The sequence below is a fragment of the Flavisolibacter ginsengisoli DSM 18119 genome (assembly GCF_900129295.1).
Classification (GTDB): Bacteria; Bacteroidota; Bacteroidia; order Chitinophagales; family Chitinophagaceae; genus Flavisolibacter; species Flavisolibacter ginsengisoli.
On the sequence record NZ_FQUU01000012.1, the window covers coordinates 1 to 57,671 of the forward strand.

Genomic DNA, 57,671 nt, shown 5'->3' on the forward strand with positions numbered 1-57,671 from the left:
TCTATCCAGCCCACATCCAAAGTACCTTCAGAGCAGTTCTCGGTGAGCACACCACTCATGGCACTCCAGTTCTCAGCCTCTATCCTGGAGGAGGTGCCGGTAGCACCATTGACTGTTACCAAAACATCATCAAAAGCTGTAGCGCCAGCATTGTCTGTGACGGTGAGGCGGAAGATATAAGACCCCTGTGCAAGACCACTTACCGTGGTAGAAGCAGCAGAAGGACTATTGATGGTAGCTGCACCTCCTGATACCTTGGACCATGCATAGGAAGCAATGGAGCCATCAGGGTCTGAACCACTTCCTGAAAGCGAAACACTGTTTGCAGGAAGGGTGATGGTCTTATCAGCTCCTGCATTGGCAGTTGGTGATTGGTTGGCAGCAGAAGCACCTGCTATCTCCAGCCAGTTGATGTTCCATCCGGCAGTGGAAATAGATTGGATCCGTATGGTTTGGGTGCCTGCGCTCAGGTTAATGGCCCTGGTTACTGTTTGCCATGTCTGCCAGGTTCCTGTAATAGGTACTGTAACAGTGGAAAGCACCGCAGTGCCTTTACTCACCTGGAACTGAGCGCCATTATAGGGTGAAGCCAATCGAAAACTCATTGTATAGGAACCTGCTGCAGGTACATTTACTGAATACTCCATCCAGTCGCCATTATCTATCCAGCCCACGTTCTGCGTTCCTCCTACATCTGCTGTATTCTCTGTAGAAACCCCGCTCATGGCAGACCATTTTTCCGCTTCTATATGAATGTTTACGATGTTACCAGTTGGTTCTGTGCCAAAAACATTTTTTGCAATCGCTTTTTGAAATAGCAACCCATGTCCCTTGTCATTCAAATGGACACCGTCACCTGAGTTCAACTCGGGTTTGATATTGTACAGGCCATCAGTTGTGGCAATGCCATTCCAGAAATCAATGGCATTATTTCCAAAGCTTGACATGATGGAATCTACCATGTCATGCAGTATGGAGCGGTAATTGGAATCGTATTGGCTTCTGGGTTGCGTGGTAGTTATATAAGGTTTTACACCCGCAGCCTGTATATAACGATAAAGATACCGCAGGTTGTTAATAAATTCTGCTCTTGAATATCCATTACCCACATCATTAGTAGGAAGATTAATAATGATAACAGATGGAGCATAACTCAATGCTTTAGTCACATTGTGTGCAGTATCGGGTGTAGGTTTCCCTGCAGGTGCTATATATTCATTGGGCATGATCTTGTAAGTAACATAACCACCTACAGCCAGGTTGATAATACTTGTATCCTGGTTGTCATTCCTGTTTTTCGCATAGGCAGCCTGGAAACGGTTCACCCATGCTGAATCAGGGACGCTTGCCCCGGTACCCGCAGAGGTAGAAGAACCAAGAACAACCAGCCTCGTTTGCCCGTATGTGGTATTGAAAACAATGAATAGTACCCCCAGGAGTAATAATAGTGTGCGTAGCATAAACAGTCCCTATTTTGGTAATAAAGGGTCTTCTTCAGGCAGGTAAAATCTTGTTTTTCGTTTGGGAGGTTAGCTTCAGGGGGAGGAGATATAATAAAATTACTTAATTCTATTAATTAACCATAAATACTAAGTACAATTAATTTTTTTTTATGAAAAGAGGATATTATATTTACTTAGTTGCATAAACAACTGTATGTCAAACAACCATTTTAAAAAGGGGGAGCTTTACAGTTTTATTACAGGCAAGGCATCTATTGCCATTGCCCGCCGGCTTCAAAAGAAGTTCAATACTTCAGGCGTTAATCTTACCATCGAACAATGGAGTGTACTATACCAGTTATGGAAACATGATGGTGCCAGCCAGCAGGAATTATGCAATGCTACTTTCAGAGACAAACCAAGTATTACCCGGTTGGTTGACAACCTGGAGAAGTTAAACCTGGTGAACCGGGTGTCGGATGAGAAGGACAGGAGGATCAACAAGATCTATTTGACCAGGGCAGCCATCAAACTCCAGGAGGAGACCATGGCGCTGGCAGAAGAAACCCTAAATGAAGCATTGAGTGGCGTACCTGCTGACCAGGTAGAGATGTGCAAAGAGGTGCTTCAAAAAGTATATGACAACCTGAATGGTTAATAGCTAACAATAACCAACGATCCGGGTGCTCTAGAAACCCTTAAACTATCAAACAAAAACTTTCTATTATGGAAACACTTACCAACAAAGCCCTTAAAGGCGGCGAATGGCTGATCAGGGAAACAGACCCTTCAGCTAGTTTTATACCTGAAGATTTTTCTGAAGAACAGAAGATGATCAGGGATATGTGCAACCAGTTCCTGGACATGGAAGTGATGCCCATATTAGATAAGATAGACAGTATGGAGCCTGGCCTGATGCGTTCCCTTTTACAAAAAGCGGGGGAACAGGGATTACTATCCACTTCATTCCCTGAAGAATATGGTGGCTTGGGAAAAGATTTTGTCACCTCCACAATCGTTAATGAATACCTGGGTGCTGGCCATTCTTTTTCTGTAGCTGTTTCAGCTCATACAGGTATTGGCACACTGCCCATTCTTTATTTCGGCAACGAAGCGCAAAAGCAAAAATATATTCCTAAGTTAATCAGCGGTGAATGGACGGGTGCCTATGGTCTAACAGAACCCAACAGCGGCAGTGATGCATTGGGTGCCAAGACCTCCGCACGCCTGAGTGAGGATGGTAAATATTATTTACTGAATGGTCAGAAATGCTGGATCACGAATGGTGGTTTTGCCGATATCTATACTGTATTTGCAAAGGTTGATGGTGACAAGTTTACAGGCTTTATAGTAGAACGGGGATTTGAAGGATTTACACAAGGTCCTGAAGAACATAAGATGGGTATTAAGGGTTCCTCTACCGTTCAATTGTACTTCCAGGATTGCAAAGTGCCGGTAGAAAATGTACTGGGTGAAATTGGCAAGGGACATAAGATCGCTTTTAACATCCTGAACATTGGCCGTTTGAAATTATGCGCTGCTACATTGGGCGGGGCCAAAAGAGCTACCAGCAGTTCCGTGGAATATGCCATTACAAGAGAGCAGTTCAAAACTTCCATTGCCAACTTCGGAGCTATCAAGCACAAACTTGCAGAAATGGCTACCCAGGTATTTGCCTGTGAAAGCTCTTTATACCGTACTGCACAACTGATAGATGACAAAGAAAAGGAATTGCTTGAGGCAGGAAAACCCTTTAATGAAGCCCTATTGGGTGCTGCAGAAGAGTATGCCATTGAATGCGCCATTTTGAAAGTAAATGGCAGCGAGATGCTGGACTTTATAGTAGATGAAGGCGTGCAGATACATGGTGGCAATGGCTTCAGTGCGGAATATGATATATCAAGGGCTTACAGGGATAGCCGCATCAACCGGATCTATGAAGGCACCAACGAGATCAACCGCTTGCTGACTGTGGACATGACATTGAAGCGTGCCATGCAAGGAAGATTAAATATCATGGGCGCAGCTATGAAAGTTTCACAGGAATTAATGAGTATACCAGATTTTGGCGCGGAAGATGAAACACCATTTACACAAGAGATCAAACTGGTGAATAATTTTAAGAAAGCTGTATTACTGACAGCAGGAGCTGCTGCTCAAAAATTGATGATGCAGTTAGAAAAGGAACAAGAGATCTTGATGAACATAGCAGATATGGCTATCGATACTTATGTGGCTGAAAGCGTGTTGCTGCGGGTAAGGAAACTGGCACTAGAAGGAAATAATGATCCTATCTATAAGGACATGCTAAACTGTTTCCTCTATGATGCTGCTGACCGAATCAATAAAAATGGAAAAGATGCTATCAATTCATTTGCAGAAGGAGATGAACAAAGGATGATACTGATGGGGATCAAACGATTTACCAAGGCAGCTTCATTCAACAGTAAGGAAGCCCGCAGGCGTATTGCGGATAAACTGATCAGCGAAAGAAAGTATCCTTTCTAGTATAAAACATTAAAAGGATAATGAAGCTCCTAACACTTCATTATCCTTTCTGTTATCAAACCTTTATAGTTTTTATCTTACCCGTTGCCAAAGAACATGGCCAGTTCTCTCCTGGTATTTCTCACTTCCTGCAATTGTTTCATACGGTTCTTGATCAGCTGAAGGCCAATGGTCATTAACACTGAAGAAATAAAAGTGGAAATAAAGTACAACAGGAATACATCTCCCACTGCCGGTGTCAATTGTATGTAATAGAAATAATAGATCAGGGCATAGCATCCATAAGAGAACAATATAGCTACCAGCATCAGGGTCCTGCCGGCGTTCTTACCAAATTCGACAGTTATCCTGATATGCCTGATGAACAGGTAAAAGCTGTAAATAAGTATCAACGTAAGCCCCGGACCCATAATATAAACTATAGCTTTAGGATTTAATCCAAAGATGCACGCTATTACAATCTCGTAAGCTACATATATGGCTGTAACAATATGTACAGCCCTTTGCTTTTGTTTGATAGGACAGAAGAATAAAAGCGCTGTCAGCATTAATGGTATATCAAGGTAGTTATTGATCACAGCAAATACGTCCAGGAACTTTGGCGAAGCGGGCAGTATGTTTTCTGAAAAGAGGTTATAGATGCCTGTGGATAGCAAAGAAATGAGTAATGCTGCGAGGCTGCGGTGTTGGTAAAGTTTGTTATAAACGATGGCGATAGCCGGCACGAACATGGTGATAGTGGCGGCAACACCAATAATGGTATTCCAGTTCATAGGATTGGATTTTGGATTCTACACGAAGCTTACCTTTTAGGATTTCTCCACCTGGCTCATGTGAGAAAATTTGCTTTATCACATTACTTCTGACAGCTAATTTAATGGGGTATTTTATAAAATCATAGTGCCAAAACAAAATGGAGTACTACCACTAAATGACCCGGGTATAATTACGAAATCAACATCAGCCAGATATGGTCATTTCTACTTTATCCTCTTATCGGATACTTACTTGAACTCCCCTGTTTTAAAGGCAAGCAAGCTATAAAGCAGGAGTTGCAAAAAATAATGAACAGTAAGAAAAAGATTAATGAACAAACAGGTCTGCATAAAACCACACAGCTATTGCGGCAAACAACATGGAATCAAAGCGGTCTAAAAATCCGCCATGCCCCGGCATGATAGCCCCACTGTCTTTTACTCCCGCCAGTCTTTTGATCTTGCTTTCAAACAAATCACCAACAGTACCTGTAATGGCTGCAAGTGCAGCCATTACCGCGGCATCCACAACAGGTAATCTTTTTGTGAAATAAGCCAGTAGGCTAATAACGACCACTGTAAGAATAACTCCACCAGAAGTGCCTTCCCATGTTTTTTTAGGCGACACTTTTGATAAAGGAGTTTTCCCTATCAATGAACCTACTATATAGGCCATGGTATCATTGATCCATAATGAAAACACAACCAGTAAGGGAATGGTCATCGATAATTGGTAAAGGTTCTCATCCCACCTGGTTCTGATATCTACCATCAAGGCAAGAGGAAGGGAAATGTATAATATTCCGAAAAGAGAATAGAAAATGTTTTTGAGAAAGATCTGCTTTGACTCCAGCATCATAATCAATGGAAGGACGATCATAAAAGCGATACCTATCCAAAATCCTATTTGTGAAAGTATGACTGTGCCGATAGCAAGAGTTTCATTTGTAAAGAATAACATCAGGCACCATCCCGCCAGCATGACACCATATCTATGCGGAGCTGTAACCTTTGAATATTCAGGATTGAACTTTGTTACCAGCTTTTGATATTCCAGCCATCCACCAAAGTGCACTACAGAGAACAATAGAAAAAACGACCAGCGGTTATAGAATAAACCACCCAGCATTACCACTACAAATACTATAGCTGTTAGTGCTCTTGTTTTAAATGTTTGCCAGTTAAATGCCATAATTCTTAAAAGCTAAATTCGTCTTTAGAAACATCATCATCTTTATAAACCAGGTCATAACGGCTTTTGGATCCCTTAGCCATTTGCCAAACTACAAGGGATGTGAGGCCTATACTAATGAGCGCCATGATACCTAATTGCGCCGGGTTGACAAGCGTTGTATTTGGATCCTTGACCATCTCGGGGTGCAGGTATATCACTACTATTACCAAAGCATCATATAAGAAGTGCGCCAATATAGCCGTCCACAGGCTGCCACTGTACCAATAAATAACACCAAGCAGGACACCAAGGAAAAGCCTGGGCAGGAATCCGAAGAACTGGAAATGAAATCCCGAGAAAAGGATGGCCGTAATAATAATCCCCAACCAGGGACTTTTAGTCAGTTTGATAAATAGCCTTTGCAATACACCTCTAAAGAAAAGCTCTTCGCCTATGCCTGCAAAAACCGAAATGAAAATAAGGTTTAATACCAGTTCTTTTATGGTATGCTTGCTCAGCATGAACTGGATTTGTTTTGCGGCATCCTCTTCCATGCTTTTCATCCATTTCTGGGCATCTCCGCCTATGGCCATTTTTTGGTTCAGTATCCCTGAATATTCCACAAAAGGATATGACACCAGGAGTGCGGTTATACCCAGCAACCAATAGATATTACTATACGGGCTTTTTAATCCCAGGTATTGAGCTGGTGAAGGATCAGAGAAATAGCCAAAGAGCAGGCTTGGGATCAAAAACAAGCCAAGGAACTGGGTGAGCAGCATGCCCCTTATAAAGAAGATCATGTTTGGATTGTTGGTGTCCCATTTACCAACATCCTGGAGCTGGAGCAAACTGATACCTGTGAGTTTTGTAAGAATGAACGTTCCCAGGATGGTAAAGACCAGGAAAAGTCCAAAAGCCATTCCTATGAATAAGATCAATTGTATCCATATCGGCCGTGATTTAAGATATGTTTGCATAGCACCTCGCTTTGAGAATTGTAAATTTGCTGCCCTGGCTTATCTCCCGGGAATATAAAAGCTGCAAGATAAGCCCTGAATGATCAAAGAGATTTCGTTTGGTAAAAATTGATAACATATCACTTCCGGAGTTTCCATTACTCCTGGCGCCTATGGAGGATGTCAGCGATCCCCCGTTCAGGGCTGTGTGCAAATCCAATGGCGCCGACCTGATGTACACGGAGTTCATTAGCAGTGAAGGCCTGATAAGAGATGCCATTAAAAGCCGCCAGAAGCTTGATATTTTCGATAATGAACGCCCCGTAGGTATCCAGATTTTTGGAGGCGATGAAGAAGCCATGGCCTTAAGTGCCCGCATTGTTGATACCGTAAACCCCGACCTGCTTGATATCAACTTTGGATGCCCTGTGAAAAAAGTGGTGAGCAAGGGCGCCGGTGCCGCAGTACTGAAGGACATCGACCTGATGGTACGGTTAACCAAAGCAGTGGTAAACTCAACTTCTTTACCCGTTACCGTAAAAACAAGGCTTGGCTGGGATGATGCCTCCATCAATATCGGGGAGGTTGCAGAGCGCCTGCAGGATGTTGGCATCAAGGCATTGGCCATTCATGGACGCACCAGGTGCCAGCTGTACAAAGGTTCTGCCAACTGGGATCCCATAGCCAGCGTGAAGGAAAACCCCCGCATACAGATACCCATTTTCGGCAATGGAGATATAGACTCACCGGAAAAAGCCCTTTTATATAAGAACCGTTATGGGGTAGATGGCATCATGATTGGCAGGGCAGCCATTGGCTATCCCTGGATCTTTAATGAGATCAAACATTTTTTACGTACAGGTGAACATTTGCCGCCGCCCACCATTCAGCAAAGGGTGGAAGTGATACAGAAACACCTGCATCGCAGTGTGGAGTGGAAAGGCTTAAAGGCCGGCATCAATGAAATGCGTCGTCATTATACCAATTACCTGAGGGGCTTGCCAAATATTAAAGAATACAGGTTAAAGCTGGTGACCATATCAGAGGTGGAAGAAATAGATGATGTGCTGGAGCAGATTACCAATAGTTATGATGGCTATGAATTCAAGCCCCGCCAGGTAGACATGGACTCAATGGCTTATAGCTGTGGTTAGGTTTTTACACTTACTTCTTTACCTGCCTTCATCCATCCTACTGCTGATATAATAGCCCATGTTCCCTCTAAAACCACAAAGGGCCAGTATGATATCAGCAATGAAGCGTAGCACGTTAAAGCGGCTCCCAATGTATTAAGAAAAAAGAATGTTTTACCATGGGGCGACATCCATTTAAAGCTCATAAAGAAATAGGCCAGTAAGGTTATAGCTACACCTATGGCACCGATCCAGTCGCTAAGATTCATAATGGTTTATTTAACAGCAGCCAGCACTTCTTTCGATAATGGAGAAACAGAAGGTTCAAAATAATGGGTCAATACTCCCTGCTCATTAAGCAGGTACTTAGCAAAATTCCACGACGGTGCCTTATCATTCCATCCATTTTCTTCCTTATGGGAAAGCCATCTAAATAGAGGATTTTGAGAGGGGCCAGGTGTTACATTGCTTTTTTTGGCCAGCGGAAAGGTGACACCATAATTCACCTGGCAGAACTGTGCTATCTCTTCATCACTTCCTTTTTCCTGCTCCTTAAAATTATTGGAAGGAAAACCCAGTACCACCAGCTTGTCCTTATTTTGTTCATACAATTGCTGTAGTTCGGCATACTGGCCCGTATACCCGCAATCACTGGCCGTATTTACTAATAAGATCTTTTTACCCGCCATTTGGGAAAGCGGTAAGACCGATGAATTATTCAGTTCCACTTTAAGATCATAAACCTGATGGAAGGGTGGCCGGTTCTCATTATTCTTTTTTACCTGTGCCGATCCTCTTCCTTTTCCTATAAACACCAATAAAGGATAAATCCTTTTTAATATTTGTTGTCTCAATGTCATTGCCGCTATTCTATTTACAGTTGAACGATCCACAAAGCTACTATTACCTGTTTTAGTAAACCCTGATTCCGGACCTGATAACTGTTCTCCGCTTATTGAAACCCTTGCTGAACTGCATTTTATAGAGAATTTACGCAGGTTTTAGGGTATTTGTACCCTATTAGATACCTCCTTTTTTTTACAACTTTGTAACATCCAATAACCTGTAGCGGGCTTGAGTTTCAAGCTGAAATAGTGGCCTATGAAAAAATTTTACTCCTTAACCCTACTTCTCCTGATTATATGGAACCTCAATGCCCAGGATTGTTCATCGTTACAACTTACCTATACTGTCCATGAATCCAGGTGCGTGGCAACAGGCTCCATAGATATTAATGCAACAGGCGGCTCACATAATTATAATTATCGTGCAATTGGTACGATTAATACCCCCTATACCTCTTCCAATAGTATAACTGGTTTGCCACCCGGGTATTATTCTATCCTGGTAAAAGATCTTTACGGCAATTGCACCAAACAGGTAGACAGTGTGTATGTGCCTGGCTCTTACGCTGATCCCAGGTTCCAGCTCATTAAATCAGATGCTAGTTGCTTAGGCAATGACGGTACTATCTCCACCTCCAATCAACAATTTGGAAGAAGTCCTTTTACCTATACCATCATAGCTCCTTCTGCATCCTCTATTGGAACCAGCACCTCTACTGGCAATTTCACTGGTTTGATACCCGGGGAATATTCAGTGCAGCTGCAGGATTCATGCGGTGGTTTACAGGTAAGGAAAATTACGATAGAGAACTATAGCTGGTGGTTTGATAACTATAGTGTTACTAAAACTGATTGCAATAATGCCAGTGTTTTTATCGGCTTAAAGGATAATAAAGGAAATACCAATCTTTCAGGCACCGCCTTTGACGGCTATAGCTATGGAGTGATCATGAACCCTGCAGATACTATCTGGAACACCAGTAACAACTTTAGCATCAGTATTGGTACGCACAGGAACCTGGAGCTACTGGTTAAAGATAAATGTGGCAATATTCAAACAAGGACATGGTCCTTACCGGCTGCGTTGCGGCCATCCATTGCTGGTATAAGCTTTACCGATCAAACATGTACCAGCTTTACGGCTACAGTATACGGCCAGCAAAATCTAACTACACCAAATTATTGCCTGTATGATTCTGTTAACAACCTGGTAGCCTGTAATGCCACAGGTGTGTTTACTGGTCTTTCCTATGGAAGCTATTGCATCAAAACAAGGGATGCATGTTACGATACCACAATTAATAACTGTTTTAGAGCCACTACGCCGCAGCCAGGCGTAGATGATAATGTTTCCATTAATCACCAGGATTGTTCTTTATTCACTGCTGGTATTACAGGTCAACAAAACTTACCCGATCCTAACTATTGCCTTTATGATGTTGACAACAACCTGCTATCGTGCAACAATTCCGGGATTTTTCCTAACCTGACTTATGGAAGTTATTGCATTCGCATAACGAATAGCTGTACGGACACCATCATTTCCAGGTGTTTTACTGCCATACATCCAACAGCAGAATTAACAGCGTATCATATTGCTGCCAACACCTGCAGCAGTTTTGATGTATCAGTCTCGGGAAACAATTTGCTTCAGCCTTTGTATTGTCTTTATGATAGCACGGGAACCATTATAACCTGCGACTCAACAGGTGTTTTTCAAGGATTACCGCATGGCCATTACTGTATTCGTGCCATTTCCTGCGCAGATACAACGGCACCACTTTGCTTCTCCAGCAACAAACCCATTCCTTCTGTTGCTTCCTGGGTGCAGGTCTGGGGAAGAAATTGCAACGGCTTTTCTGCTGCTATTGCAGAACAAACCAATTTAACAGCCCCGCAATTCTGTTTATATAATGACAAAGACTCGCTTTTGCAATGTAATACCACAGGTGAATTTGATAACCTTGCCTGGGGATCATACTGCATCAGGGTAAAAGATAGTTGCACTGACTCCACCATTACAAGGTGTTTTACTGAAACAAGGCCGGAACCTATGATCAACAGTTGGGTGCAGCAAACCAATGCCAGCTGCAACGACTTTACGGCAACAGTTAGCGGTAATAACTTTACAAACCCTGAATATTGCGTGTTTGACTCGCTTGGAAATAAATTATCATGTAATACAACAGGGGTATTTGATGGCCTGCCCTATGGCCACTATTGTTTTAGTGTAAAAGATGGTTGTGTTGATACTACTATGCAGGTATGCCAGGCCTTTACCCTTTCAAGGGGATTCAGTGTTCAATCTTCAAAATCATGTAATGTCGGCAATACACAGGTAAGCATACAGTTCGAAAATAACAACGGGCCTTATAAGGTAAAGATCATCCATCCTGACGGGTCAGTAAAGTGTGATACAGTAACCAATACCAATCCTTACAGCATACTATTACCCGGCCTGCCTGCAGGTAAGCAGTATACTATTATTGGAACAGATGGTTGCGGCCAGAAAGATACTTCGTTGCTAACACCCAATGCCAGCAACATTACCAAATCTATTGTTGTCAGGGCTAAATGTCCTTCAGCCACATGGGTCAATGGCGCAGGCGACCTGCAGGTAACCTGCACTTCAAACTATTACACCACCCAACCAGGTATTATCAAAAAGAATGGCGTGACCAACTTCCGTAGCTTTTCATCACGCACAGGTGATGTGTATATATTCTCCGACCTGGAACCTGCAACTTATATTGTAGAATATACCATGCAGACCTGCAACTACAGGTTATATGACACTGTTACCATTCAGCCATATGCTTACCCATCACAAGGACAGTCCGCCATATATCAATGTGACAATAATACACTCAGCCTGGGATCTGATATTAAAGGCGGCGTTAGTCCCTATACTTACCAGATCATAGGCAGCACGCCTTCAACCCCTGATATTACCACGGCGGTACAAACAAGCCCTGTATTTTCTATTAATACAGGAACAGTGTATTCCCTGGTGCGCCTGAGAGCTGTTGATGGATGCGGAAATGCCACCCTCAATGATGTAAGCGTACTACCTCTCCAGAATATTACGGTTAAAGCTTCACAGAAATGCTTTTACAAAAACACCACGCTTTCCATAGATACCGTTCCTAATGCAACTTATGAGTGGTACAGGAAATATACTTCCACTGATAGTGTATTAGTCGGTACAGGACTTACTTATAACTTACCCTTCTTTGACCCTTCCGAAGCTGGCCAATATGTTTGCAAAATGAGCGTGAACAATGGGTGCTTGCTGCGTTTTAGCAGTTATTTGCTGGATGGAGATTGTGGGTATGCCTTACTTCCTTTATCAATTCAGCTGCAGGGCAAACATAAAGATGGCATTAACATCCTAACATGGAATATAAATGAGGAAAAGAACATCAGCTCCTTTACCATAGAAAGAAAGGCTTTTAACGATGCTAATTTTTCAGCTATCGGCGAACTTACTACCTCAAAGGGCTCGGGTAGTAATCATTATGTATTCAAAGACCAGCAGCCTGCACAAGGGAACCAATACAGGATCAAATTGCTTCTGAAGGATGGGCATATTGAATATAGTTCTATCATTAGCATATCCGGAAATACAGGCATTAGCATATTTCCAAACCCTGTAAAAGATCAGCTCAACATCCTGTTCTCCGGAGCTGAAAGAGAAGACTTTACAATTGAATTGTTTGAATTATCAGGAAGGTTATTATTCAAAACCCAGTTAAAATCGGTTTCAAATAACAGGTTTACTTACCAACGGGATGCAGGCGTGCAAAAAGGTATGTACCTCCTTAACATTACAAATACAGTGACCGGAGTTCAACAAACATTTAAAGTGATCATGAACTAACAGCCGGTTTCTTTAAACTAAAACAGCAGGGCTTTAACCCTGCTGCACACTATAACTTATATCAAAACACTTATTTCAAAGAAACAGGTAGACTCACAGAAACATCATCCCAGGCCATGATAAGATCGGCACCCGTAGAGGTCTTATTAAAGTTCATAGAAAAGATTTCAGCAACAGAAGCTGTCTTTTGAACCGGTACAGTAACCCGTAATACATCTTTCTTTTCATCGTATTTAAAAGCACCCCAGATATCTGTATCCTTATTAAATATGATGGTCCATTGTGCGGGTGTAGGAATCGCATACATAGTATAGCGCCCCTTCAACAGCTTTTTGCCCCCGATCTTCACATCTTTAAAAAATTCTATTTCAGTGGCTTCATTAGCTCCCAATCTCCAAACGGTATTATATTCTATAAGCTCGCCAAATAAGACACGTCCATCTTTTTGCGGACGGCTATATATTATACGTGCTACCAGTGGGTCTGATGCTTTATCCTGGATCTTAAGTACAGGATAATCAGAAGGGAAATAGGCCATATCCATCGGCGACTTGTCTAAAACGGGCAGTTTTAATTTCAGCGAGGCCTGGGTTTGGGCATGTAGACAGGTAAATAAACTAAGGATACAAATGGTGGAAACCAGTTTCTTCATAATTGGATGCTTTACAGGTACAAAAATATCACTTCGCTTCTTTGTTCCAACGCAGGTATCAGCCAAGCAGTTCATTAAACCTTTGTTTTGCAAATTGTTTAACATCCGGGAAGAATTCATGGTAGTATCCTTCAAGGGCATTATAATTATCCAGGAACAATTGATAGGCTGTATCACTTTCGGACAGGTAGGCAGCCCTTCGTATTAAACCTCTCAGGCTTTTTTGCATCCCGCTGGTATACCTGTAATGGAAGAGCCAGTCCTCAGCGCTCATATAGGCCAGTACCGGCACAAAGCGTTCTGGCAGGTGAGCGCTTTGGTCTTCCAGCGCTGTATAAACTGACCGGGTGAAGATTTTTAAAGAAGCCTCCGTAAAAAGCTCAGCATCGTTTGCCAGGAAATGATCATAAAGGATATCTATAATGGCTCCGCTATACAACCTGTAGTAAGGCCTGAATATTTCTTTGGCATTTTTAGTGGCGGGGTGGTTGTCTGTATATTCATCAATATTCCTGTGGAGCATGATCCCTTGCCGTACATCATTTGCATACCTGTCTTTTGCCGCTCCTTTTACAAAATCAGATATCATATTTCCTACAAGGATTTGCGGATGTTCGAAGGACAAATAAGCGTGCGCCAAAAAATTCATACACCTAAAAGTACAATTCATCCTTCTTAACAATTTGGCAACCAATGTTAATAGGTTTAACAGGGCTGTCCGGTCGTCACAATTAGCTTGCGGAGAGGTGTAACCTAAAATACTTTTGTGACGTCATACTAATCAAACAAACAAAATTTAAAAACTAAATAAATTAAATGTTTATGAAACGCTTCTTAATCACCTTAACCGTTCTGTTCTCGCTGATAAGCATGAGCAGCTTTGCTTCTGATTCTAAAGTAGACTCAAGAGTATTAAAATCTTTTGAAACTTCATTTAAAAATGCTACTGAAGTTGATTGGACAGTAACCAACAACTTTTACAAGGCTAAGTTTTCCCTCAATGGTCAATATGTAGCTGCGTATTTTGATGCTTCAGGAAATATGATTGCCATCACAAGAAATATCAGCTCCACACAATTGCCTATTTCTTTACAAACCAACTTAAAGAATAATTACGAAGGTTTTTGGATCTCTGATCTTTTTGAAGTAGCAAATGAAGAAGGAACTACATATTATGTAACAGTAGAAAATGCAGATACTAAATTGATATTAAAGTCATCCAATTCAGATTGGGTTACTTACCAGAAAGAACGTAAATCTTAAAAAACAATGCAGGAAAGCAATAAATCAACTTTCCCGCATCTCAAAGTCCCTTCTTAGTATGTTATAAGTTAATAGTTAGTTTTAGTGTGTGTAAAACAGTCCCGTTGCGGCTTCGGTCCGGCGGGATTTGTCTTTTTAAAGACTAAATTTGCACCTCAATTTTAAGATTATGAGTAAAGGTCCTGTTTCACAATTTATAGAACATCACTATAGGCATTTCAACGCTGCAGCTTTAATAGACGCTGCTAAAGGATATGAACAACATTTACTGGAAGGTGGTAAAATGATGGTAACGTTAGCAGGAGCAATGAGTACTGCCGAGTTAGGTATATCCCTGGCAGAAATGATCCGCCAGGATAAGATCGCCATTATCTCCTGCACAGGCGCTAACCTTGAAGAGGATGTAATGAACCTCGTTGCGCACTCACACTATAAACGCATTCCCAATTACCGCGACCTGACACCGCAGGAAGAATGGGATCTTTTGGAAAACCATTATAACCGTGTTACTGATACCTGCATACCCGAAGAAGAAGCTTTTCGCAGGCTGCAAAAACACCTGGTAAAACAATGGAATGATGCTGAAGCAAAAGGAGAGCGATATTTCCCGCACGAGTTTTTATATAAGACCATCCAAAGTGGAGAACTGGAACAATACTATGAAATAGATCCTAAGAATAGCTGGGTGGTAGCTGCTGCAGAAAAGAACCTGCCGATCGTTGTTCCAGGATGGGAAGACAGTACCACGGGTAACATCTTCGCCAGCTATGTGATCAAAAATGAACTGAAAGCTTCTACCGTTAAAAGCGGTATTGAATACATGACCTGGCTGGCTGACTGGTATCGCAACAATAGCGGTGGAAAGGGTGTCGGCTTTTTCCAGATCGGCGGTGGTATTGCAGGCGATTTCCCTATCTGCGTTGTGCCAATGATGTACCAGGACCTGGAATGGCATGATGTTCCTTTCTGGAGTTATTTCTGCCAGGTATCTGATTCCACTACTTCCTTTGGTTCTTATTCCGGTGCAGTACCCAATGAAAAGATCACCTGGGGTAAACTGGATATTCACACACCAAAGTATATCATAGAAAGTGATGCTACCATTGTAGCTCCACTTGTATTTGCATGGGTATTGGGATTATAAAGATTATCGACATATATATTTTGACAAGAGGCCATCTTCAAAAGGATGGCCTCTTGTTTTGAATTTGAGTAACCACCGTATATATTAGAGCTATGAATTCACAACAGGTAGAGATTTATTTGGAAGCAGAAAATGATGTAATCAATAAGAACTATGTTGAGGCTTTCAGGAAATATGAAAGCATATTATTTGACGAGCCTGGCAATGCTGCCACCCACAACTCACTTGGATGGATCTACAAGACCCAAATGGATGATTATGCCAATGCGGAAAATCATTATAAAGCTGCAATTAATGGCGACCCTTCGTATCCGCACTCCTATCTGAATTATATGATATTGTTGATGGACCTGGAGCGCTATAATGATATACAGGCATTGGCAAAGCGAGCCAGTGAGGTGGAGGCTGTGGACAAATCATGGATCCAGCATCGGCTGGGCCTTGTTGAAGAGTTGCAACTACAGTTTGACAAAGCGATAAACTTTTATGAAAAGGCCATACTCTTTTCATTGAATGATGAGAAAATTAAAGGCTATAAAGAAGACATAGCAAGATGTGAAGAAAAAAGAGAATTGCTTTCTAAACATTCTTCCCACAAATAAATAGTTCACACTTAATAAAAAGAGGCCTGTTTTTGTGACAGGCCTTTTTTTATTTGAGGAATAATTATTAGAGTTATAGTAAAGTGTTTACTGATATTAACAGCAACGAGCTCAATACCTTTTCATGCACCTACCGGTAATTCATGAACGGTAAATAGAAAACGGCCTGCTAACAGGCCGTTTTATAATATTATAAAGAGGATGGGTACTACCGGTTAAAAATCGAATTATCCAGTGGTATATCCCGCTTCAGCATCTGGGCCCTGTTGGCCATTTCCCAGGCAGTATAAAATACCAACTGTGCTCTCCTCGCCATTAAAGGGTAATGGATCTTTTCAGGTGTATCAGTTGGGCGGTGATAATCGCTGCCCAACATGCCATCGTAATAGAAAATGATAGGCACTCCCTTCTTGGCAAAATTGTAATGGTCGCTCCTGTAATAGATAAAGTTCTTGTCATTTGGATCATTGAATTTATAATCCAGTTCCAGCTTGGTGTACTTTTTATTAACTGCCTCACTAATTGTTTTCAGGTCGGAACTTAATTTATCATCTCCTACCACATAAACATAATTAGTAGTATCTCCTCTTCTTGAAGAATCACTTCTGCCGATCATATCAATATTCAGATCAGCAGTAGTTTTGTCCAATGGATATACAGGATTATTAGAATAATATTCCGAGCCCCATAATCCTTTTTCCTCACCGCTTACAGTCATGAATACGATGGATCTGCGCGGACCTTTACCTGCAGCCTTTGCTTTCGTAAAAGCTTCTGCCAGTTCCAGCACACTCACCGTCCCTGATCCATCATCATCCGCACCATAATAGATCACAGAATCACCTCTTTTTCCAAGGTGGTCATAATGGGCTGTAATGAACAAATATTGATCCTTAAGATCAGTGCCTGGGAGCAGGCCCATTACATTACTGCTTTGATTGGTAATGGTAGTCTTTTGTACACCTAGCAATATATTGGCGTTATAGGTTTTTACTATAGACGTATCTTTTTTCACTGCGTCATAATCATTCCCAATTATGGCTTTTGCTACTTTTTCCGAGATAGAATATTGCTGCGGAGCAATATTTCTTTTAAACAAGTTGATGGTGGCATTCCCTTTCCGGCTGCTTGAACCGGTGCGTGGGTAAACAGCACTCACTGTTAATATACCGGCAACCCCTTTGGATTGCAGCAATGCGCCTATCCCACCGGATTGGCCACGCCTGACCGTTGGCAAACCACCAACGATCATCACAAGCCTTCCGGCAAGGTTGGCATTCTTCAAAGAGTCCATGGATTTAGGTCCTATCAATACCACCTCACTAAATGCCAGTGTTGCATCAATGTTGCCGATAGAAGGATTAAAGTCCTTGTCCAGGTCATAAGCCTGGCCATTTACTTCTAAAGAAGCCCCGGTTAGTGAATCCTGGTAAACGTTATAGTTTAACTGGTAGCTGCCATTATTACCAGGCTGAAGGCCTAGTTGTTTAAAATAACTTTCAATATAGGCAGCCGCTTTCTTCTGACCTGGTGTTGCTGTTTCCCGGCCTTCCATTTCAGGACCGGCAATGACAAACAGGTGTTTTTTAAGATCTTCTGCAGTAATCGTTTTAGCAAATTTTTCAGGCTTTTGAGCAAAGCCATGCAAGGTGCCTGCGCAAAGCACCAACAACAAGATTTTCTTCATTCAGCTATTGTGTTTTATTAAAGTGTACGGGTTAGGAACAAGCCATCTTTACCACTCTTTTTTCATGCCTGCCGCCTTCAAAGGCTGTTGATACAAAAATATTTACCATTTCTTCTGCTGCAGGAGTAGATACAAACCTTGCAGGTATGCAGATGATATTAGCATTATTATGCTCACGTGCCAGTCTGGCCACTTCGCTTTGCCAGCAAATGGCAGCCCTTATGCCCTGGTGCTTATTAGCTGTTATGGCTACACCATTAGCGCTTCCGCAAATCAATATGCCCCATCCTGACTCGCCGGTTTCTACTGAATTTGCCACAGGGTGAGCATAATCTGGATAATCTACAGAATCAGCGTTATTGGTTCCAAAATCTTTTACCTGCCAGCCTTTTTCCTTTAAGAAATCAACCAGCACGGTTTTATATTCAAAACCTGCGTGGTCACATCCTATGGCCACAAGCTTTACACGATCGAATGTTGATTGCATACCTGGTATTTTTTGTATAGGAGAAAACAATTTCCGGGAAAGGTCCCCGAAACTTCCATTTAAAAATATTCAATTTAGATCAAACCCATGGTTTAACTCCATTCCTTTGCCTCTTCCTCAGCTTTTTCCTTGTCTACTCTGCGGGCAAGTATAATGCTGATCTCGTAAAGCAATAATAAAGGAAGTGCTACCGCCATCTGGCTCACCACATCCGGACCAGGAGTAATGACACCTGCCACCACAAAAATGATCACAATGGCATATTTCCTTGCCCCAGCCAGGTATTTACCATTCACTATACCTATTTTGGCAAGGAAGAACATAACCAGTGGCAACTGGAATGCCAGACCGCTACCTAATACAAGGGGCAACATCATATCAATATAACTGTTAATGGTCCAGCGGTTTTCAATTATTTCATCAAGCTGAAAATGAAAAAAGAAATTGAGTGCATAAGGAGCCACCACAAAATAACCGAATAAAACCCCCGTAAAGAACAGGAATGAAACCCAAAAGATCACGCCTCTTGTTTTGTTCAATTCCTTTTTAGTGAGCGCTGGTTTTATGAATTTCCAGAATTGATAAAATACGTAAGGAAAGGCAAGTATCAAACCGCTCACCAAAACAACCGTGAACCACATGCTGAACTGACCGGATACATCGGTACTCTGCATTTTGATGGCAATGCCTTCCATGCAAAGCGCATTACCCAGGTTCAGCGCCTTTCCTATTTTACAGATCACACCATAGGTAGGGAAGCTACTATTGGTGGGTCCCAGTAATATTCTTTTAATAATAAAGCTGTTGTAGATGCCTGCAACCACTGCACCAATGGCAATGGCAACCACGCTTTTGAAAAGGTGACTACGCAATACATCCAGGTGGTCGATGAACGACATCTCTGCCCGTTCTTCACCTTTATTTCTATTGAAAATACTTAGGGGCATGTGTTAAAAAGTGCGGCAAAGATATAGCTATGCAGAAAAGCAGGGCTACAATGATGAAGAGTTAACGAATCCTTCTACAATCACCCTCTGCATTTGTTTATTTTAAGATCTTTAATTTGACCATCTCAATCCTGGTATCGCTTACACTAAGAATATCAAATTCATAGTCATCAATAATGATCCTTTCCTTCTGGTGAGGAATGGTTTCATGGTGATTGATAATATAACCTGACAAGGTCTCCGACTCATTGCCGGCAAACTCCAGGTTGTACTTTTCTGAAATATAATCCAGTTCCAGGCGGCCCGAAAAAATATACTCGTTCTCAGCCAGCCGCTTCTCCACGAATTCTTCACTGTCATACTCGTCATGGATCTCTCCAAAGATCTCTTCCAGCAGGTCCTCCATGGTTACTATTCCTGCCGTACCCCCAAATTCATCAACTACCCAGGCAATGCTTTTACGCTCCTTTGTAAATTTCCCGATAAGATCTGTTGCGCTCATGCTCTCTGGCACAGCGGGAATTGGCAACAAAATAGATTGAAGTGCATTAGGGTTTTTAAACATATCCAGTTGGTGTATATATCCTACTATGTTGTCTATATTACCTTCATATACGATCAACTTGCTTAGTTTGGTTTCAATAAATTTTTCCCTGGCCTGCTCAGGCGTGCATTTTAATTCAACTCCAATGATCTCTTTCCTTGGCACGAGGCACTGCCTCACTTTTACTTTGGGCAGTTCAAGGGCATTTTCAAATAGTTCTGTATTAAACTCCTCCTGCTCATATTCACTTTCATTGCTTTGCTGGAACATGGTTTCAAGTGTGCCGCTGGAAAGGCTATCCTTGGTTTCCCTGATGCGCACATTAAAAATATATTTCAATACCCAGTCCGAAAGATTCAGGAACATCATTGCTATAGGCTGTAATATCTGGTAAAAGAAGTTGATCAGCCATACCATCCGTGAAAGGATCCAGTTGCTTTGTGCCCGGAAAATAGCCCTGGGAATAAATTCAGCAAAAATGAGCACTATGAATGTAGCGAGTATGATATCCAAAACCAACCTGGCAATGTCATATTTCAGGCCTATGAATTCCCATAATGGAAAGGTGACCTGGGTAAATAATAAAGCAAAACATACCAGGAACAAGGTAAATCCCAATAAAGTGGTGCTCAGGAAAGATTGAGGATTTTCTATGAATTTTGAAAGCAGGATGGCGCTCTGGCGACCCTGTTTCTTTTTTAATTCGATGCCAAAGCGGTTAATGCTGTAAAAAGCCATTTCCACACCAGCAAAAAACCCCATCATGATTATGGTAACAAAAAACCAAACGAGCGTTGTAACTGCTATCATCAAAGTAAAGATATAAAAACTGCCCGCTTAATGAATAAAGGCCGAAACTATTGCTTCAGCTTCTTTACAGGCATGCCGAAGGTCATTATTTACAATGATATGATTAAAGGAATGCTTAAAGGAAAGCTCATAAGCTGCTTTGTTTACCCTGGCATTCAGCGACTCTTCGCTTTCAGTGCCTCTGCCCTGCAACCGGTTCTTTAATTCATCCACGCTGGGAGGTTCTATAAAAAGGGAGAGGGTGGATTCTGGAAACTGTTGCTGCACGTGAATGGCACCTTTTACATCTATATCCAGTACAGGTATTTTCCCGTCATTCCATATCCGGTGCAATTCAGATTTTAGTGTCCCATAATATTTCCCCTCATACACCATTTCCCATTCTATAAATTCCTCATGCTGTATCTTATTGGCAAAATCCTCCGGGTCAAGGAAATAGTAATCAACGCCGTTCCTTTCAGAACCCCTTGCCTGGCGCGTTGCGGCTGAGATGGAAAAAGCAAGGCGGTCTGAGAAAATATCCAATAAATAGCGGGTGATGCTGGTTTTTCCAGCCCCTGAAGGAGCTGTAATGATCAGGATTTTTTGCTGCGTATTGATGGTCATTAATATAGTAGTGTAAAAAATAAATGGCCAATAGGCTGTGCCACGAAGTTAGGAGAGAATGAAAGTCAAAAATCAAATTATAAACTGAAAACCAGGGATCCATCAGAAGTGGCTACTCCTATTAAGCTTTGCCCATACCCTGATCCAACCAATTACATGGCCGGGAGTAGCTTGTCCAAAGCAGTTTTCCCTAACTTTATTTCGTGCAACACATTGAGTTTTTCCATAGGGATCATTTCGAATTCAATTACCACCGGAAAAAGGCTAAGAAGTCTTTATCTCATTTTATTGACTTTTTCTGGGAAACAGATTTTGATGAATTGTACAAACAACATCCAAACGGTTTTTCAGATGCCTTGTTTCCAAACATTGGATATACTTACCTTATCAACCTGGGGACTCCCTTCGTGATGCAACTGGAAGATGAAAAATTCGAAATGCGCACACATGGATTTTTACCCAGGCATAAAAATATGATATGTCATCATGCTGCAGGCAACAGGATATTTGGTATCAAATTCAAGGTATCACCTGTGATATTTGAAAAGAGGGTAAACTTCTCAGAGTATAAGGAATATATATTCCCATTAGCTTACCTGCTTGACCAGAAGCTCCTGGAAAAGATCAAAACTGCAGGAAGCTTTAACCAGAGAGTGCAGGTAGCCACCGATCATTATGAGCGCATCATAGAAAGATATGCAGGCTCATTAAAACAGGTTGATGTAGTTACCCAGATCCTGAAAGAATTTACAGAAACAGGCAACTTCACAGTTTCCATTGAAGAACTGTCGGCACGATATCATATAAGCTCGCGTACGCTGCAGCGCTATTTCGAAGCCACCACCAGCATCAGCACCAAACAGGCTTTGCAAATAATGCGTATCAGGAAAGCAATTGAACACCTGACAACAGATCCTGCCAGCTTCTCCTACAGCCTGTATGGTTATTTTGATTACAGCCATTTTTACAAACACCTGAAAAGCTTTTTAAACCATCAAACCCTATCGCAGGTTCAGCCGCATTTACTGATATTGAAAAAGAAAAATATTGAGCAGGTGCAATAAAAAAAGTGCCCCGAAAGGCACTCTTCTATCATCCACCAATTCTGCCTGTAATTAGTTTCCGGCTCTTTGTCTTTCTTCTTCCGATGCTGTGGTTCTTCTTCTTGCCTGCTGCACCTTGCTGTTGCCAAAGCGGTAAGTAAAACTTAGGTTAGCCACCCTCGATTCCCTGTAGGCATGCCAGTTCTCTACATAGCTGCCTTTATATTCCACCTTAGCTTTTGGAAGGTTGGTCCAGAAGATATCCGTCATATTAAATCTTATTGTACCCTTGCCATGCATAACTGTTTTTTGACCTCCTACAGCCAGTCCCCATTGCGGATCAAGCACCATATATCCATACTGGCCTCCAGTATTGAGATTGGCATTCAGTTCTGCTGACCATCCTTTTGTAAAAGTGAAATTGTTATTGGTACGTACAGTAGCAGCGGGTTTGCCTGCATTCAATTGTGAGCCTGCAAGATTTCCATTGAAACGGTTGTAATAAATATCAAAATTGTTGGTCATGTTCCACCATTTACTGATCCTTACAGGTACTGCACCACTGATACCTATATAGTCAGACGAGGTAAGATTGACTGGTATCTGCACTGTAATATTTGAATCCTGGCCAGGCTTTATCTCAAAGTTGGGGATCACGTCAAGGATCTTTGACAATACGGTGTTCTCTGGGTCCTTGGTATGGCTATAGCTGAATGAGAAATTCATTTGCTTTAATGTATAGCTTAACTCTGAAGACCATGTTGTTTGTGGTTTCAGTAATGGATCACCCGTTGAATAGATCGTAGCATCTACCTGGAAGAGGAAAGGATTCAACTGGAAATAGCCCGGGCGGTCAATACGACGACTTACTGAAATGCCCAATGTCTGGTCTTCTTTCAATTTGTAATTAAAGAAGGCACTTGGAAACAATTGGAAATAATCATTCTTGTAGCTATCGTTTCCTTTCACCTGGAGTGTTTTAATATTTGTGTGTTCTCCACGAAGACCTACCTGGAAGTCAAACTTCTTATAGGCCTTGCTGAAATTGATATAGCCCGCATTATTGTATTCTTTATAGAAGAACCTGTTGGTCTTTGTTTCATCTACCTGTTTTTGATCAGGCATTACATTATAGAACTTTGCATCATTGTCTGAAGATACATAGCTGGTCTTAGCGCCTACTTCCACCTTGGCTCCGCCAGTTACAGGATGAACGAAATCAGCCTTTGCCGTCTTCAAAGTGAGCTTTCCATTCTGGTCTCCATCAAGTATATCATCTTCTTTTCTCTTTGAACCATTAAGATTATAAAAATAACTGGAGCTCCTTGTCAGCGATGCCGTATTATACACACCATAATCAACATCAGCAGTGAACTCTGTTCCCAGGAAATCAAGTTTCTGTTTGAAATTGACATTAGCCACTGTGTTGTTATTATGGTCGTTGTTGGTACTGATAGACTGGAAACTAAAATCAGGTTGATATTGCGCATCATTTACCATCGTATTTATATCTGCACGCCTTTTAAAACCATTAAAATTGCTATTGACTACAAATCCGACAATGGTATTTTTTGAAGGAAAGAAATCAGCTCCCAGTCTTGCAGTGTTTGACTTAATTGGCATTACAGCATAATTATCCTTATCGTCTGACCCTTTGAATACACCTTGTTCAAAGAAGTTCCTGTTTATTATCAAATGATTAAGCTGTTTGCGGTAAGCATAGTTATAATTACCAAATACATTCATCTTTTGATTGCGGTAATTAAATGTGGCGCCTGCATTGGCCTTTGGATAAATGCCCTGTCCATAACCTGCGGTAAAGGTTCCATTGCTTCCCAGCCGCTGGTCTTTTTTCAGGTGTATATCAATGATGCCGGAGTTACCTGCCGCATCATATTTAGCAGAAGGGTTGGTGATAATATCAATTCGCTCAATAGCACTGCTTGGCAACCCTCTCAGGTAATTGGCCAGGTCAGCACCAGTCATAGGTGAAGGCTTTCCATCTATCATGATGATCACGCCGGCTTTGCCCCTCAGGCTTATTGCATCATTCTGGTCAATAGTGATGCCGGGTGAACGCTCCAGTACATCAATGGCCGAACTTCCAGCACTGACAATACTGTTCTCCACATTCACCACTATCCTGTCACTTAGCTTTTGAATAAATGGCTTTTTTGCACTCACTGTAATACCCTGCATTTGCATATTTGCCTTTACAGATAAGATCAATGACTGCAGGGTGACCAATGCCTGGTCTATAGAAAAAACAGGGGAATATTTTGTATTAAAGCCTACAGCGCTTACACGGACCACATAGGACCCATAAGTTACAGCTTCAAAACTTGTATTGCCTGCCTTATCTGTCAAAGAAGTTTTTACCAGTGCAGAATCAGCGCTTTTAAGTAATTCAACTGTAGCACTTTCCACTCCTGCTTTCTGGTCATTCAGAATATTGAGGTTTATAGCTCCTTTCCCTGGCTGTGCCAATGAAAGCAATGCACTCAAGCAGCCCATCAATATCAGTGTAAATCGTTTCATCGTTTAATGTGTTTACACAAATGACCAAAATAATTATGGCTGCACATAGTCAAACTATACAAAGCGTGTAACCAACTTTTTAAAAGGAAGAACCAACAAATTATACGAAAACTGTCGTGTCGTTTTTTTACATTAATAAAGTTTGTCTCCTACCTTTTAATCCTTCAATTTTGCCCAATGAATTTTAATGTAGAGGCTTTCAACCAGTTGATTCGCAGCCGCCGTTCCACTTTTCCCAAACAATTCAAACCACAGCATCATATACATGATTCCATTATAAACCAGGTATTGGAAAACGCCACCTGGGCACCTAATCATGGTAATTTACAGCCCTGGCAGTTTGTTGTATTTACTGGTGAGGGACTGCAAAAACTGGCCTCTTTTCAAAGTGAACTGTATAAAGAAACTGCAGGAGAAAAGTTTAAAGAAGTCACTTATGAAAATTTGAAGGCTAACCCCTTAAAAGCTTCTCATGTCATTGCCCTCTGCATGAAGCGTGACCCAAATAAAAAGTTCCCGGAAGTTGAAGAAATGGCTGCCGTGGCTGCAGCGGTACAAAATATGTATCTCACCATAACTGTTTATGGATTAGGTGGATATTGGACTACAGGTGGCATTACCTATAATGAAAAAGCAAAGCCTTTTTTCGGACTGGGACAAGATGATAAGCTAATGGGATTTTTTTACATTGGAGAAGTCGCTACCCCTTCACCACAGGGTAAAAGACAGCCACTGGAAGAAAAGGTGAAATGGGTGAGGGAATAGTTAGCTGCATTGATAATATGAACTTTCCCTTCATGCTGATTCCCATAATTACATAGTTTCATCCCAGCCTTCATCATTCCATGGTTCGGTTTCCCTGTCCGCTTTTTCAATATCTTTTATCTCAGCTAATACCCTGTGCCCAAAAAAAATGGTAATGCAGTCATAGCCTTTTTTGTCAATAGATTCTGTGTAGATCAATTCCTGTGCAATGTTATTTGTCCTTGAAGAAACGGGTACCAGTTCTAATAATAGATTGGATTGTGGAATGCCCGGAAGGAATTTCTTTACAAGGGCTAACCGAAGGTTTTTTTTGTAACTATATATCTCACCCACCACATACAGAAAAAAACATTCCTGTATTTCATCCCATTCTTCCCAGGATTCCCAAGATAAACTATCTGTCATATAGCGCAATTGTATATGCCAATACTAAAAGATTACAAATGACTAAATCTTTCCATTTTCTTCCATTAATCAGTCTTTATTTAACTTTAACTATGCCAAGAAAAAAAGCAGAAGTGGACAGGTTACTTATTGAAGAGCTTAAAAGTTATGTCCATCAATCTTTTGGAAAGGCCATTACCCATTCTGTGGAGTGCGAACAGTTAAGCGCAGATGTTCAGAGAGTTACGGGTCAATACCTGAGCCCCAACACTTTACGAAGATTTCTGGGTTTCCTGCAATCGCCCTTCTCTCCTGCTCCTAAAACGCTTAATACCCTGGCTGCCTACACAGGATTTTCCAACTGGCCTTCTTACATTCAAAAAGAACACAAAGAAGAGTATTCACCCATGACCATTGATCAGGAAATAAACCTGATCCTTGGGTTTTACCAGATTGACATGAAGGAAGAGGGAGATATGAACTATCATAATGCATGTAGAAATATAGCGCTAAGGATCATTTCCAACCCTGCCCTTTTAGAAAAACTTTCGCCACAATTGGCAAAAAACCCTGTTTCACAGATCTATTTTTTTGAAAGATTTCCTTTTATTGATGGACTGTGCAGGGAGTATAAAAGAAGTGTACAACTGTACCTGCAAAAAAAAACGGGCGAATCAAAGGTCTTCGGACAATGCCTGCTCCTACTGTCTGAATTCCTTTGTGGTAATTATAAATCAGTAAGGATGCAATTTGAAAAACTAAAGATACACACACCCAATACTTCCATGCACCCATTTGTTGTAGCCAGGTATATTGGCAGCCATATACTTGACCGGAAAGTAAGGAATGAAAGTATTGATGATTGTGTGGTTGAATCAAATAAATGGAATCACTACTTCCTCCATAAAGAAAGTACTACATTTTGGCAATACCCCTACTTTCAACATATGATGGCAGGGTATTATAACCTTGCAGGATATTTTGATGAAGCCTATCACCTGGTTCGAACGGTAAAGTATGTACAAAAGAAAATTGAAATTGAAAAAGGCTATTTGGAAGCCCTGGAAATAGTGACCCAATTGTCACATCACAAGCATCAGCCCGACGCATTTAAAAAATGGGTAAGAACCACTTCCTGCCTGGAGGAATGTGTTCCTTTTTTTAAAAAGTTTTATAAGCTCCAGGTATTGAGTGCCTATAGAAATTTATTAAATGAAGGAAAAAGAAAACAAGAAGTAGGAACACAGATCACAGATCTTGTAAAGCAAACAGGGTTCAGGCATTTTTTACTTATTATGGAATAAATCCATAAGCCAACATAACAACAATCACACTCTCCTGATGTCAGCACCTAAATGCTGCAAACGCTTATCAATGTATTGATATCCCCTGTCTATCTGGTCTATATTTTGAATGACACTCTTCCCTTCTGCACTAAGCGCAGCTATCAGCAAGGCTACCCCTGCCCTGATATCCGGCGAGCTCATTTCTATACCTCTCAGCTTATTCTTTCTTTCCAGGCCAATGACGGCAGCCCTGTGTGGATCGCATAGAATGATCTGGGCTCCCATGTCTATTAATTTATCTACAAAGAAAAGGCGGCTTTCAAACATTTTCTGGTGCACCAGCACAGAACCTTTTGCCTGCGTGGCAACCACTAATATAATGCTAAGCAGGTCGGGCGTTAAACCGGGCCAGGGATGATCATAAATGGTAAGCACGCCCCCGTCCATATAAGTTTGAATCTCGTAAAGTTCCTGGCTGGGAATATGGATATCATCACCTGAAATGTTCATCTGGATACCCAATTGCCTGAACCTGTCCGGGATCACCCCCAGGTGCTCAAGGCCCACATTCCTGATGGTTATATCACTTTGCGTCATGGCGGCCAGTCCTATAAAAGACCCTATCTCTATCATGTCCGGCAATATATGATGCGCAGTGCCATAAAGCTTATCAACTCCCTGTATGGTCAGCATATTGCTTCCTACGCCGGAGATGTTGGCACCCATATGATTCAACATCTTACATAGCTGTTGCAGGTATGGCTCGCATGCCGCATTATAGATGGTTGTTGTGCCCTCCGCCATCACCGAAGCCATAACCAGGTTGGCAGTACCGGTCACTGAAGGTTCATCAAGCAGCAGGTAGGTGCCCTTCAATCCTTCCGTACTAAAATAAAAGAAACCATCTTCGGCATAATAGGTGAATGTTGCGCCCAGTTTTTCAAAACCCAGTAAATGCGTATCCAGTCTTCTCCTGCCTATCTTATCTCCTCCCGGTTTGGGTATAAAAGCTTTTTTATACCTGGCCAGCATGGGGCCTGCCAGCATAACAGAGCCGCGTAAACGCCCACTCTTTTTTTTGAAGTCTTCACTTCTCAGGTAGTTCAGGTTTACATCGTCTGCCTGGAAGATACAGGTGTGCCTGTCAATTCTATCCACCTTTACATTCATCTCGGATAGCAGCTCTATCAGGTTATTTACATCCAGTATATCCGGAATATTGCTAATGGTCACCTTTTCCGATGTCAGCAAAACAGCGCTGATGATCTGCAAGGCTTCATTCTTTGCCCCCTGGGGTTCTATCTCGCCTTTAAGTTTTATTCCCCCTGTTACTTCAAATGATGACATGCTATTTAGTTAAGATGATGAAAATTGAACCCTGCAAATTACCGGCTTAAAAGAAAAAGGCTGACAAATTACCTGTCAACCTTTAGTAGTATATGTATGATACTTATTAATAGCGCTTTTTGCCAAACTTCTGGCCACCACCACGTTTGTCATTACGGCCACCACCGCCTCCGCCACCGCGGTTGTTCTGAAATTTTCCGCGTTGCTGGCGTCCATATCCTCCACGATCCCTGTCGCGGTCCTGCGATGGACGGTAAGCTTTTACATATGGCGTATTGGTAAACTCCAGTTGTCCTTCAGTGATGTTATTTAATTCACTTTGAATGGCATCATCATGTACCACATCCTTATGCCAGTTGTTGTAAGCCAGCTTCATGTAATAAGCAATCGCATTGGCAAATCCCTGCCGCTTCTCCTGGCTTTCTTCCTTCAACGCCTTGTTGATCACAAGCTCCAGGTTCTTACCCAGGTGCGAATACTTTGGATAGCGCTTGGGATAAGGAATCGGTTCTGGCTTTGCCTTGTAAGTTTCTTTCTTTGGAATGGGATATGGACTATCAACATCCAGTTTAAAATCACTTATATAAAACAGGTGATCCCAGAGCTTATGCCTAAAATCTTCAACATTCTTTAAATGCGGATTCAAAAACCCCATCAGTTCTATCACCACGTATGCCTGCTTCTGACGACGTTCCCTGTCTTCTATGGACAAAAGGTGCTCCACCATCTTTTGAATATGGCGCCCGTACTCACGCATCGTCAGGTAATTCCTGGTTGTATTGTATTCCATTGAAAGCAAATGTAATAAACAAGGTGATTTAGACAATAGCCTATATTAAAATTAACGGATAACTCTTTTAAGAGCAGGAAAAGGCATGTACAGACCATGGGTGCATCCTTATCCCTCAAACTTTGACCTTGCGTAGTAAAGTACCTAAAGTTTATTACTCCCTGCTCAATATTCCATACTACTGAAAGCTTCCTGATTCTAACGAAAGGACATTCAAGATTATATTATTACAACTTCTTTCTATTTATTCTATAAAAAGTAAAAACTGCCTGTCTACAAACTTATTTCCATAAAAACGCCACCAGGGTCCTGCCAACTTCCAGGCTAAAGGGAGGATGTCCCATAGATGACCCATAGATGTCCCATAGATATCCCATAGATATCCCAACCATATAAGCATTGGGACATCTATGGGATATGTATGGCCGATGTATGAGATATTAGTTGGATGTACACCTAGTAGGCTGAATTTAGAATTGGATGGATCATAATGCGGTAGTTTCCAGGGTAGTATTACCGCTTTCCTGGGTAAGGTTGGTAAAAAAGGCCCGGAAGCCATGTTGCCGCTTTTGGATTTTTACCATTCTCCCCTTCTTTCCACCGCCTGTAATTTTAAAGGGCATTACAGTAACCAGAAGGAGTTTACATTCGTTATACGAAAGATTTCGTTATTTATAGATAATAAACTTAAACCAATTAGTATGAGTAAAGTTCTTATGGTAGCAGCTACAGGATTGTTGATAGCGACTGCTGCACATGCACAAAAAAGAGAATCCATTGAAGGCAATGGAAAGATCATCACCCGTGATGTAAAGGTTTCTTCATTCAACAGTTTGAAAGCTTCCGGTGTTTATGAACTGAAATTATCACAGGGCAATACAGAGGCCGTAAAAATTGAGGCTGATGAAAACCTGCAGGATCTTTTCCAGGTGCATAATGAAGGCGACAAACTGGTGATAGAAATGAAAAAGATGGAAAACAAGAATTTTAATAATAAGACCAAATTGAAGGTCTATGTAACATTTAAGAACCTGAAGGAAATGGAATTGAGCACGGTGGGCAATGTAGCTTCAGAAGAACAATTATCATTTGGAGACCTTGACCTGAAAAACAAAAGTGTAGGCAATGTGAACCTTGAGCTTACGGCTTCCAGGATTGATATTAAAAACACCAGTGTGGGTAATGTGCACCTGAGTGGAAAAGCGGATAATGCCATCGTTAAAAATTCTGGTGTAGGATCAATAGAAGCAGGAAACTTTGTGGTGCAAACCATGGATATTGAAAACACCGGCGTTGGCCATGCGGAAGTGAATGCTGCAAAAGATCTGAAGGTGAAAGATTCCTTCCTGGGTAAGGTGAGGAACAAGGGAGCTGCAGCTACCAGGCGAATGAATACAGTGAAGGTGTAGGCCGAAGGTTGAAAAGTTACCAGGTTAAAAGGTTGACAAGGAAAGATATTCCATGTCAACCTTTTACAATTTTAATACTACCCTTTCTTACGATTTAAGATACTCCAGTCCGTGTCTTCCTGCACAATGGTGTTGGAAAGTGTGCCCAGTTCTTCAATATTCATTTCAACCACGTCACCATCCTGCAACCATTGTTCCTGGTATTCGGGGTCATTTAGTTTACCCGTTCCGTTCAGTTCAAGAAAACACCCGGTTCCTACCGTACCGCTGCCAATGATATCGCCTGGCAAGAGGTCAACACCATAGGAGGCTCTTTCAATGATCTCGGCAAATGTCCAGTCCATATCTGCAAGGTTACCTTCACTTACCTGCGTACCGTTGACAGAGCAGGTCATTTTCAGTTTCCAGGATTTTCCAGTATGGCCTTCTTTAGGTGCCACTTCAAACGGTTGCAATTCATCTAAAGTTACCAGCCATGGTCCAACAGTGGTGGCGAAATCCTTGCCCTTGGCAGGACCAAGGTTCAGCAACATTTCTTCCATTTGCAAACGGCGTGCACTGAGGTCATTCATGATCATCAGCCCTCCAATGTATTCATCCGCTTCCTCTGCTTTAATATTTCTACCTGGTTTACAGATAACAATAGCCGCTTCAAGCTCGAAATCGAGTTTTTCCAAATGATCCGGCATGCAGCTTACCTCGCCCGGACCTTTGATGCTATGGTGGTTGGTAAAGTAAAAGATTGGGTACTGGTCAAATTCAGGGATCATCTCCACCTTGCGGTTGCGCCTTGCGGCAGCCACATGTTGCCTGAAAGCATAGGCATCGCGGCAGGAGGGTGGATACGGTACCGGAGCTAAAAGTTCAAGGCTTTCAACAGGCTTTCCCTTGCTACGGCCAATTCTTCCCTCACGGATCATATCAACACCTGCCTGCGCTACAGGAAAACAATCTTCCCAATAGGCCAGGAACATACTCATATTGCCCGGCAGGTCGGGGTGAATATTTTCCATATCATATACCAACCCATCTACCAGCAGGCCTAACTGGTCATGATCTTCGTTGAGGTAAGTAACCAACTTCATAGCTTTCTATTTAAGTCGCCAAAAATAGGCAGGATGAAGAGTTGTTAGACAGCTTTATTTTCAATAGCTGGATAAATAGAAAGATAGAAATTACATTCTATTACTAAAATTACCTGCTACCCCTACCAGGAGGATGGGTGTCAATTTGAAACAAGCGATCGCCAGGGATCACTATGTGACCTTTCAATCTCTATGCGTACCCTTACCGGGAAACATTGTATTGATATTGATAGTACCCTCATCCAGGAAACCATTCACACGGTGCAGCAGGTACTCCATATGGAAAGGTTTGGGCAACATATCGTCAGCACCAAACAGAAATGCTCTTCCCGAGCTATAGTCATAGCCGGAGATGATGATCACTTTTGAATGGGGATAGTCGTCGGAGTTCTTTAGCTTCCAACAGAGCTGTCGGCCATCTTCACCATTGATATTGATATCAAGCAATACGAGGTCAGGTAAAAACTGGGGTAAGATCTCTTCAGCCTCGGGCAGGCTGGCGGCGGTTTCTACCGCATATCCTTGTTTGTCCAGTTGACGTTCTAACAACATCAGCAGATCGAGGTCGTCGTCAATAATAAGGATCCGTTTGGGTAGCCTTCTAAATTCAGCACACATGGTCAGGGCAATAAATGGTTAATCAATTGGATTAGCAACGGCTTTCAACGGATAGGATTACGGGTAGTTTTCACAGTGCATTACTACAACGAACTTAGAGGATACAGGATCAAAGGGTTTTCAGAGGAAAAAAATAGAAGTTGACTGATATTGGATTAGGTTTTTCTGGATATGGAAAACAAAAACTTACTGGACGGTTTTCAGGACATTGGACCCGATGGAAATCGGGCGATTGATATATGCTATCAATCAACTTCTGATACAAAAGTAGTGGGCTCTGTAACGCTGGACAAGAGCAGTTTTAACCGATTTTATGTATATGGTATTTACTGAAATGAAGGTTGTTTATAAGGAAGATTACGAGTGCGTATGATCGTAGATCTACGAGTCTCGTTTTAGTTCCAGTTTATAGCATCCCAATCCAGTTTGTATGGCTCAAGTGGACCCGCTGCTATTTCTTCTCTTGTGTCGTTAACAGCGCTTGATTCGAGGTTCATTTCCCATGTGGTTATTTGTGTATCCATGATGGTTTTTTTAATTAGACGGTGATTATTGGACTTTGTTTACTATAAATCTAAAACGATTATTTACAAAGAAGGTTTATTTAGCAATTCATTTTGTTCACTCCTTAATAACAGGGGATGAAACGGGGGAAAGGGAAGACAAAACTAAGATGTAAAAAGACCAAAACTGAGCCCTTTTGATGTGTTGTTTCTTACATTATAGCCCTTATAAGATGGGGCTGCCGGACCTACCTGCCTTATTATTTCCCATGGCATTGTCGTTGCATAGTAGAGATTGAATAAGGGTATTCCTGGCTTTTAAAATCAGCATAATGAAAAGATTATTATTCTCCGGATGTATTGCCTCGTTGGTGTTTTTTAGTAACTGCGCCCGTAACCCGGTTACAGGAAAAAAGGAAGTTGTCTTAATGTCTGAACAGCAGGAACTTGCGCAAGGCAAAGAAGCTGATCCGCAGGTAATTGCACAATTTGGATTATATCCCGACTCCTCCATTCAGCGATTTATCAATGAAAAGGGCCGCCAAATGGCAGCGGTTTCACACAGGCCCAATATAGAATACAACTTTAGAGTGTTGAACTCTACCGTTGTAAACGCCTTTGCCATACCTGGTGGCTATGTGTATTTTACCCGTGGCATCATGGCTTATTTTAATAACGAAGCGGAATTTGCAGGGGTATTGGGACACGAAATTGGGCATATAGCTGCCCGCCATTCAGTAGCCCAGCAAAGAACTGCCATGTTAGGGCAACTGGGGATCATAGCAGGTATTGTGATCAATCCCAACCTGGCTCAATTTGCCGACCTGGCTTCACAGGGATTGCAACTAATGATGCTGAAATACAGCAGGGATGATGAGCGCCAGGCTGACGAACTGGGTGTGGAATATTCTTCCAAGATCAATTACGATGCCCGCCAAATGGCTGAGTTTTTCAATACATTAAAACGCCAGGAAACAAATAGTGGCGCAGCTGCTCTACCCCCATTCTTATCTACACACCCTGATCCGGGCGAAAGAAATACAACAGTAGCCAAACTGGCCAACGAATGGAGGCAGAAACTGAATCTCACCAATCCAATGGTTAATACGGAAAGTTATTTAAGAAGAATAGAAGGTTTGGTGTATGGCGACGACCCCAGGGAAGGTTACCTTGAGAACCAGGTGTTCTATCATCCCGAATTGAAGTTTCAATTCAATGTACCTTCAGGATGGGCCTATCAAAATTCCCCACAGCAGGTGCAAATGGCGCCCAAAGATGGCAAGGCATTAATGATATTTATGCTGGCCCCGGGCAAGACCTTACAGGAAGCAGCAAATGCCATTGTGCAGCAATATAAATTACAGCCTGTAGAAACCAGGGAGGTAAATGTAAATGGTTTACCTGCAGTGGCTATGGTTGCCGATCTCCCCCAGCAGCAAGGTGTCATCCGGACCTTATCTTACCTGATACAGGATGGCAATATGATCTACCACATGATAGGATTATCAGCCCCGGCAGATTTCAATGCCTACAGCTCCTATTTCACCAATACCATGCAAAGCTTCCGTCAATTGACAGATGCCAGCAAATTGAACAGGAAGCCTGAGCGCATACATATAAAATCTGTAGCCCAGGCAGGTACTTTAGAACAGGCCTTACGGTATTATAATATTCCTACCAACAGGTTGGAAGAACTGGCTGTATTAAATGGAATGAACTTAAAGGATAATTTAAAAGCAGGCAGCCTTATTAAGGTGGTAGGCCAGTGATAAGCTAACACAAAAAAAGCCTGTGCTAAGTATGCACAGGCTTTTAAATTATGTATATAAGATCAGCTATTCAATATAGGAGAAGATTGCAGGTATGTTGTAGATGGATGATATACAAAAAGTACAGAACCATCTTTGATGATATTGATCACCTTTGCATATTCATTTACAGGTAAAGCAGGACATCCCTGGCTACGACCCATATAACCACTGTTCACCCTGTCAGCATTAACGTATGGTGCACCATGAACCACTACTCCGCGAGCTTCAGCATTTGAATTAAATCCTTCTTCCAGGCCATTGATGCGCAGCGACAAACCATGCTTGCCTGTGTATGTATTTTCTGTTACATAAAAACCAAGGCTGCTTTCTTCAGAATTCATTTGGTTGGAAAATTTCTCTGCCATATCAACTCCTGAATTCTTTCCATGAGAAACAAATGTGTTCCATACCAATTGATGAGAACGCATGTCTATGATATAAAATCTTTTTTTCCTTGATGACTGGCTAAGGTCAACAATGGTTAAATAAGGATTATTCACCTTGCCTAAGCTGTCCAGCTTGCTGAAACCTTTTACCGCATAATCAACAGCCTCATGGGTTAACCCAAGAGAGTCTAAATGCAGGCTGTCAAATAAGCTATCAGCCAATGTGGGTAATGAAAGGGAAGTGGTGGCCTTTACAGATTTTACAGCAATCTCATCCTTGGTATCCTTATTTACAAAAGATAAAAACAATAGAGAAAAGGACATAATAAGGGTAGAAAAGAAGATGGTTTTTTTCATGGTCAAAACTGGTTTTAGGTGTGAAGGGAGAGCAAATTTCGCATTAGTATACCAGTTAGAAAAGTTAATACGTGTTGCGTGAAGAACATTAAGAAATATGCAACAGATCAACCAGGTAACTTGCCCCCACTTAGCTTGTAAAACTTTTCCAGTTCAGTAACCTCGGCAGTAGATAATGTTTCATTATTATCATAGCGCAGTTTAAAGTAAAGTACTCTTTTGTGTTGAGGATATTTATTTAGCACACCTTCTACCATAGCACCAATTCGTTCATCTTTTTGGTATAGAGGTGTAGTGGCAGGTTTATCAGATTTGTACCTGTTTGGCCTTTTTAATATTTCAGCCTGCAATGTGGCTCTTTTATTATCAGGAATAGTGGATAAGGTCTGTGTTTTTTTAAATAAACCTTCCAGTTGCTTTTTACTAAGCCCACCACGTTCCTGGTATTGGCCCCACAGGCTTTTCAGGAATGCAGATGAAGGATATGCTGCTACAGCGGCATCCAGGATATCCATAATCACATCTACATCAGGTTTCTTACGGTACATAGTTTATTTAAAAAAGCAATGTACAGAATAAACAGATGTCCTATTTAAATGGTTCTACAGTCCTTTTTGAAAGCACTTTAGCATCTTCGGTCCAGTCCTTACGATCCATTAATAACAGGACGATTCCGAGGATACACATACCTGCTAACAGGCAAAGTCCAAGGATAAGCCCGTGCTGGGGTTCGCCATATACTACCTGCATACCATTCTCCATAACAGTGGTACGTACACTGGTAGACCTGTAAATGGCGTAACCAAGAGAGAAAAACCCTAAAAGGGAGAAGATCAATATATATGTGCGTTTAGTCATAGCCGATACTTTCGGATTATAAATGATTCAAAATTAATACCAAGGGTTGAACTTATGCAATAGCATGATAAAATGATTCATTATAATGCCTTGCACAATTTTTACTGTATTCTGATCAGAGGCTGATGTATTGATGCAGGTGGTCAATTGTTTCCTGTTGCATTAGCATTGTTTCTTTCACCACATCACTCATGGAAACGATGCCTTTCAGCTCATTGCCTGAAAATACAGGAATATACCTGATATTATTATCAGACATTAGTTCCATGCAATGCTCTACTGTATCCTTAGGAGAAACATGGGGCAGGTCTGTAGACATGATCTCTTCCACACTGGTGTCTGTAGAGCTCTTGCCTTTTAAAATAACCTTACGGGAGTAATCTCTTTCTGTAACAATACCACAATATTGTTCATTATCATCCAGCACTACTACTGATCCTATATTTTTTTCCGCCATTAATTTGAGGGTTTCAAGTACGGTAGCATGCACATGAATAGAAATAGCATGGGAGCCCTTACGGGAAAGGATCTGGTTGACAGTATGCATAATAAAGATTATTTAAGGGTAATTTACCGAAAAGAATGGCCACCAAAAAATGATTTTTTACAGGTCAGTTTCTTTCCCAGATCTTCATTTCAACGTTGGCAACATTAAGATTGCCCCATATAAAGCCTGGAAGTCAGACAATTTCCCGGGTATGAAGAAAACTATTATTCCTGCGTTTTTGCATATACGCCCGGATCATGCTTCTCCATCCATTTTTCAGGGCTGGCAATTTCCGTCCATCCATACTTTTTATACAACATATGTGCATCTCTGGTTAGTAGTATCCATCGCCTGAGGCCTTGCAAGCCAGGGTGGTTCATTAGTTTGTCCAACATCCATTTTGATAATCCTTGCCCCCGGAATTCAGAAATGATAAATACATCGCCCAGGTAGGCAATGGTTGCATAGTCCGTGATGACCCTTGCATACCCAATTTGCCTGTTCTTATAATACAATCCAAAGTTCAGGGAATTATTTGCCGCAGTTTGAACCACATCAAAAGGTATGTTTTTGCTCCAGTAAGCCTCCTTTGACAAATACCCATGAATGAAAGACAAGTCAAGCTTTGATTTATCTGTAGAAATGATAAAGTCACCTTTTTGTTCGATAAGTATTTCCATCTGCTTTATTATTTGATCATAATAATACTTGTAAAGAACTAAAAAGTTGAGTGATAAGATTCAAAGCAATATGAGATATTTGAGAAACTCAATCAATATTTTTTGGAGGGGGATGTTGGTCAGGCATAAAAGAAGATTAAGACTTTTTTGCAGAAATAATATCATATCATGGAAAATGATCCATCCCAATTTATGTTTACTATTCATTTCCATTCAGGACAATCATTTACCCTGTTAAATATATCAGGCACAGGAATTGGGAGCTATGGTTGATTTTAATTTATAGCTATCAAAAAAAGAAAGAAACATAAACCATTTTATTACCTCGCCTTGTGGGGCTGTGTGGCTACCGGTCTCATTTATCTTTCCATTGGGATTATTGCGATACTTTCTTTTTTGAAACTAAAACATGGTGGTGCAGATGAAGCCAGCCTGCTTGCTTTTTTAGACCAGTATTTTATCGGGAAGATCTTTATTGGTTTTATACTCCTGGGTATGGTTAGCTATACCATTTGGCGTATTTATGAAGCTGTCAAAGATCCTTATGGGTATGGTAAAGATGTTAAAGGAATACTGAGGAGATCAGTTACTGCCTTGAGCAGTTTGGCAGATATTCTTATTGCTTTCTCTGCCTTGCAGGCATTGTCCGGCAGTGGAGATATTAAAATTACAGGTCAGCCTACTGCGCAAAGAAATATGGCCCGGCATCTTCTTGGGCAGGATTGGGGATACGAGCTTCTGCTGGCAACAGGCATCATCACCTGCATTGTAGCCATTGTACAATTAGGATATGTAATTACCAAAACCTATGTGGAAAGAATGGATATTAAATACATGGAGCAGGGCAAAAAAAACATCATCCATGTACTTGCCTGGACTGGTCATTTTGCGAGAGGCATCATACTTGGCATCATTGGTTTTTTCTTTATTAAATCTGCCACAGAAGCCAATCCGCAATTGGTAGTCAATACAGATAAGGCATTTGATTTTATAGGTGATGATGTAGGACACCTGTATTTTATAATGGTTGCTGCCGGTACTATTTGTTATGGCCTTTTCATGTTTGTTTTTGGATGGTACTACGATACTGATAAAGGGTAAGAGCACCAATAAACAGGCATTAAAAGAACCAAAGAGATGTAGTTTATCGTCATAAGATCATCTGTTCCTTCGAAGTAATTACCTATTCTACCTCATAGAAATTTTTTCAGCCATTCCTTTGCTTCCTTGTCATTGGTAAAGCTTTTCATGGGTATTGGTGGTGGTTTTAACTGGAAAAGTATCCTCATTATAAATTGCGCAAGGCCCGGTTTAGATACCATTGCCATGGCTGAATAAATAACAGGCAACTGGGTAGTTGAAAATTTCCTGGTTTCTTTATCAGGAACCGGTGAGTTGGACAGGTAGATGAGGAGGGGTACTCTTTTGTTATTGGTTATTTGCTTAACCAGGGCCACATTAGCACTAATGTTAGCAACTGTTCGCCGGGGGCTTTTAGAAAGCGACACAAGAATGCCATCATCGAACCAATAGGTGGCTATCTCACCTTCATACACAGGTCTGTCCGTAGGAATGGTCATAAGTTATTCTGTAGCTACAATAAACAAAGGCTTTGCACTATAGTTTATGTTCAGCTTTCCATTGACGTTAAGCTTCTCAGATCGCATCACTCCACTTCCATCCTGGAATTCTTTTTTTATTACTGAACTAATACCAGGAAGTGATAACTCATAAGTTCCGGTAGTCTCGGTAAATACCGGCCTGCTTTCCTTTTCCTTCTTCATTTGTTCTACACCCCAGATAGCATACATCACATCTTTGCCTTTCTTATATTTCAACACCCTTGGCGATTCGCTCACCCTGCTGTCAAAAACATAATCGCCCAGTTCACCAACCTGCTTGAAATAATCTCCTACCAATCTCCGGGAGATTGTTTTATCCTCATTCTCTCTTAATAATGACATGGTGGAGAACTGCGTGGCATCTTTGTCAGCCCAATTACCATCCTGGTACAAACGATACCATTGAGCCCGATCGATACCGTGTGCTGCATATTCCAAAATGGTCCTTATGGCCCAGTTAGCCCTTGTTTGTTCGGCTGTGTATTTTCCATACGCAGGGGCATTCATAGGTGATGCGGGATTAACATCATAACCCCATTCTCCAATCCATACTTCCCGGCCGGCCGCATACTTGTTGGAATACCATACAAATTCATCTGCCGCATCCAGTACGTTTGATAATTCAGGAGGTAAACCTCCCTGAACGCCGCCGGCATATTGACTTACTCCACCAGTATAGGAGTAGTTATGAAACTGGATAATATCGAAAGGCAGATCTACACTGCCGTCTTTTTTTATTCCCCTGTTCTTTTTGCTCCACCAATAAACAGCACGCATAATATCAGTAGAAGCTGTTGCTAAACCCGAAGTACTCATTTTGAAAGCAGGATCAGCATTCTTAACACCACAATTTTTAAACTGCCCCTTATTGCCATCATACATCATGGACCATGCTGGTGCCAGGTACCTGCCATTCAGGTAATCATCGTAGCCAGCCCAAAATGCATTAGGTTCATTCATTCCTTCAAACAGATCTGCAGTACCGCTTCCTTTCACCACTTCATTAGGAGCTATCCATTTAGAATGTTCGGGATCATAATCAACATGCGACCACACTTTGTAATCAGGCACTTTGGCATTCTTTCCTTTCCGGGAAGCCATCACATAGGCCATTCTTCCCAAAACCTCCCAGGTTGACAGGTCATCTCTTTTATTATTATCAGCATAGTAAATATTTAATTCACTTGATTGGCCCTTGGTTACAATCACTTTCATGCCTGGCACATAGGGCAGGTTACCACCTACGCCCATTTCAATTCTTGATGGATGAGAGGTAGGAATATTCATTTGGTTGGATGAACCCGTGGCAAAGTCTTTAGCCGTTTTTCCCTTAGGTACGGGGCTGGCCAGCTCAATATGCCAGCGCCTGAAACCACCCGTATTTTTATTTGAGGTAGACTCTAGCACCAGCACACCCCAGGTGTTGTGGTTGATGTATTCTGAAACAGTTGCTGTAAACCCGTAATTGGGGTCAGGCACATCCCATGTGCTTCGGACAAAATCAAACTGCCCCTGCATCACTGACCAGCAAACCATATCCGGCCGATCCTTTTTTATTTGTGCAAAAAGGTCTTCTTCATACCAACCCTGGTGTACAGGATTAAAAGCCCATTTATCCCTTATGGGCTGGTATTCTTTTGCATTACCATAATTCCTTAATGAAGTGAGCCCAAGGTCCATAAAGGCATTGTACTTTGCGGGTACAATGGCAGTGCCCTTCATATTCATGTTATTTAAAAAATCCCACCAGTGTGCATTTACACCTAAAAGATCTTTTAGGGGTTTCCTGGTCCTGTTATAAACCGGTTCCTTATAAGGTGTATAATCTCCTATCAGCTCCAGTTCATTTCCATAACTGCCATTGGCACCTCCGCGCATTATAAACCTCGAAGCTTCAAAGGATGTAGGCAGTGTGAACTCTACCCATTGTTCATATTTATCTCCTGTATAAGTGCCAACTTCCACTTCCTGCTCATTATCCTTGCGTACCAATATCAATTTGGTGTTGAACTTATCTCCCTGGCCATCATAGATCCTTATCTTTTTGATACTGGCTTTGTAATCAGAAATATCCACAACCACATCATTAGGCTGGTAGATGAGGTTCCATGCAGGTACAAATGGTGTTTTAAGGTCACCATCAATCAAAGCAGAGGGCTTATCGCTGTAATTATTATCCTGGTAAAAATTCCGGAGGGTCAGTGGTAATTTATCCGGATCTGCCTGCACATCTTTTCCTGATCCGTTATGGCAGGATAAAGTCATCCATGCCGTGAGAAGCATTGCTATTTTCATTATGGTAGGGTTCAATTTGAAAAACAATTGATCAACAGAATTGAAGGTACCAATAGAGAAACAGCCATTTTACCCAAGGCAGTAATTTTAATAAAACTAAAGGTTTTGCAGTACAGCCCGCTGACGCTAAAGGATTTTAATCTTTATATTCTTAAACCAGGCCTCGCTTCCATGGTCCTGGAGTGCAATATGACCTTTTTTTGAAGCTCCATATCCCGGCGCATCCTTCCATTTACCACTTTCTTTATGTTGCTTCCATTCATCAGTCCAGAGCTGGTAATCCACCACCTTGGTGCCATTCAGCCAATGCTCTACGTGGCCATTGTTGACAACAATGCGGGTGTGGTTCCATTGTCCAACCGGATTAGGTTTTGCCAAGGGAGCGGCGTTCATGGCATAGTTGGCCCCTGTTTTTTGCCAGTCTTCCAGGTGTTCCGGGAAATTCTTATCATCTATGATCTGGTATTCAGGGCCGCTTAAATAAGCGGTTGGATACTCTTCAGTCACCATATACATGATGCCACTATTGCCCTTCGGGGAGATCTTCCAGTCAACAGAAAGATCAAAATTTTCAAATTGATCTATAGTGATCAGGTCTGCACGCCTGTCTGATTTATCGGTTGAACTTCCTTTACAATACAGTGCGCCATCTTTTACACTCCAGGAATCAGCGGGTTTATTCTGGTAAGTGTGCCAGCCATCCATATTGCGTCCATTAAACAGTAATTGATAGCCTTGCTGCTTCTCTTGCTTCCCCAGGTTGTTATCAGTAACAGCTTTTGTGCCGCTGCAGGCATTAAACAGGACTGCTACAAGGGATAGAACTAAGAATTGTTTCATCATGGTAGTTATTATTGAAATGTTATTGTAAATGAATTATCAACCATGCAGCACCTTTAATTTTTCAGGATCCCATTGCATGATCTTATTACCGAAATAGCTGTCATTGCACAAAAGGGCAGGTGCAGCTGCACGATAACCGAACAATGAATTTTCTACCACATTCTTATTGTTCCTTATAGCAGTTGCCCAATTATAGAAATGATCAAAATGCGCACCTTTATATCCTTCTTCTGCAGTGTATTCCAATTTCTCAGGCGGTTGCATGCTTTTGCGTTCGTAAACATATTCCTTCCCTGAAGCTGCATTTTTTGTTTTAAGCAGTGGATCACCTGCATCAACCACGTTCCGATTTTTGAATAAGGTTACCTTATCCCACTCAACAGTCATGGATCCTTCACTTCCCACCATGCGCAGGTAATTGGTGCCTCCTGTACCATCCACAAAATTTACCCTGAGTGATAAATTGAATGGTGGATGAATGTTGGTCTCAGGGTAGTCAAACATACCCAGCATGATATCCGGAACTTCACGGCCATCTTTCCAATAACGAAGTCCGCCGGTTGCCATGATCTTATTGGGCCCCAGGGAACCGGTTACAAAATGAAGGCTTGAAAATAAATGGACGAACAGGTCCCCCGATACACCGGTACCATAATCCCTGTAATTCCTCCATCGGAAAAACCGGGTAGCATCAAAAGGTCTTTTGTTGGTATTGGCAATGAAGGCATCCCAGCCTACAGTTGCAGGAGAAGCATCAGCAGGAATGGGGTATTGCCAGGCACCCGTAGGGGACATACGGGCCCAGAATCCCTCAGCATAATTAAGTTGTCCAATAGCGCCAGCCTTCAATAATTCTTTTGCTTTTTCATTGCCCAGTGAACTCAAGCCCTGGCTGCCTACCTGGTATACTACTTTATTCTTTTCCTGTGCGGCCACTACCGCTGCTCCCTCTGATATCTCGTGCACCATGGGTTTCTCGCAATACACATGCTTGCCTGCATTCATGGCAGCTACAGATATATCCTTATGCCAATGATCCGGAGTGGCAATGATCACTGCGTCTATATCCTTGCGGTTGAGAATATCCCGGAAATCACGGGTGGTAGCAATATCATTGCCCCATCTTTTTTTGGCTTCCGCCAAACGCCCATCATACAGATCGCATACTGCCAATAGCTTAATCCCTGGTACTGTCAGTGCTGTTGTAGCATCAGCCACTCCCATTCCCCCCGAACCTATCAAAGCAATCTGCAACTGGTCATTAGCACTGTAATGCTGTTTTGCACGCTGCAGATTCTCCAGGTGACGGGCCTTGTCGCGGGCGGTAACAATAGATGGAAAGAGCGAAGCCCCTATTGCCGCCTTGGTGGCTTTGGTAATAAAAGACCTCCTGGATTTATCGTTTTTTTCCATGTCCATATTTTAAGTTACTGTTGAATTTTTATTATACCCTGATATAGATCTTCCTTTTATTCATCCACCAACCCACACACCAGCATAGCAGCATATAGGTAATGGCAAAAAGGAAAGACCCCACCGGTCCGGGTGCAATGACCTGGAATAATACTTTATTGATCCAGCCAAAAAGGCTATAGCCATTACCCATAGGTATCATAAACAGCACGGTAACCAGTAATTCAGAAAGAAGGTAAATGATCAAAGGGTTTTTCCCAACGACCAGGAAAAAGTTCGTCCAACCGCCCTTATTCCAATTCCGCAACTCGATCACATAGATAAGTGCGCCTATGAGTACAAGATCAATACCTGATGTAAGCAATACAAATGAAGAAGTCCATAGTTTTTTATTCACCGGGAATATCATATTCCACCAGAGTGCTAAAAAGATCAACCCAAAACCCACAAGAACCAGGTGGGTGATCGCTTCATAATTCTTTCCTTTTTCACGAATGTATTTACCTGCCAGGTACCCGGCTGTTACGTTAACAATTGCAGGCAGTGTGCTTAACCATCCTTCGGGGTCAAACGGAATTCCCTCACCATGATATAAATGGTTTGTCCCCATCAGGAATCTATCAAGATACATACCTGCATTCCCTAGCATGCTGAATGGTTGCTGGTAATCACCGAATATTAGCAGTAAGATCCAATAGCTTAACAAAAGGGATATGCTGACAATAATTATCTGTTTACGCGAGAGGTAATGAATAAATAGGGAAGCGAAAAAATAGCACAGGGCAATACGTTGCAATACGCCCATGATCCTTGTATGACCTATTGGTGCACCGATTATATGATGTTGCGCATCCAGTCTGAAAAAAGGAAACCAATACATAAGGTAACCTAAAAGGAATATCAGTATGGTTCTTGAAAGCACTTTTTTAAAAAAGGCACCAGAACCTAATTCGCGGTATTTATCCAATGAAAAGCTCATGGCATTGCCTACAGCAAACAAAAAAGATGGGAACACCAGGTCAGTTGGAGTAAAGCCATGCCAGGTGGCATGCTCCAGGGGTGCAAAAGGTGTAGCTCCGCTGCCCGGTGTATTCACAATGATCATAAAGCAGATGGTCATGCCCCGGAACACATCAAGTGAAAGAAAGCGTTGCAATGGTGGACGCATAATAAAGATTTTAATGGATCTGGGAACTATCTCCTGTTATTGTTTGAATCACAGACTTGCCATCTGGCGTAAATAGTACGCGGCCATTTTCGTGGTGTATGTTTCCTGATGAATCTTTGAACACATAGCCCAGCGAATATTGCAAAGGATCTTTAAAATTGCTGTCGGGCCAGTTGTGCAAAGTATCCTCTTTAAACGATTCGACATCAAAGTCTGTGGACCTGGGAGGTAGCTTAGCTCGAATTTCATCTTTTGCCCTGATCTGTCTTTTATCACTGTCAAATCCGGCTGATTCACAACTAATGAGAAGCAATACTGTTACAATAACAAATAATATGCGCATGTAAGTGAGATATGTATAGGTAGTTAAGGTAAGAAATTATTTATTGTATATTTCTATTCCTTTGAATCTGGAGATCTACCGGTTATCAAAAAACTATTAGTATAAATCTTTTACTAACTATTTTCCACCTTAAATACTTACCAGATATGTTTCGTTTGATCGTAGTCGTTTTATTTACCATTTCCTTTAACCTGGCACATGCCCAGGAACTCTATACTCCACGTGATGTTAAAAAAGCTTATGAGAAGGGGACGCGTTCCAGGGACGGTAGGCCTGGAAGTAACTACTGGCAAAACAGGGCACACTATAATATTTCCCTTTCTGTTGCGCCCCCTAATCGTACCATCCAGGGTAGTGAAACCATCACCTACTTCAATAATAGTCCCGACACTTTATCATTCCTTGCCTTTAAGCTCATTGTGAACATTCACAAACCAGGTGCACCAAGAACCGGAGGTGCAAATGAAAAATACCTTACACAGGGTGTACATATTGATTCTTTTTCAGTAAATGGAAAAGCCCAGGCCTGGAATAACCAGCCTTATTATTATACCACGGTGCCTGTGAAACTAAATCAACCCTTGAATGCCAAAGACTCAGTTCAGTTATTTATCAAATGGCATTACGATGTGTCTCTTCAAAGCGGCAGGGAAGGCATGATCGATTCCACTAGCTATTTCCTGGCCTATAGTTATCCCCGTGTAGCTGTCTATGATGATTACCAGGGATGGGATTTCACCAATTTTAATGATGCACTTGAGTTTTATAATGACTTTAATAGTTATTCGGTGCAGGTGCAGGTGCCGGAAAACTATGTTGTTTGGGGGACCGGCACACTTTTAAATCCTTCGGAAGTATTACAACCCGGCATTGCAAAAAAGTTCAGTAACTCTCTGACCTCAGATGAAGTGGTGCATGTCGCTACCCAACAGGAGCTTTTGCAAAAACAGGTCACCAGGCAAAACGGCATGAATACCTGGAAGTTCTCAGCCCATAATGTACCGGATGTGGCTTTTGGAATCAGCGATCATTTTGTATGGGATGCATCCAGCGTTGTAGTGGATGGTAAAACGGGTAGAAGGGCTTCCGCACAGGCAGCGTATAATGATACAGCGGCCGATTTCCATCATGTAGTTCATTTCGCAAAAGAGGCCCTTGCCTGGTTATCTAACAACTGGCCTGGCATTCCTTACCCATATGAAAAGACAACCGTTTTCCAGGGATATGCAGGTATGGAATACCCAATGATGGCTAATGATGAAACCTATGACGACACCTCATTTTCCCGTTTTGTGGCCATGCATGAAATAGCGCATACCTACATGCCATTTTATATGGGGATAAATGAAACGCGCTATGGATTTATGGATGAAGGCTGGGCTACTACATTTGAGTGCCTGTTTAACCGGGACATGATGGGCACTGAGAAGGCTGACTCCATGTTCAAACTATTCCGGGTCGTGGACTGGAACAATGACCCCTCACAATCTCAAGACCTTCCTATTATTACACCTGGCCCTAACCTTAGCGGTGGTGGCCTGGGCATTAATGAATATGGCAAGCCCGCTCTGGGTTACCTTGCCATTAAGGATATGCTTGGAGATCAACTTTTCAAAAAATGTCTACATGAATACATGAGCCAATGGAATGGCAAACACCCCCTCCCCTGGGATTTCTTCTATTCTTTTAACAGGACCTCGGGACAGAATTTAGATTGGTTCTGGAACAACTGGTTCTTTTCCCATAATTACATTGACCTGTCAATCAAAAATATAAGCAAGACTAAAACGGGTTCTTTTGTGGCTATTGAGAATGTTGGTGGAATGGCTGCACCCTTTGACCTGTTTATTCATTACAAGGATGGAACTTCAGAAAGAATTCACCAATCGGCTGCAGTTTGGAAGAATAACCAGCACAAGTCTCTAATAAAGATCAAATCAAAAAAAGAACCTGATTCAGTAAGAATAGACGGAGGCCTTTTTATGGATGCTGACAATAGCAATAATAGCTGGCCCCGGGATAAATCTATTGCCTACAAATGATGAATGTATTGAATCCCACAATAAAAGACCGGCCAGGCTTCACCTGGCCGGTCTTTTATTTATAACGATAGCTTACTGAATTATACTCTTAAAGTTTTTCTTTGCCCGAATGCAGATCTTAATGAAATATACATGCTGAGCTTCAACAAATAATGGTGCTCTCTGTTGAATAAAAATAGCATTGCATACAATACTGTTACAGCCCGGTATAAATACTTTCTGTTACTTCAGCAGGTATGCATCTATCTCCAATAATCCTGACAGGAAATTGAACAGTCACCTTGGTACCCATGTGTAGCTGGCTTTCTATGGCTACGTTACCTCCTAATATAGCAGCCCGGCTGCGCATATTTGTCAGGCCAATGCCATTGGTCTTTTGAGAAGTATCAAAACCAACCCCATTGTCTTTAATCACAAGTTGTACTATTCCATTCACATGCTCTAACATAACATCCACTATGCTGGCCTTAGCGTATTTAATAATATTGGTCAGCTGTTCCTGAACAATGCGGTAAATAGTAAGGTGTAACTCATTATCCATTTCAGAACAGTTTTCCATATTTATACTAAGATTCACATTCATTTGAGAAGCAGTGCTTATGGAGGTTGCCAGGTCATTCAGTGTTTCTCTGAAATTTATTTTGCCTAAAGAAGGCGCCGACAATTGCTTTGACAAGCTCCGGATATCATCTATGGTCCTGTTTAGCAGTAAGGAGCATTTGGAAAGTATTTCGTTACTATCAACCCTATCATCCTTACAGAGCTCTATATACAATTTTACAGTCGTCAGCACCTGGTTCACATTATCATGTAATTCACTGCTTACCTTGGCTCTTTCCAATTCCTGCCCTTTAATTGCAGCATAAGTGATCTTGCGGTTATAAAGGTCTCGTTCCGCTTCCAGCTTTTTTTGTAATAGTACATTTTCTGTGATATCATTTGCAATACCCAACAAGCGATTGATATTACCATTTTCATCAACCAGTGGAATGACCCGTATCTCGCCATATTTTATTCCTGCCGGGTGGGCCGCCTCCTCTACATAGTCAATGATCCGGTAGGATCTTATCGCTTCATTGTATTTCTCATGTACCAACTCATGAGAAGATGCAGGCATCACAGATTCAATAGGCTTGCCAATTACCTGCTCTTTCGACCATCCTGTAACCTTTGAAAAAGCCGTATTAATTCTCTCAAAAGTGAACCTGGAATTACCCTCCACTTTTATCAACCACATTGGATCTATCGCCCCATTGAACATCTGGGACAACTGGTGTTCGCTCGCCTGCAGGGCTAAACTATTTTGCATTTGAAGTGTGACATCCTGCACCAGGGACAAAATGTTAACGACTTGCCTGGCATCATCTACCAGGGCAGAATTATACCACTGGCAATAGATCACTTCTCCCGAAGCGGTATAATTTCTATTGATGCCCTGGTTATGCAACACCTTTCCCGAGGATATTTCTTCAATGACCTGTATCACCTTATCGGCATCTTCCACATACACCATACTTTCAATTGAAATAGGGTTTTGCAAATAGGCACCGGGTTCCCAACCAAATATTTCCTGGGCTTTTTCTGATGAGTAAATTATATTTAAATGGCTGTCACATAAGATGATTCCTAAAGAAGAATTCTCGAGATGGTACGTTAAGCTCAGGTTATCAATGATCTCGTTCAGATGCGGAGCTGACATGTTGAGTTTTTTGCTATTGATCTCTTCTCACTTCTCCAATTCCCAAACATATATTATTAATCAAAATGAAAAGGAGACCGATTCTTACCTAATTATTTATCCGGTTTCATAGTTTTACCATACCACATACCACTTTCCTTCTTTATCCTTTGCATAGTTCAATCCATTGCTCATTACATGAACTTCAATTCCCTGCTTATCAACAAAATTCTTTTGTTCATACACCCGCACACCATTATTTTCCCTCGTCAGGTATACTACAAGTGCATTTAGGGTAGGCTGCACCTCGTGCAGCCATTGCTCATCACTTTCACGAACAAATGCCTGGCTCATAGTTATTGCATTTTATATAAACTATTTATTGAAAATATTATGCCCTTTGTTATTTCCCGGCCAAAAGAACAATAGAAACTCATCCTTTGACCAACGATTAGTTTCAAAACGCATGGATAAAATTATGAAGCTCTACGGGTGTTAACTACCTTTATTAAGGAAGAATGAAAGCAAAAACTTCACATGCAGATGGTAGCAACTGGCAGAAAAAACTGCACGATGTGATCTATGAATCCAACACTACTGCCGGAAAAGCCTTTGATGTCACGCTTCTGGTTGTCATATTGGCTAGTATACTGGTGGTTATGCTGGATAGTGTCAAACGTTACCATCTACGTTATGGAACGCTGTTCGATGTTTTGGAATTGACATTTACCATCCTATTTACAATTGAATACATCCTTCGGCTTATCTGTATTAAAAGACCCCTTCTTTATGTCCGTTCTTTTCTCGGCACTATTGACCTGCTGGCCATTATCCCTTCCTACCTCAGTATCTTTTTTATAGGCGCCCAATCATTGCTGGTGTTGCGTGCCCTGCGCCTGCTGCGTATATTCAGGATCTTCAAGCTCAATCATTATTTAAGTGAAATGGATTACCTGGGGAGTGCACTAAGGGCCAGCCTGAAAAAGATCAGCATATTCATGCTGGTAGTCTTATCGCTGGTTATTATTCTTGGGTCTGTTATGTACCTGGTAGAAAATGGAGAGAATGGATTTGACAGCATACCTGACAGCATCTACTGGGCTATTGTTACCATTACCACTGTTGGTTATGGTGATATATCACCCGTTACTCCTATGGGTAAATTTATAGCCTCCGTCATCATGATCATAGGTTATGGCATCATTGCCGTACCCACGGGTATATTCACTGCCGAAGTGGCCATGGCCCGCCGGCAGACCAAAGGCTCAGAGGTTTGCCCCAATTGTGGTCGTGAAGGTCATGATAGCAATGCCCGTTATTGTAAATTCTGTGGGTCTAAACTATAAAACAAAAGGTGAAGCAGTGCTTCACCTTTACAACAAACATTTTTCTATTTAAAATCCTTTCTTGTCTTTAGATGGCAGCGTTTCAGTAAGCCATTTAAAAAACTCCCGCTGCCACACCAATGCATTCTGACTATTTAATACCCAATGGTTTTCATCAGGCAGGTAGAGCAGTTTACTTTTAATACCTCTGAGCTGTGCAGCCTGGAATGCCTGCAATCCCTGTTCTATGGGAACCCTGTAGTCTTTTCCACCCTGCACGATCATGATGGGCGTATTCCATTTATCAACATAGTTGATAGGGTTAAATAAGGAATAGGACTTCTGCGCTGCTGCATTTTTCTTATCCCAGTATGGACCACCCCAGTCCCAGTTGACAAACCACAACTCTTCCGTTGTACCATACATGCTGCGCATATCAAAAATGCCATCATGCGCTATAAAGCTTTTAAAACGGTTGTTGTGAATGCCTGCCAGCATATACACAGAATAACCTCCATAAGAAGCGCCTATACACCCCAGTCTGTCCTTGTCAACATATTTTTCTTTGGCAGCAGCATCTATTGCAGACAGGTAGTCTTTCATAGCCTGTCCACCATGGTCTTTGCTGATCTCTTCATTCCATTTGGTGCCATGACCGGGCATACCACGTCGGTTAGGCGCTACAACAATATATCCCTGCGACGCCATCAACTGGAAGTTCCAGCGAAAAGAATAAAACTGCGTTAAGGCTGATTGCGGACCTCCCTGGCAATACAAAAGGGTTGGATATTTCTTAGCCGGATCAAAGCCTGGCGGATATACCATCCATACAAGCATCTGCTTCCCGTCCGTTGTAGTAACAAACTTTCTTTCTGTTTTGCATTGAGCCAGAGAAGCGTTCATGTTGTCATTTACATGCGTCAGTTGCTTCATGCTACCGCTATTGACATCTACTGTATACAATTCTGCGGCATGGTTCATATCTGTTTTTGAAACCACCAGCGTATTGCCTTTTTGACCTACTATTCCTGTAATATCAAAATCACCTTTAGTTAATTGTTGTATGGTTGGCAGTTTTTTAGTTAGCCCTGTATAGTCCACTTTAAATAATTGAAGTGTACCGTTGATAGGAGCATAGAAGAAAAGACTCCTGCCATCTTCAGCCCAGCGGAAACCCTCCACGTGGATATCATCCCTGTGCCCTGTCAGGTTAATTATACCTGCAGGTGTGGTAGCCAGCAGGTCCTGTTTATCAGATTCATAACCTTCGCGTTTCATACTTAGCCAGGCAAGCACTCCATTCTTGCTATAGGATGGATTGATATCATAACCAGGGCGGCCAACGGTAAGGTTTTTTGTTTTGCCAGTTGCTATATCATATTCATACAGGTCGGTATTGGTGCTGATGGCATAATCCTTACCATACTTTTTCTTGGTAACATATACTACATGCCTGCTATCGGGGTTCCAGATATAATCTTCATCACCGCCAAAAGGTTTTTGCGGTGCATCAAAGGGTTCACCAGGCATCAGGTCTTTTTCTTCTGATGTTTTGCCTACAGGAGCCAGGAACACATGGTCAAACTTTCCATCCTCCCAGGTATCCCAATGCCTGTTATTGAGGTTATCGAAAACATAGGCATTTGATTGAGGAAGATCGGGATACAGATCGTTGCCTTTGATCTTTTTAACCTGCACTTCTTTATTATAGATGATATACCTGCCATCTGGTGAAATATTCTTATTAGGTAGTAAGCTATCGACATTTGTTATGACTTCCGGCTCACCGCCATTTACAGGAATGCGATAAGTGGCACTTGATGAACGGTTCGCTTCCACATTTGGGGTGTTGACACTATAAAGCACATATTGACCGTCTTTAGAGATGCCCAGCCCGGAAACCCTTCCAAGTTTCCATAGCAATTCAGGTGTTAGCAGTTGCTTGTCCTGGTTGGTTTGTGCCAATACTATAAAAGGCAGCAAAACAATAATCAAACATTTTATCTTTTTATTCATATCAGCAATGTTTTTGCATAGCTAAAATACCATTAAGCTGCCGCATGTACACATACCCTATATCAAGGCTCCTAAGTTCTCTCCAGGTTCCCTTATTTTTTTCGATCGAAGCTTATAGAACTAAAATCAAATCCTCCTTTGCCTGCATATATCCTAAGCAATTGCCTGCCAGCAGCAAGGTTCACATTTTTAAACCACAGGGTTGTCCATTTTTTTGCACCAGTAAGAGGTACCATTTGTTTATTGCCAGCTATTTTATTATTGATGGTAATGGATACTGCACCACCGGTAATCTCTGATGCTACAGACAGGCCAATGTTATAAATTCCTTTTTGCTTTACATCAATGGTGTATTGCAGCCATTCACCGGCTTCAATATGATTTACATAATAGGTTTCATAATGAGCTGAGTCCATTACAATGTCCACACCATCATTTCTATACGTCCTTCCCCTGTTGCCAACCCCTTTTATACCAGACACCCTGTAATCTGCTGTATCACTATCCCAATAGGCATATCCATTTTTACCCAGGTCATAATTTACTGCCTTTAATACGGTTCCATTCTGGATATTGTTTTTTGCAAAAGGGACCGTTTTATTGATATGTGGCTGGCGCATCAGCGCATCTATTACGTCCCGGTGCACCCTGTTGGTGCCTACCCTTGTATAAGTGGCCAGTTCCAGCAAACCACTATAGGCATTACTTTCACGAGGCTTTTCTCCCTTGCCGTTCCAGTAGTTCAAAACATCCTGGTAATTCAGGTTGGATCTTATTTGTAAAGGATTATTCACACCAAGCTTTTTCAATGGCCACCATGCCCAGCCAATATTATTTTCTTCCAGCAGTTGCACCGCCTGGGCATACCAAACATTTGAATTCTCACCTGTTTCACCCAGCCATACAGGTACATTGTATTGTTCGCGAGTGTCTACTATTTTCTGTATGGAAGCCTTGTCGTTTTTATTCCAGTATTTATGAAAGCTAAGCACCATATTATCATCCCATGGCGGCAACATGCCATTGTAATTATTGCCCCAGCCGTTGCCTTCAATAACAATGATGTGATTATGATCTACTTCTCTTATCGCCTTTGTTATATCTACCAGCAGCTTTTTCAATGGTTCATTCCTGGTTTCCTTCAGGCCGTTCCTGTCTGCAGTATCAGTAAATCCATAATTGGGTTCATTCAAAATATCGTAGGCCCCTATCCATTGTTTGCCTGCATACCTTTCAGCCAGCTTTTTCCATAAAGCAATGGTCTTATTCCTGTTGGCCTCACTCTCCCATAAAGAAGGAAGTGATGGGTCGCGATCAGAGATATTGAGGTCATTTCCCTGCCCGCCAGGAGCAGCATGCAGGTCAAGGATCAAATAAATTTTATTGGCTGCACACCAGGCCAGCAAGCTATCCACCATTTCAAATCCCCTGGTAAGCCAGGTATTTTGTCCTGCTACTGGTTCTTTTTCTACCGGCAGGGTAAAAAGATTATAATGCATGGGCAACCGTACCGAATTGAATCCCCATGACCTTAATGAATCTATGTCACCCCTGGTAGTATGGTTGGCCAGCCAGGTATCATAGAATTCCTGCGTAGCTTCAGGTCCTATGAGTGAATCTATTCTTTGCCTGATCTTGTGTTGTTGTTGTCCTTCAGCCGTTATACCCAGCATATAACCTTCCTGCAACATCCAACCCCCAAGCCCTATACCTCGCAACAATACATTCTGCCCTTTTTCATTGACAATGTCCTTACCCTTTGCCTTCAAAAATCCCTGGGCCCTGAGTAGAGGTTGAAAAGCAAACAATAAGCAGGCAATAAACAGGAAGGATTTTATTATAGTGCTTTTGATTTTTTTATTCATAACAAGTAATTCAAATAAGGTTGTAGTATAAAATAACAGTCCCCAGGCCTACCATACATATGTAGCAACTGCCCCTTTTTTCAATTGAGCATTAACAGCCCTGGATCTATACCGGATGATAAATGATTGATCCTTTTCGGAAATATTCGCTACCAGTAAGACCATTTTTCCTGCCGGTGTTTTAAAGGCCACATTCTTCAAACTATCAGAAGTGCTGGAACCAATGCGAATTGATCCCGGGGGAACAAATTTCGATACATGAGCCAATGCATACCAGGCCAGGTTGCGGGTTACTTTATCGTCATCAATGGTCACTGCACCCTGGCACATGCTGCAGCCACCCCTATCTGTAAATGGCTTATTTTCAGGGTCTGCAGCCAGGTTCCATAACAATACATTTCTACACCAGTTACGGCAGGCCCCTATGATCACTCTTTCCACCGGATCAGCAATATGAAAACCATTAGATGCATCCGGCTGCACCACCATCTGTTCTGTAAAATAGATATGCTTATCCGGGTGTTCATTATGCACGTCAGTGAGCGCTTCTATGTCACCTCCATACAAATGAAATCCCGAACCATCAATATATTTCCTGGCCTCTTTGTCATTCAGAATATCTATCGGGTAGTCTGGCCTGTCTGCATTATGGTCGTAGATAATGATCTTTGTTTTAATGCCTGCTTTTGCAAAGGCTGGCCCTAAATGGTCTTTGATGAATATAGCTTCATCTGGGGCTGGTAACAACAGGCTGGGGTTATTACCCGGATGCAGGGGTTCATTTTGAACCGTCACAGCATCTATAGTAACTCCTTCCTTTGCCATGCCCTGTATATACAAAACAAAATATTTGGCATAAGCAGCATAATATTCAGGATTCAATCTTCCGCCTCTTGTATCATGGTTGGTCTTCATCCACGCAGGTGGTGACCATGGCGATCCAAGGATCTTTATTTTTGGTGCTATGGCCAATATCTCTTTCAACACTGGTATCACATCTTTCTTATCAGGTCCCAGGTCGAAGTGCTTCATGGCTGTATCTGTTTCTCCTGGTGGCATATCATCATAAGAGAATACATGATCGTTCAGATCAGAAGCCCCAATGCTTACCCGCAGGTAGCTCACACCAATATTATTACCTGCCGTAGTAAACAATTCATTCAATAAAGCTTTCCTAGTGGGCGCAGACATTTTAATGATGTGGGTAGCACTACCGCCTGTTAATGCAAATCCAAATCCATCCATGGTCTGAAAGACCTCCTTATCATTTACATTGATCACGGCACCGTTGCCAGCTGCTTTTGCTGACGTGGGCAGGGCTTTTTGTTTTTGCAATACAGCGGTATTATCGGGGTTGGTCAACCACCAGTTAACAATTGACTGCTGCCCATCAACCTTCAATTGCAAAAAAGTAAAAAGAAAAAAAAGGAAACCAATTCCTGAATGTTTGCGAGGAGCTACCATGCGTTTACAATTAAAAGTGAAATAGAATATGACGCAATGTAAAGACCATTTATAACATAGGGAATGATAACCCTCAAGGGAATCAATGGCTTGATCAATTGAAAAGACAAGCAAATCCACAAATATTCACCCCATTCAGACCTTCAAATCCCCAATTCATCCAACTTACTATTTACAAACCTCAAAAAACAATACATCTTCACGTAGATATACGAATAAAAAGCGGCCTGTAGTGTTTGGCATATCTTTTTCTTTATTAGTACTGTTCGGTATTCCTTTAGTGAAAAAAGATATCGTGTCAGAGCATCGGAAATGCTGAAAAATTTGTCTATCTTATTATCCAGTTCCATCCTCTGAATTCCGACCGGAATCCGTTACATATCCTACGATCGATTAATTAGCCTTTCATCCTGAATTATTGTACACATGAATCAATTACTGGACATAACGGGTCATTTTATTTACCTCGCCGTAAGCGTCATTTTATTCCCACTGATGGTTGTTTTGGATTGCTTCCTAGGCTTATGGATGTTTGCTAAATATTCAAAGAAGCTGGTTCGCCGTCTTTCCATCCGCGCCCGCCAGAAACAAAAACAGGAAGTTTATCCCCTGGATCTTCGCAAAGCATTGGTTTACCTGCGCTCCAAATCAATGAATATTCATGTAAATGGAAATTGATTTTGTGTAAACATTCAAATAAGTATATAGTATAAATTGGGGTTGAAAAGTTGACGGGTTGACTAGTTGAAAAGTAGGAAACCTCCCGGACATCCCCAATAATCCATTCTAATCTTATCAATCTTAGTTCTCCTCTTCCTTGAATATTGAACATTGAGCATTGTTTATTGAGCATTTCAAATGGTCTAAAATATGTTCAGTTAAAAAAGCCTCTCCAACCTAAACAACTTCGATATTCGACATTCCTTGTTCTATTGTTCGACATTCAATAATCCTTGTTCTATTGTTCGACATTCCCATTCTTCGTACCTTCCCTAAACAAAATCCCCCTCTCCAAACTACTCCTTATCCCCTGAATAGTTCAGCTTAAAAATGTATTCATTCTTAACCTCATAAACTATTCTTTTATGGAAGAAACAATGACGCAAAAGCAAGCATTGACCACCGCTCAAAAGAATATGCTTGACTTTTTCCAGACACATGATGTAAAGTATGTTGCCGAAGATGGTGTGTACCGCAACCTTTGCACAGGCGAAACCTATACCGGCAGAGCCGAGGTAGGTGCCATGTTGCATTACATTTACCATGTAGCCTTCGATGCCAAAGCGGATATAAAGAATTACATCATCATTGAAGACAAGGCCCAGCTGGAGGCTATCATTCGTGGGAAGCATATCGGTGAATTCATGGGCATAGCTCCCACCAACAAGGAAGTCAGTTTTCCTGTCTGTGTGAGTTATGATCTGAAGGATGGATTAATCAAAGAAGCCCGCATCTACATGGCCAGTGATGTATTAATGCAGCAACTTGGCTCACCTTCAGCGGCCTCCAGTCAAAAAACCACCTTCCTGGTAAGGGATATCTTCAGGCTTAAATTCGGCCATTTCCGCGAAGCTAAAAAACTACTTGATGAGGCCAGGAGCAAACAGATGATGCCTGAGGCACAGAATATGCGGATACTCACTGACTTTACCGGTGATTCTTACCGCCTGATCATGGAGGAAGGTTTTGAGCACCTGGCTGATTACGAGCTCTCACTTAGCAGCAGTATGCACGAAGAAGAATGGAAGAAATGGTACGAAGAATTCAAACCACACGTGGAAAGCAGCCACAGGGAAATACTGAAACAAATCG

At 41.8% G+C, this 57,671-nt stretch carries 54 protein-coding genes (1 of these 54 running past the window's edge); 17 read left to right on the plus strand and 37 right to left on the minus strand.

Annotated elements, in window-relative coordinates; all coding sequences use genetic code 11:
• The coding region (locus BUA53_RS13710) for a carbohydrate-binding protein (RefSeq protein ID WP_139256443.1) at nucleotides 1-1,460 on the minus strand (1,460 nt) is incomplete at its 3' end.
• Nucleotides 1,461-1,656: 196 nt separating this feature from the next.
• Between BUA53_RS13710 and BUA53_RS13715 the strand changes: the two genes are divergently transcribed.
• Both BUA53_RS13715 and BUA53_RS13720 read left to right on the plus strand, forming a co-directional pair.
• Nucleotides 1,657-2,100, plus strand: a complete 444-nt coding sequence (locus BUA53_RS13715) for a MarR family winged helix-turn-helix transcriptional regulator (RefSeq protein ID WP_072835962.1) — start codon at nucleotides 1,657-1,659, stop codon at nucleotides 2,098-2,100.
• A 68-nt stretch (nucleotides 2,101-2,168) separates the two neighbouring features.
• Nucleotides 2,169-3,950 carry an acyl-CoA dehydrogenase family protein gene (locus tag BUA53_RS13720; protein ID WP_072835963.1) on the plus strand — a complete coding sequence of 594 codons (1,782 nt, stop codon included), beginning with the start codon at nucleotides 2,169-2,171 and terminating at the stop codon, nucleotides 3,948-3,950.
• 77 nt (nucleotides 3,951-4,027) lie between these two features.
• Here BUA53_RS13720 and BUA53_RS13725 read toward each other — a convergent pair whose 3' ends face one another.
• The 3 genes from BUA53_RS13725 to BUA53_RS13735 all read right to left on the minus strand — a co-directional run bounded on the left by BUA53_RS13725 (nucleotide 4,028) and on the right by BUA53_RS13735 (nucleotide 6,859).
• Nucleotides 4,028-4,723, minus strand: a complete 696-nt coding sequence (locus BUA53_RS13725; RefSeq protein ID WP_072835964.1) for a hypothetical protein — start codon at nucleotides 4,721-4,723, stop codon at nucleotides 4,028-4,030.
• Between the two features lie 310 nt (nucleotides 4,724-5,033).
• A complete protein-coding gene (locus tag BUA53_RS13730) occupies nucleotides 5,034-5,897 on the minus strand; it encodes a phosphatidate cytidylyltransferase (RefSeq protein WP_072835965.1) in 864 nt (287 codons plus the stop codon).
• 5 nt (nucleotides 5,898-5,902) lie between these two features.
• Nucleotides 5,903-6,859 (minus strand): CPBP family intramembrane glutamic endopeptidase, encoded by a 957-nt coding sequence (locus BUA53_RS13735; protein ID WP_072835966.1) that lies wholly within the window; start codon nucleotides 6,857-6,859, stop codon nucleotides 5,903-5,905.
• Nucleotides 6,860-6,957: 98 nt separating this feature from the next.
• On the opposite strand from BUA53_RS13735, the gene dusB reads away from it, so the two are divergent.
• Nucleotides 6,958-7,992, plus strand: coding sequence for a tRNA dihydrouridine synthase DusB (gene dusB, locus BUA53_RS13740; protein ID WP_072835967.1), 1,035 nt, complete (start codon nucleotides 6,958-6,960; stop codon nucleotides 7,990-7,992).
• On the opposite strand, the gene BUA53_RS13745 is transcribed toward dusB, so the two are convergent.
• Together BUA53_RS13745 and BUA53_RS13750 are read right to left on the minus strand one after the other, a co-directional pair.
• A complete protein-coding gene (locus BUA53_RS13745) occupies nucleotides 7,989-8,240 on the minus strand; it encodes a CBU_0592 family membrane protein (RefSeq protein WP_072835968.1) in 252 nt (83 codons plus the stop codon). The genes dusB and BUA53_RS13745 overlap by 4 nt on opposite strands.
• Nucleotides 8,241-8,246: 6 nt before the next feature.
• Complete coding sequence (locus BUA53_RS13750) at nucleotides 8,247-8,864, minus strand: glutathione peroxidase (RefSeq protein ID WP_245793120.1); 618 nt, start codon at nucleotides 8,862-8,864, stop codon at nucleotides 8,247-8,249.
• A gap of 208 nt (nucleotides 8,865-9,072) precedes the next feature.
• Between BUA53_RS13750 and BUA53_RS13755 the strand changes: the two genes are divergently transcribed.
• The gene (locus BUA53_RS13755) at nucleotides 9,073-12,696 is read left to right on the plus strand and encodes a T9SS type A sorting domain-containing protein (RefSeq protein ID WP_072835970.1); all 3,624 of its coding nucleotides are present in this window, start codon (nucleotides 9,073-9,075) and stop codon (nucleotides 12,694-12,696) included.
• Nucleotides 12,697-12,766: 70 nt separating this feature from the next.
• Here the strand turns inward: BUA53_RS13755 and BUA53_RS13760 are convergent, their stop codons facing one another.
• Nucleotides 12,767-13,348, minus strand: coding sequence for a DUF2911 domain-containing protein (locus BUA53_RS13760; protein WP_072836093.1), 582 nt, complete (start codon nucleotides 13,346-13,348; stop codon nucleotides 12,767-12,769).
• Nucleotides 13,349-13,406: 58 nt separating this feature from the next.
• Entirely contained in the window at nucleotides 13,407-13,997 is a 591-nt protein-coding gene (locus BUA53_RS13765) for an acyl carrier protein phosphodiesterase (RefSeq protein WP_072835971.1), read from the minus strand.
• A gap of 173 nt (nucleotides 13,998-14,170) precedes the next feature.
• Here BUA53_RS13765 and BUA53_RS13770 point away from each other — a divergent pair, with 173 nt between their 5' ends.
• The 3 genes from BUA53_RS13770 (at nucleotide 14,171) to BUA53_RS13780 (ending at nucleotide 16,357) form a co-directional block, all read left to right on the plus strand.
• The gene (locus tag BUA53_RS13770; protein WP_139256444.1) at nucleotides 14,171-14,611 is read left to right on the plus strand and encodes a hypothetical protein; all 441 of its coding nucleotides are present in this window, start codon (nucleotides 14,171-14,173) and stop codon (nucleotides 14,609-14,611) included.
• A 169-nt stretch (nucleotides 14,612-14,780) separates the two neighbouring features.
• On the plus strand, nucleotides 14,781-15,755 hold the full coding sequence (locus tag BUA53_RS13775) for a deoxyhypusine synthase family protein (RefSeq protein WP_072835973.1): 975 nt from the start codon (nucleotides 14,781-14,783) through the stop codon (nucleotides 15,753-15,755).
• 92 nt (nucleotides 15,756-15,847) lie between these two features.
• Nucleotides 15,848-16,357 carry a hypothetical protein gene (locus tag BUA53_RS13780; protein WP_072835974.1) on the plus strand — a complete coding sequence of 170 codons (510 nt, stop codon included), beginning with the start codon at nucleotides 15,848-15,850 and terminating at the stop codon, nucleotides 16,355-16,357.
• 208 nt (nucleotides 16,358-16,565) lie between these two features.
• Here the strand turns inward: BUA53_RS13780 and BUA53_RS13785 are convergent, their stop codons facing one another.
• From BUA53_RS13785 to gmk, 5 genes are all read right to left on the minus strand, one after another.
• Nucleotides 16,566-18,044, minus strand: coding sequence for a M28 family peptidase (locus BUA53_RS13785; RefSeq protein WP_072835975.1), 1,479 nt, complete (start codon nucleotides 18,042-18,044; stop codon nucleotides 16,566-16,568).
• A 31-nt stretch (nucleotides 18,045-18,075) separates the two neighbouring features.
• Nucleotides 18,076-18,531: a ribose 5-phosphate isomerase B gene (gene rpiB, locus BUA53_RS13790; RefSeq protein WP_072835976.1), complete on the minus strand. Its 456-nt coding sequence runs from the start codon at nucleotides 18,529-18,531 to the stop codon at nucleotides 18,076-18,078.
• Between the two features lie 92 nt (nucleotides 18,532-18,623).
• The gene (gene tatC, locus BUA53_RS13795) at nucleotides 18,624-19,478 is read right to left on the minus strand and encodes a twin-arginine translocase subunit TatC (protein WP_072835977.1); all 855 of its coding nucleotides are present in this window, start codon (nucleotides 19,476-19,478) and stop codon (nucleotides 18,624-18,626) included.
• A gap of 97 nt (nucleotides 19,479-19,575) precedes the next feature.
• A complete protein-coding gene (locus BUA53_RS13800) occupies nucleotides 19,576-20,832 on the minus strand; it encodes a hemolysin family protein (RefSeq protein ID WP_072835978.1) in 1,257 nt (418 codons plus the stop codon).
• Nucleotides 20,833-20,859: 27 nt separating this feature from the next.
• A complete protein-coding gene (gmk, locus tag BUA53_RS13805; RefSeq protein ID WP_072835979.1) occupies nucleotides 20,860-21,438 on the minus strand; it encodes a guanylate kinase in 579 nt (192 codons plus the stop codon).
• 203 nt (nucleotides 21,439-21,641) lie between these two features.
• On the opposite strand from gmk, the gene BUA53_RS13810 reads away from it, so the two are divergent.
• Nucleotides 21,642-22,502 (plus strand): helix-turn-helix domain-containing protein, encoded by an 861-nt coding sequence (locus tag BUA53_RS13810; RefSeq protein ID WP_072835980.1) that lies wholly within the window; start codon nucleotides 21,642-21,644, stop codon nucleotides 22,500-22,502.
• 51 nt (nucleotides 22,503-22,553) lie between these two features.
• Here BUA53_RS13810 and BUA53_RS13815 read toward each other — a convergent pair whose 3' ends face one another.
• Nucleotides 22,554-25,019, minus strand: coding sequence for a TonB-dependent receptor (locus BUA53_RS13815; RefSeq protein ID WP_084080078.1), 2,466 nt, complete (start codon nucleotides 25,017-25,019; stop codon nucleotides 22,554-22,556).
• A gap of 177 nt (nucleotides 25,020-25,196) precedes the next feature.
• On the opposite strand from BUA53_RS13815, the gene BUA53_RS13820 reads away from it, so the two are divergent.
• Nucleotides 25,197-25,784, plus strand: a complete 588-nt coding sequence (locus tag BUA53_RS13820; protein ID WP_072835981.1) for a nitroreductase family protein — start codon at nucleotides 25,197-25,199, stop codon at nucleotides 25,782-25,784.
• 48 nt (nucleotides 25,785-25,832) lie between these two features.
• On the opposite strand, the gene BUA53_RS13825 is transcribed toward BUA53_RS13820, so the two are convergent.
• Complete coding sequence (locus BUA53_RS13825) at nucleotides 25,833-26,189, minus strand: hypothetical protein (protein WP_072835982.1); 357 nt, start codon at nucleotides 26,187-26,189, stop codon at nucleotides 25,833-25,835.
• Between the two features lie 92 nt (nucleotides 26,190-26,281).
• On the opposite strand from BUA53_RS13825, the gene BUA53_RS13830 reads away from it, so the two are divergent.
• Complete coding sequence (locus tag BUA53_RS13830; protein WP_072835983.1) at nucleotides 26,282-27,472, plus strand: hypothetical protein; 1,191 nt, start codon at nucleotides 26,282-26,284, stop codon at nucleotides 27,470-27,472.
• Nucleotides 27,473-27,496: 24 nt separating this feature from the next.
• Here BUA53_RS13830 and murA read toward each other — a convergent pair whose 3' ends face one another.
• The 3 genes from murA to BUA53_RS20940 form a co-directional block, all read right to left on the minus strand.
• On the minus strand, nucleotides 27,497-28,801 hold the full coding sequence (gene murA, locus BUA53_RS13835; RefSeq protein WP_072835984.1) for a UDP-N-acetylglucosamine 1-carboxyvinyltransferase: 1,305 nt from the start codon (nucleotides 28,799-28,801) through the stop codon (nucleotides 27,497-27,499).
• Between the two features lie 106 nt (nucleotides 28,802-28,907).
• Complete coding sequence (locus tag BUA53_RS13840) at nucleotides 28,908-29,591, minus strand: DUF4290 domain-containing protein (protein ID WP_072835985.1); 684 nt, start codon at nucleotides 29,589-29,591, stop codon at nucleotides 28,908-28,910.
• A gap of 244 nt (nucleotides 29,592-29,835) precedes the next feature.
• Nucleotides 29,836-30,150, minus strand: a complete 315-nt coding sequence (locus BUA53_RS20940; RefSeq protein WP_084080080.1) for a hypothetical protein — start codon at nucleotides 30,148-30,150, stop codon at nucleotides 29,836-29,838.
• 142 nt (nucleotides 30,151-30,292) lie between these two features.
• Between BUA53_RS20940 and BUA53_RS13845 the strand changes: the two genes are divergently transcribed.
• Nucleotides 30,293-31,000 (plus strand): head GIN domain-containing protein, encoded by a 708-nt coding sequence (locus BUA53_RS13845; RefSeq protein ID WP_072835986.1) that lies wholly within the window; start codon nucleotides 30,293-30,295, stop codon nucleotides 30,998-31,000.
• A gap of 77 nt (nucleotides 31,001-31,077) precedes the next feature.
• Here the strand turns inward: BUA53_RS13845 and BUA53_RS13850 are convergent, their stop codons facing one another.
• The 3 genes from BUA53_RS13850 to BUA53_RS21675 all read right to left on the minus strand — a co-directional run bounded on the left by BUA53_RS13850 (nucleotide 31,078) and on the right by BUA53_RS21675 (nucleotide 33,227).
• Nucleotides 31,078-32,085, minus strand: a complete 1,008-nt coding sequence (locus tag BUA53_RS13850) for a fumarylacetoacetate hydrolase family protein (RefSeq protein ID WP_072835987.1) — start codon at nucleotides 32,083-32,085, stop codon at nucleotides 31,078-31,080.
• A 183-nt stretch (nucleotides 32,086-32,268) separates the two neighbouring features.
• A complete protein-coding gene (locus BUA53_RS13855) occupies nucleotides 32,269-32,703 on the minus strand; it encodes a response regulator (RefSeq protein WP_072835988.1) in 435 nt (144 codons plus the stop codon).
• Nucleotides 32,704-33,098: 395 nt separating this feature from the next.
• Complete coding sequence (locus BUA53_RS21675) at nucleotides 33,099-33,227, minus strand: hypothetical protein (protein WP_262494404.1); 129 nt, start codon at nucleotides 33,225-33,227, stop codon at nucleotides 33,099-33,101.
• 311 nt (nucleotides 33,228-33,538) lie between these two features.
• Between BUA53_RS21675 and BUA53_RS13860 the strand changes: the two genes are divergently transcribed.
• Complete coding sequence (locus BUA53_RS13860; RefSeq protein WP_072835989.1) at nucleotides 33,539-34,975, plus strand: M48 family metalloprotease; 1,437 nt, start codon at nucleotides 33,539-33,541, stop codon at nucleotides 34,973-34,975.
• Between the two features lie 62 nt (nucleotides 34,976-35,037).
• On the opposite strand, the gene BUA53_RS13865 is transcribed toward BUA53_RS13860, so the two are convergent.
• The 5 genes from BUA53_RS13865 to BUA53_RS13885 form a co-directional block, all read right to left on the minus strand.
• Nucleotides 35,038-35,760, minus strand: a complete 723-nt coding sequence (locus BUA53_RS13865; protein WP_072835990.1) for a murein L,D-transpeptidase catalytic domain family protein — start codon at nucleotides 35,758-35,760, stop codon at nucleotides 35,038-35,040.
• A 107-nt stretch (nucleotides 35,761-35,867) separates the two neighbouring features.
• On the minus strand, nucleotides 35,868-36,308 hold the full coding sequence (locus BUA53_RS13870) for a hypothetical protein (protein WP_072835991.1): 441 nt from the start codon (nucleotides 36,306-36,308) through the stop codon (nucleotides 35,868-35,870).
• A gap of 40 nt (nucleotides 36,309-36,348) precedes the next feature.
• Nucleotides 36,349-36,618, minus strand: a complete 270-nt coding sequence (locus BUA53_RS13875; protein WP_072835992.1) for a hypothetical protein — start codon at nucleotides 36,616-36,618, stop codon at nucleotides 36,349-36,351.
• A 115-nt stretch (nucleotides 36,619-36,733) separates the two neighbouring features.
• On the minus strand, nucleotides 36,734-37,165 hold the full coding sequence (locus BUA53_RS13880; protein ID WP_072835993.1) for a CBS domain-containing protein: 432 nt from the start codon (nucleotides 37,163-37,165) through the stop codon (nucleotides 36,734-36,736).
• A gap of 164 nt (nucleotides 37,166-37,329) precedes the next feature.
• Entirely contained in the window at nucleotides 37,330-37,785 is a 456-nt protein-coding gene (locus BUA53_RS13885) for a GNAT family N-acetyltransferase (RefSeq protein WP_072835994.1), read from the minus strand.
• A 342-nt stretch (nucleotides 37,786-38,127) separates the two neighbouring features.
• Between BUA53_RS13885 and BUA53_RS13890 the strand changes: the two genes are divergently transcribed.
• Nucleotides 38,128-38,886 (plus strand): DUF1206 domain-containing protein, encoded by a 759-nt coding sequence (locus BUA53_RS13890; RefSeq protein ID WP_175546080.1) that lies wholly within the window; start codon nucleotides 38,128-38,130, stop codon nucleotides 38,884-38,886.
• A gap of 92 nt (nucleotides 38,887-38,978) precedes the next feature.
• Here the strand turns inward: BUA53_RS13890 and BUA53_RS13895 are convergent, their stop codons facing one another.
• The 6 genes from BUA53_RS13895 to BUA53_RS13920 form a co-directional block, all read right to left on the minus strand.
• Nucleotides 38,979-39,365 carry a DUF7793 family protein gene (locus BUA53_RS13895; protein ID WP_072835996.1) on the minus strand — a complete coding sequence of 129 codons (387 nt, stop codon included), beginning with the start codon at nucleotides 39,363-39,365 and terminating at the stop codon, nucleotides 38,979-38,981.
• 3 nt (nucleotides 39,366-39,368) lie between these two features.
• Entirely contained in the window at nucleotides 39,369-41,702 is a 2,334-nt protein-coding gene (locus BUA53_RS13900; RefSeq protein ID WP_072835997.1) for a hypothetical protein, read from the minus strand.
• Nucleotides 41,703-41,828: 126 nt separating this feature from the next.
• Nucleotides 41,829-42,545 (minus strand): 3-keto-disaccharide hydrolase, encoded by a 717-nt coding sequence (locus BUA53_RS13905; protein WP_245793121.1) that lies wholly within the window; start codon nucleotides 42,543-42,545, stop codon nucleotides 41,829-41,831.
• Nucleotides 42,546-42,581: 36 nt separating this feature from the next.
• A complete protein-coding gene (locus BUA53_RS13910; protein WP_139256446.1) occupies nucleotides 42,582-43,958 on the minus strand; it encodes a Gfo/Idh/MocA family protein in 1,377 nt (458 codons plus the stop codon).
• Nucleotides 43,959-43,989: 31 nt separating this feature from the next.
• A complete protein-coding gene (locus BUA53_RS13915; RefSeq protein WP_072835999.1) occupies nucleotides 43,990-45,126 on the minus strand; it encodes an acyltransferase family protein in 1,137 nt (378 codons plus the stop codon).
• Nucleotides 45,127-45,136: 10 nt separating this feature from the next.
• Nucleotides 45,137-45,469 carry a hypothetical protein gene (locus BUA53_RS13920; RefSeq protein WP_072836000.1) on the minus strand — a complete coding sequence of 111 codons (333 nt, stop codon included), beginning with the start codon at nucleotides 45,467-45,469 and terminating at the stop codon, nucleotides 45,137-45,139.
• Nucleotides 45,470-45,615: 146 nt separating this feature from the next.
• Between BUA53_RS13920 and BUA53_RS13925 the strand changes: the two genes are divergently transcribed.
• Entirely contained in the window at nucleotides 45,616-47,511 is a 1,896-nt protein-coding gene (locus tag BUA53_RS13925) for a M1 family metallopeptidase (RefSeq protein ID WP_072836001.1), read from the plus strand.
• A gap of 196 nt (nucleotides 47,512-47,707) precedes the next feature.
• Here the strand turns inward: BUA53_RS13925 and BUA53_RS13930 are convergent, their stop codons facing one another.
• Both BUA53_RS13930 and BUA53_RS13935 read right to left on the minus strand, forming a co-directional pair.
• Complete coding sequence (locus BUA53_RS13930; protein WP_072836002.1) at nucleotides 47,708-49,210, minus strand: PAS domain-containing sensor histidine kinase; 1,503 nt, start codon at nucleotides 49,208-49,210, stop codon at nucleotides 47,708-47,710.
• A gap of 114 nt (nucleotides 49,211-49,324) precedes the next feature.
• Nucleotides 49,325-49,543: a hypothetical protein gene (locus tag BUA53_RS13935; protein WP_072836003.1), complete on the minus strand. Its 219-nt coding sequence runs from the start codon at nucleotides 49,541-49,543 to the stop codon at nucleotides 49,325-49,327.
• Between the two features lie 164 nt (nucleotides 49,544-49,707).
• On the opposite strand from BUA53_RS13935, the gene BUA53_RS13940 reads away from it, so the two are divergent.
• Nucleotides 49,708-50,535, plus strand: coding sequence for an ion transporter (locus BUA53_RS13940; protein ID WP_072836004.1), 828 nt, complete (start codon nucleotides 49,708-49,710; stop codon nucleotides 50,533-50,535).
• 48 nt (nucleotides 50,536-50,583) lie between these two features.
• On the opposite strand, the gene BUA53_RS13945 is transcribed toward BUA53_RS13940, so the two are convergent.
• From BUA53_RS13945 to BUA53_RS13955, 3 genes are all read right to left on the minus strand, one after another.
• Nucleotides 50,584-52,530: a S9 family peptidase gene (locus tag BUA53_RS13945; protein WP_084080083.1), complete on the minus strand. Its 1,947-nt coding sequence runs from the start codon at nucleotides 52,528-52,530 to the stop codon at nucleotides 50,584-50,586.
• Nucleotides 52,531-52,622: 92 nt separating this feature from the next.
• On the minus strand, nucleotides 52,623-54,395 hold the full coding sequence (locus BUA53_RS13950; RefSeq protein WP_084080085.1) for a cellulase family glycosylhydrolase: 1,773 nt from the start codon (nucleotides 54,393-54,395) through the stop codon (nucleotides 52,623-52,625).
• A 48-nt stretch (nucleotides 54,396-54,443) separates the two neighbouring features.
• Nucleotides 54,444-55,859, minus strand: a complete 1,416-nt coding sequence (locus BUA53_RS13955) for a glycoside hydrolase family 30 protein (RefSeq protein WP_072836005.1) — start codon at nucleotides 55,857-55,859, stop codon at nucleotides 54,444-54,446.
• Nucleotides 55,860-56,285: 426 nt separating this feature from the next.
• Here BUA53_RS13955 and BUA53_RS13960 point away from each other — a divergent pair, with 426 nt between their 5' ends.
• Nucleotides 56,286-56,537, plus strand: coding sequence for a hypothetical protein (locus BUA53_RS13960; protein ID WP_072836006.1), 252 nt, complete (start codon nucleotides 56,286-56,288; stop codon nucleotides 56,535-56,537).
• 407 nt (nucleotides 56,538-56,944) lie between these two features.
• Nucleotides 56,945-57,671, plus strand: partial view of an ester cyclase gene (locus BUA53_RS13965; protein WP_072836007.1) — the 5' portion only. Its footprint extends 5 nt past the window's final position; only the first 727 of its 732 coding nucleotides appear in the window; the start codon lies at nucleotides 56,945-56,947; its stop codon lies off the right edge, out of view.

What these genes read in the sequence shown, in the direction of transcription:
- gmk (WP_072835979.1), bottom strand. Translation starts at nt 21,438, where the DNA reads ATGACCATCAATACGCAGCAAAAAATCCTGATCATTACAGCTCCTTCA.
- BUA53_RS13715 (WP_072835962.1), top strand. Translation starts at nt 1,657, where the DNA reads ATGTCAAACAACCATTTTAAAAAGGGGGAGCTTTACAGTTTTATTACA.
- BUA53_RS13950 (WP_084080085.1), bottom strand. Translation starts at nt 54,395, where the DNA reads ATGAATAAAAAAATCAAAAGCACTATAATAAAATCCTTCCTGTTTATT.
- BUA53_RS13885 (WP_072835994.1), bottom strand. Translation starts at nt 37,785, where the DNA reads ATGGAAATACTTATCGAACAAAAAGGTGACTTTATCATTTCTACAGAT.
- BUA53_RS13925 (WP_072836001.1), top strand. Translation starts at nt 45,616, where the DNA reads ATGTTTCGTTTGATCGTAGTCGTTTTATTTACCATTTCCTTTAACCTG.
- BUA53_RS13900 (WP_072835997.1), bottom strand. Translation starts at nt 41,702, where the DNA reads ATGAAAATAGCAATGCTTCTCACGGCATGGATGACTTTATCCTGCCAT.
- BUA53_RS13935 (WP_072836003.1), bottom strand. Translation starts at nt 49,543, where the DNA reads ATGAGCCAGGCATTTGTTCGTGAAAGTGATGAGCAATGGCTGCACGAG.
- BUA53_RS13920 (WP_072836000.1), bottom strand. Translation starts at nt 45,469, where the DNA reads ATGCGCATATTATTTGTTATTGTAACAGTATTGCTTCTCATTAGTTGT.
- BUA53_RS13765 (WP_072835971.1), bottom strand. Translation starts at nt 13,997, where the DNA reads ATGAATTTTTTGGCGCACGCTTATTTGTCCTTCGAACATCCGCAAATC.
- BUA53_RS13880 (WP_072835993.1), bottom strand. Translation starts at nt 37,165, where the DNA reads ATGCATACTGTCAACCAGATCCTTTCCCGTAAGGGCTCCCATGCTATT.
- BUA53_RS13735 (WP_072835966.1), bottom strand. Translation starts at nt 6,859, where the DNA reads ATGCAAACATATCTTAAATCACGGCCGATATGGATACAATTGATCTTA.
- BUA53_RS13775 (WP_072835973.1), top strand. Translation starts at nt 14,781, where the DNA reads ATGAGTAAAGGTCCTGTTTCACAATTTATAGAACATCACTATAGGCAT.
- BUA53_RS13870 (WP_072835991.1), bottom strand. Translation starts at nt 36,308, where the DNA reads ATGTACCGTAAGAAACCTGATGTAGATGTGATTATGGATATCCTGGAT.
- BUA53_RS13760 (WP_072836093.1), bottom strand. Translation starts at nt 13,348, where the DNA reads ATGAAGAAACTGGTTTCCACCATTTGTATCCTTAGTTTATTTACCTGT.
- BUA53_RS13820 (WP_072835981.1), top strand. Translation starts at nt 25,197, where the DNA reads ATGAATTTTAATGTAGAGGCTTTCAACCAGTTGATTCGCAGCCGCCGT.
- BUA53_RS13905 (WP_245793121.1), bottom strand. Translation starts at nt 42,545, where the DNA reads ATGATGAAACAATTCTTAGTTCTATCCCTTGTAGCAGTCCTGTTTAAT.
- BUA53_RS13770 (WP_139256444.1), top strand. Translation starts at nt 14,171, where the DNA reads ATGAAACGCTTCTTAATCACCTTAACCGTTCTGTTCTCGCTGATAAGC.
- BUA53_RS20940 (WP_084080080.1), bottom strand. Translation starts at nt 30,150, where the DNA reads ATGGCTTCCGGGCCTTTTTTACCAACCTTACCCAGGAAAGCGGTAATA.
- BUA53_RS13855 (WP_072835988.1), bottom strand. Translation starts at nt 32,703, where the DNA reads ATGTGTGCTGAATTTAGAAGGCTACCCAAACGGATCCTTATTATTGAC.
- BUA53_RS13815 (WP_084080078.1), bottom strand. Translation starts at nt 25,019, where the DNA reads ATGAAACGATTTACACTGATATTGATGGGCTGCTTGAGTGCATTGCTT.
- BUA53_RS13720 (WP_072835963.1), top strand. Translation starts at nt 2,169, where the DNA reads ATGGAAACACTTACCAACAAAGCCCTTAAAGGCGGCGAATGGCTGATC.
- BUA53_RS13785 (WP_072835975.1), bottom strand. Translation starts at nt 18,044, where the DNA reads ATGAAGAAAATCTTGTTGTTGGTGCTTTGCGCAGGCACCTTGCATGGC.
- BUA53_RS13755 (WP_072835970.1), top strand. Translation starts at nt 9,073, where the DNA reads ATGAAAAAATTTTACTCCTTAACCCTACTTCTCCTGATTATATGGAAC.
- BUA53_RS13915 (WP_072835999.1), bottom strand. Translation starts at nt 45,126, where the DNA reads ATGCGTCCACCATTGCAACGCTTTCTTTCACTTGATGTGTTCCGGGGC.
- BUA53_RS13730 (WP_072835965.1), bottom strand. Translation starts at nt 5,897, where the DNA reads ATGGCATTTAACTGGCAAACATTTAAAACAAGAGCACTAACAGCTATA.
- BUA53_RS13940 (WP_072836004.1), top strand. Translation starts at nt 49,708, where the DNA reads ATGAAAGCAAAAACTTCACATGCAGATGGTAGCAACTGGCAGAAAAAA.
- BUA53_RS13910 (WP_139256446.1), bottom strand. Translation starts at nt 43,958, where the DNA reads ATGGAAAAAAACGATAAATCCAGGAGGTCTTTTATTACCAAAGCCACC.
- BUA53_RS13955 (WP_072836005.1), bottom strand. Translation starts at nt 55,859, where the DNA reads ATGGTAGCTCCTCGCAAACATTCAGGAATTGGTTTCCTTTTTTTTCTT.
- BUA53_RS13840 (WP_072835985.1), bottom strand. Translation starts at nt 29,591, where the DNA reads ATGGAATACAATACAACCAGGAATTACCTGACGATGCGTGAGTACGGG.
- BUA53_RS13845 (WP_072835986.1), top strand. Translation starts at nt 30,293, where the DNA reads ATGAGTAAAGTTCTTATGGTAGCAGCTACAGGATTGTTGATAGCGACT.
- BUA53_RS13850 (WP_072835987.1), bottom strand. Translation starts at nt 32,085, where the DNA reads ATGAAGTTGGTTACTTACCTCAACGAAGATCATGACCAGTTAGGCCTG.
- BUA53_RS21675 (WP_262494404.1), bottom strand. Translation starts at nt 33,227, where the DNA reads ATGGATACACAAATAACCACATGGGAAATGAACCTCGAATCAAGCGCT.
- BUA53_RS13865 (WP_072835990.1), bottom strand. Translation starts at nt 35,760, where the DNA reads ATGAAAAAAACCATCTTCTTTTCTACCCTTATTATGTCCTTTTCTCTA.
- BUA53_RS13960 (WP_072836006.1), top strand. Translation starts at nt 56,286, where the DNA reads ATGAATCAATTACTGGACATAACGGGTCATTTTATTTACCTCGCCGTA.
- BUA53_RS13875 (WP_072835992.1), bottom strand. Translation starts at nt 36,618, where the DNA reads ATGACTAAACGCACATATATATTGATCTTCTCCCTTTTAGGGTTTTTC.
- BUA53_RS13895 (WP_072835996.1), bottom strand. Translation starts at nt 39,365, where the DNA reads ATGACCATTCCTACGGACAGACCTGTGTATGAAGGTGAGATAGCCACC.
- BUA53_RS13830 (WP_072835983.1), top strand. Translation starts at nt 26,282, where the DNA reads ATGCCAAGAAAAAAAGCAGAAGTGGACAGGTTACTTATTGAAGAGCTT.
- rpiB (WP_072835976.1), bottom strand. Translation starts at nt 18,531, where the DNA reads ATGCAATCAACATTCGATCGTGTAAAGCTTGTGGCCATAGGATGTGAC.
- BUA53_RS13825 (WP_072835982.1), bottom strand. Translation starts at nt 26,189, where the DNA reads ATGACAGATAGTTTATCTTGGGAATCCTGGGAAGAATGGGATGAAATA.
- murA (WP_072835984.1), bottom strand. Translation starts at nt 28,801, where the DNA reads ATGTCATCATTTGAAGTAACAGGGGGAATAAAACTTAAAGGCGAGATA.
- tatC (WP_072835977.1), bottom strand. Translation starts at nt 19,478, where the DNA reads ATGCCCCTAAGTATTTTCAATAGAAATAAAGGTGAAGAACGGGCAGAG.
- BUA53_RS13780 (WP_072835974.1), top strand. Translation starts at nt 15,848, where the DNA reads ATGAATTCACAACAGGTAGAGATTTATTTGGAAGCAGAAAATGATGTA.
- BUA53_RS13725 (WP_072835964.1), bottom strand. Translation starts at nt 4,723, where the DNA reads ATGAACTGGAATACCATTATTGGTGTTGCCGCCACTATCACCATGTTC.
- BUA53_RS13800 (WP_072835978.1), bottom strand. Translation starts at nt 20,832, where the DNA reads ATGATAGCAGTTACAACGCTCGTTTGGTTTTTTGTTACCATAATCATG.
- BUA53_RS13860 (WP_072835989.1), top strand. Translation starts at nt 33,539, where the DNA reads ATGAAAAGATTATTATTCTCCGGATGTATTGCCTCGTTGGTGTTTTTT.
- BUA53_RS13745 (WP_072835968.1), bottom strand. Translation starts at nt 8,240, where the DNA reads ATGAATCTTAGCGACTGGATCGGTGCCATAGGTGTAGCTATAACCTTA.
- BUA53_RS13945 (WP_084080083.1), bottom strand. Translation starts at nt 52,530, where the DNA reads ATGAATAAAAAGATAAAATGTTTGATTATTGTTTTGCTGCCTTTTATA.
- BUA53_RS13930 (WP_072836002.1), bottom strand. Translation starts at nt 49,210, where the DNA reads ATGTCAGCTCCGCATCTGAACGAGATCATTGATAACCTGAGCTTAACG.